Genomic DNA, 57,671 nt, shown 5'->3' on the forward strand with positions numbered 1-57,671 from the left:
GGTTGGCGGACCTTTCAGTGTGTCTTTAGACATGGGCCAGTACCCCAGCGTTTCACGCGTAGAGCAAACCACCAGTTAGACTGGTGGTTCTGATTTTCTGCAAGAGTCACAGCAAAGCAGAATCCTCATATTTTAAAAATTAGTAGGACTTAACTTAATGAAAATACTACCAAATAAAATCTTTATTAGGCCATCTATTACAAAAAAGACATCTAGACTTACGTTAGTAATAATTAATCCTATGAATGCATTGATTATTAAACTGATTGATAGAAAAAGCATTAATTTCCCATGTACCGGAGTAAAAGGTAAGAAATGGACGCCGACAGCTAAAATAATTAATAGCCAGCAAGTTCTATAATCATCGGAAAAAAATTGAAAACTGACAAAAACTAAAATGGCTAATAAAAAAATTGAAAAATTAGACCACATTTTTTGTTCCCGCGTACCAGGACCGATTGCTAATTTCTCTCGGGTTTTAGGGCTTAATTGCCAAACCATACCTAGTACATAAACGATGGTAAAGGGCCAAATATTTGGATAGCCGTTATATTTTATTAAAAGTAAGAACATTGCTATGCCAGCAATTATTAGCCAAATTCCATTAATCTTTTGTCTAGGATATTTGTAGGGTTGTGTCTCCATATTCTATTCTCCATTCTCAAACGTTAAATATGCTTCATTTTCTCAGAATCGCTATAAACTAAATTCAACTACTTTTCAGTTGTTGCCCTAATATAGTAGGACGCGAAACCCTTAGAGGTAATGCTTTCTTCTAGCTCCTTCGAATAATAGATTTTTAGAATAATATATCAAATTGAATTACATTGTTTTGTCATAATTTGTCGAAGTGAAAAATATATAGGTTCAAATGAATTTGGCACTGTTTATATAAAAGTCATACTGTTCTTCAGTTAAAAATATGGTTGCTCGAAAGATCTATCTGTAATCCAAATAAGTAGTGTTTTAAACATCACAGTCATGTTCAGGAATAGTAAAGTCATTTAAAAGTATGGTGTAAATTGGATTTATATACCGTCTTTTGATTTTTTCTTTGTATAATAAGAGTATGAATATTTTGAAATCCATATAGTATAAAAAAGGACAGGAGTTAAAATCAAAAATGGTTGAGGATGCTAAAAAAATAATTTTTGAATTTTAAAAAATGATGATTACAATTTCGCTCTTCGTTGGAGTATGGATGAAAATTTTTGTGAAGCTAATGGGTGGAGAAAAAATCAAGACAAAGAAGCAATATATAATTGGTGGAAAGATTAATTGGTAATGCAAATTTAGCAGAGATTCAAAAAGACAGAGCAGAAATAGGGATTGCTATTGGTGAAAGTCAGTTATGGGGAAAGGGTATAGGAACTACCGTAACCCAAATGTTCATTAATTATTTGTTCGAGAAATTTAGTATTACAAAATATTTATAAAATAAGGCTAAGTAATGCCGAGGCATAATTGATTAGGAGAAATGATTATGGTTGGAACAATATTTAATACAATGATGATAATAGTCGGGAGCATTGTGGGAAGCATCTTTAAAAAGGGGATAAAAGATGAGTATCATAATATTTTAATGCAGGCAATGGGGCTAGTAGCTATGGGATTAGGAATAAATGCACTAGTACAACATTTACCTTCAAGCAAATACCCAGTGCTTTTTATTGTAAGTTTAGCTATAGGGGGGTTACTAGGTCAAAAACTTCAGTTAGAAACAAGATTTAATGCTTTAGTAAATAAGTACTCTAAGGGTAATTTAGCTGAAGGATTATCGACTGCTATCTTATTATTTTGCATTGGAACTTTATCAATTTTAGGTCCTGTTGAGGCTGCGTTAAAGGGAGACTATACATATCTGCTTGCAAACGGTATGTTGGATGGAATTACTTCAATTGTTTTAGCTTCCACCTTTGGTATTGGGATAGCTGTTGCAGGAATAGTATTATTTGTATGGCAAGGTTCTATTTATTTAATTGCAATATTAATGGAGAATTCTTTAAGTAATGATCTTCTAAATGAAGTGACGATTGTAGGAGGTATATTAATATTAGCTTCAGGTTTAAGTATTTTGGGGATTAAGAAATTTAATACGTTAAATCTTCTACCATCGTTAATGATTCCTCTTATAGTATTTTTGATCATTCATTTAGCTCATTTATAATTTTTAAGAGACATTGAATATTGTACTTAAATTAAGAGAGCTTTAGTTATCTAAAGATACAATCCTGTTTATGAATAATAAAATGTGGTATTAAAAGGATTTTATTCGCTTAGGAATTGAATATGAGGAAAGATTAATTGTGTATGCAGATTTAGCGGAGATTCAAAAAGATAGCGCTGAAATAGGTATTGCTATAGGTGAAAGTGAGTTATGGGGAAAGGGTATAGGAACTACCGCAACTCAAATGTTCATTAATTATGCGTCCGTAAAATTTAATATTACCAAGATTTATGGTGCTATCGTATCCCTAAAAATATATGGAGTTGAAGTATCAATTCTTTCGAAATTAAAAGTGGAGGAACGCTTATAATTTCTTGGTCACTTATTTCAACTCGGTTAATACTATCATTTTTACACTCTATTCTTGTCCAAAGAACAATTGGAAAATTTCCAGAGAAATCTTCTATAATTAAATAGCTTTTATTAGAATCTAGAATTTCAAATACTTCCGTTTAGCCAAACACAAGAACCTTAACTCTTTTCTCTTTTTGAATTCCTTCTTAGATTATCTCTTAATAAAGTTATTCAATTTTAAAATCTTAAACAATCATAACCCCGTTCTAAATTTAGTACGGGGTTATGATTGTTTAATTATTGATATAAGATACTTCGAAAGTATAACTATAAAATCGTTTACCCGATTCTTAAATAAATAAGAGAATCTTATTTGACTCTTGCTGTTATATAAAGGCATGCAGCAGGACACCTATAAATTTTTAAATGTTCCTCATTAACCGTCGATAATCCGTGGGGCTGGATTTCATATATTTTTTAAATAATCGGCTAAAGTAATTGAAATCATGGATACCCACTCGATTAGCAATTTCATGTACGGGAAACTCAGTTTTTTCCAAATAAAATAAGGATTTATCAATTCTAAGCTTATTAAAAAAATCCATGACACTGGTTCCGACTTCTTTTTTAAAAAGATGGCTGAAATGATATCTGCTTAAGTGACAATAATGAGCGATATCGTCTAAAGAAACTTCTTTTTGATGATTCTCTTTCATATAGCTAATCGCATGTTTAATAGTGGGTGAAACATCGCCAATATATATTTTTTCTACCTGTTCGGTTAACCATTCTACAAAATGACAAACTTTCATAACAAATTTGTCATATCGGATAATATGATAGAGATCTTGAATCACATTCGCCGTATTGGTCAAAATCGAGACAGGATTTACTCCGACTTCTAACACAATTCTAGACATCATCATAAGAAGATCAATAACCTCTGATTTAAAGACATCTTCATTATAGTTATAAATCTCTGCAAAGCTATTCATGATTCCTTTCATTTGGGTTACGACCCCTTCTGTGTAACCGATTCTAACGATCGAAAATAGTTCCGACTTCTCTTTCGTTAAAGGAATCGTTAATGATTCAACCACGTTTTTTCTCATATCGGTATGAAAAATTAATTTATTCCCTTGAAAAAACCTTCCGGACATTGATTTTTTTGCTTCTTCAAAAGAACAGATGAGGGAAGCAGGATCATCGTAAAAATTACCAATACCAATCGAAACATGTATGTCATTTTGATCTGAGGTTTTTTGAATTATTTCTGCCAGTAAAAGAACTTCCCTCTTTCTATCTTGTGGATTTACCTCATGAAAATCCAATAAAAGAGCAAGAACTCCCTCTTCAATCCATGTTCTTAAAAATGGAATAGGTAAGATGCTGTCTAATTCTTCTACAAGCTTTCGTCCAATCTTCATTTTCCATTCAAGCGGTTTTCCCTCAGCTAAATCTGGATAGCGATCCATCGAAACTAAAACAACAACATTAGGCTGAATATTCATGCCGTACTTTTCTTGTAAAACTTCAAAAGAAGCCACGTGTACAAAGGTTCCTGAAAGCAATAGTTGCGAAAAAGATATTTGTGTCATTTCATCGACCATGTTTTGAGCCCCCAAATAGAATGAAAGCTATTATACTCGTTATTAAAATGAGTATAATAGCCTCCATTATTATAAACATTCCTACCAATCTAGTTTACCCATCATTAATTCTACAGCAGTTAGGATTTCTCCTTCACTAATAAGTTTGGTAATAAATTGAATATCAGGATAGAAATATCGATCTTCTTCTACGGTCAGTACTTCACTCCTAATGAGCTCGTAAACCTTTTGGCTGACGGGTGAAGGTTTTAGAGGCTGATGAAAATCCAGAGCTTGAACAGCTGCCATCAGTTCAAGTCCTAAAATATACTCCAGCTTTTTAGCTATTTGATAGGCCTTCTTTGCTGCAAAATAGGCAAAGCTGACAACATCCTCTTGATTTGCACAGGTTGGTGTATTATCAATTGTTGCGGGATGAGCAAGAACCCTTATTTCATTAATCAACCCTGCTGCAGTATACTGTGGAATCATGTAACCGCTATTTAAGCCTGGTTTTGCTACGAGAAAATTTGGAAGTTCACTTACATGAAAGTTGACAAGCCGGTCGAGCCTTCTCTCTGACATCTTTGCGAGATTAGCCATCGCGATGGCTATCGTATCCGAATAGATACCGACGAATGTTCCATCAAAATTCCCTCCCATTAGGGCATCTCCACGTTCCTCTGCGATAATCAGTGGATTGTCACTTGATGAGTTCATCTCATTATAGATTGTAATTTCTGCATCTTTTAAAACCTTTTTAACGGCACCATGGACTTGAGGAATACATCTAAGACTAAGAGCATCCTGTAATCTGTAGTTCTGATATTTTTCAGCAATCTCACTGCCTTTGAGTATATTTATAATGTTTCGTGCTGTACCAGCTTGCTCTTCATGTTTCTTAACAGAATGGATTCGTGGATCAAAGGCTTTAATGGTACCCTTTAACGCTTCTAGAGACATAGCACTCACAACATCAGCTGTTTTTGCTGACTGAATACTGCTAAAAAGAGCCAATGACGCGAAAGCAGTGACCGACGTTGTTCCGCTTGTAAGAGCTAATCCTTCCTTACAGCCCAATGAAACAGGCTGTAAACCTGCTTTTTCTAAAGCTTCTCTCCCAGAAATCAACTCACCATTGTACCATGCTTTTCCTTCCCCTATTAACACTAAGGCCATATGGGCCTCCGGCGATAAATATCCAACCGAACCTTCCCCAGGGGCAAAAGGGACAATTTGGTGATTGAGCAGCGACCTTATAAGTTCTAAAGTCGCTAATTTTACACCAGAGAAACCATTCCCTAAATTAGCTAAAATCATGAATTGGATGGCTCTTACCACTTCTTTTTCTAACGGTTCACCGACTGAAACTGCATGAGAACGAATAATATTTTTTTGAAGAATCTCCGCATCTTCTGTGGAGATCGTTTCGGTTACGTTACTGCCAAATCCCGTTGTGACTCCGTAAATAACTCGTTCTTCATCCAAAAACTTTTCAATGACTGACCGCGAAATATTTACTCGTTCACGGTAATCTTGTGAAAATAAAACCTCTGCATCATATTTAGAAACAGCAATGATTTCATTTATTGTAATATCTCCATCACCTAAAGTAACTTGTTTTATTTCCTTTGGGTGGGTGTTTGATATAGTCGTATTCATTTTCCTAGCGTACTCCCTTCAAGTTCCAACATGAACAAGAAATAAATGTTATCTACCTACTTCAACACTCTTTCCCTCTCCATTTAGGCTAATGGCAACGTCCAGATTTGGATCACTCGCTTCATTCAAGCTAAGTGATTTCGTTTCTGGTGCCCATGCAATGGAAACAACAGTTCCAATCAATAAGACAACAGTCAGGGAGATCATCGATGTTGTCATGCCAAAGGTGCTTACACTAATTGGTAAAAGGAATGTTCCAATCGCTGCACCGATACGACTTATCGCTGTGACTAACCCAACGCCTGTTCCCCGAACTTCGGTTGGGAATAATTCTGCTGGATAAACGAGTGTAAGATTGCCAGCTGCAGCCATTACAAAAGTAAAGATTGCAAACACCATTATAGCAAAGCCATTAGATCCTGCTGGAATAAGACTTAGAATAAATAAGGAAACAGTCAGGATAATAAAAGTATAAATGGTAAAACCGCGGCGTGAGAGCTTTTCTGTACACCATACACCAGCAATTACTCCAACAAGAAGAAATAGATTTAACAGCATATCAACCATAAAGGTTTCTTCAAAGCCCATTGCTTCTAAAATTGTCGGAAGAAAAGTATAAATAGCAAAATAAGGGATTACCTGACATGCATAGAATAGACCGCCAAAAGCAGTTCGCTTCCAAAGATGTTTGTTGAAAAGATCCTTTATTCCATAATTAGTGGCGGTATCTTGCGAAATATTTTCATCCATTACAGCATTAGGGCCAATATACTTTCTCACGATTTCTCTTGCCTCTTCATTTCTACCCATTTTTACAAGCCATCTTGGAGATTCAGGAGTTCCAATACGCATAACTAACACAATTACAGCAGGAATTACTGCACTAACAAGCATCCAGCGCCAAGAGTCAGGCCCCATCTTCGCAAGATAGAATCCTACAACAGTGGCAAAGACATAACCTACTGTCCATATAACATTTAAGGATGATAATAAAATACCTCTATACTTTCTTGGTGCAAATTCTGCCAGTAAAGTAGAACCTACTGCATAATCCCCTCCGAGGGCAACACCGATTAAGACCCGCAGTACGAAAAGCGTAACTGGATCATTTACAAAAAATTGCAAAGCTGATGCTACTGTGATAATGACAAAATTGGATAAATAGATTTTCTGCCTGCCAATTTTATCAGAAAGTCCGCCAAGAAAAAGGCTTCCAAAGAATAATCCGATTAAGGCTGAGCTTCCAATTAATCCATTCCAAAATGAACCAAGATGCATTTGCGGACCAAGGAGGCTAAGAGCCATCCCAATGATTCCAAGTGCATATCCATCAGAAAAATTGGAACCAAAGGTAAGTGCTGTGATTCTTATATGAAACTTATTTAGCGGAGCATCATCCATCCTATATGTTTGTCCATTCACCAGAAATTCCCCTCTCTGTTTTTTGATTTTTCAGATATTTAAACTCAAAAAATAAATTAAAAGACTCAAAAGCCTCCTTCCATAGCCATGATTAAAGCGCTTTCAATTAATTAATAATTCAGTAATTAATTAATCTAGTTTGATAAAGCGATTATATCTATTTTTAAAACATTTGACTCTAGAGAATATTTCGAAACATTAGCATAATATTGCTATTCGACATGCTTATGGTGAAAGGAAACAGTATGTTCCACTTGTATTAGAGTACATGAATTATGGAACATTTTCATGCTAATTCTAACAAACAATTATTTTTGTAAACAGCGGTACTGTGTGCAGAACACCAGGATCTACATTCGCAAAAGAAACAATTAATAGTGGCGGGGTATATTCTTTGCCTTTTGAAGTCACATATACAACTTTATTTAAGGTATTTATATAAACTGGTTGGAGTGGAGGGTGAACGCCCTGAGGAAAGCGCCCAGCCGGAGCGGAAATCAACCCAAAGTTATGAAGATAAGCTGTTAATTTATTGACAATTCAAATAAAAGCACTATAATAATTATCAAGATTTGCATAACGAAAAATTGTTGATAACAATTTGGAGTATAAGAGTAAAAGCGTTGAAGAGAACGAGTAGTTTTAACTTCAATCAACGTCTGTCCAAACATCCGCTGATTGAAGTTAAAGCTTCCGGCGGATGTCACGGAATCGGTAAGGAGTTCTTTGTGCAAGCACAAAGCCGATTCCAGACGCAATTATGCCGAGGCATAATTGATTGAATACCTTACAGAAAGTAGCCGGTTGATGAGAGGCGCAAGGAAAGTTAAAATGAATACATCTTGGAGCTGCGTACCGAACTTTAGTAGGCTACGACGGGTTTGCATCCGTAATCAATGCAAAGGTATCGCCATTTGGCCGTACCTATTGAGAAGGGTTATGTGAATAACTCTTAAATTAAGGTGGTAACACGTTCATACACGTCCTTTAGGTTGATTCCTAAAGGGCGTTTTTTATCTTCATTCAGCAGAAGAGCACCTGCTGAATGAAGATAAAGCCTCCGGCGAATGTCACAGATTTTGAATTGTGCGGGCACAATTCAAAATCCGGACGCAATTACGCCAAGGCGAAATTGATTTTTGCTCTTATAGAACTTGCGATATTAATTCAATATTTAAGGAGTTGTATTGTATGTTTTTAAAGCCAGAGGAACAATTAGAGATTATTCAAAAGGGTGTAGATAAGATTGTAAATGAAGAAGAGTTATTAGCAAAATTGGAGCATTCTTTTAAGGGAAAAAAGCCCTTAACGATTAAGCTCGGTTTAGATCCTTCCGCGCCAGACATTCATTTAGGGCATGCCGTTGTTCTACGAAAAATTAAACAAATGCAAGATTTAGGCCATCGAGTTGTCATTATTATAGGTGATTTTACAGGTCGTATAGGAGATCCAACAGGAAAAGCCAAAGGGCGCGTCGCACTAAGTGATGAAATTGTAAAGGAAAATGCTAAAACATATTGTGAGCAAATTTTTAAAATTTTAGATAAGGAAAAGACAACTATACGTTTTAATAGTGAATGGTTATCAAAGTTAACATTTGAGGAAGTTATCAAATTAGCTGCGACGACTTCTGTAGCGCGTATTTTAGAACGTGATGATTTCCAAAAACGCTATAACAGTCAAGTACCAATCGGTATTCATGAATTCTTCTATCCGTTGATGCAAGCGTATGATTCAGTCGAAATTTTTGCAGATATTGAATTAGGCGGTACCGACCAAACGTTTAATATTTTAATGGGGCGTACATTACAAAAACATTTAGGGCTTGAAAAACAAATTGCCATTTTCATGCCGTTATTAGAAGGCTTAGACGGTGTTGAAAAAATGAGTAAAAGCTTAGGGAATTATATTGGGGTGAATGAAGCACCAGAAGTCATGTTCAAAAAAGTAATGGAAGTACCTGATGCATTAATTATTAAATACTTTGAACTTGCAACAGATGAGCATCCTAAAGTAATCAAGGAAGTAGAAAAGCGATTATTAAAAGGTGAAAATCCGCGAGATATCAAACTTGAGCTAGCAGAAATTATTACTACTTTATATCATGGCGAAGAATCTATGAAGGAAGCGGAGCATTATTTTGAAACAGCATTTCAAAAGAAAAAAATCCCTGATAACATCCCGTCAATGTTAATTGAAATAGGAAAAGAATCTGTACTAGATATTATTCCGTTATTAATTGCCAATGACTATATTAAAAGTAAAAGCGAATTTATGCGATTAATCAAACAAAATGGCGTTTCTATAAATGGTGAAAAACTTACAGTAGATGATACTGATAAAATATTAATGAATGAAGAAGTTTTACAGATAGGGAAGAAACGATTTATACGATTTATAAAATAGGGAATCTAGTTGAATTATCTCGCTTTTTAAAAAAACAAACGAGATTTTAAACCCCTTAAAACCATCTATCAAACAAATTGATAAATGGTTATTGCATTTCAAGGATGTCATGCGTTGTTTCTTTGGTTTTTCGATATTTCTATGAAGCTTTGAACAGATCTGAACTTATTTTCGGAGAGTAAACAGTGTTAGTTGTTTTAAATATCCTCTCATTTACAATTTATATTAGTAGGTGGCAACCGACTTTAATTTCGTCGGTTGCTTTTTTAGTGTTATAAAATAATAAATCGATGCAACTAACTATCAATCAAAATGCTCTAACGGTATGTAAGAGAAAAAAAGAGGTGATTACATGCAATCCAAGTTTCTTGTAAAAAAAGCAAAGAAGGGCGATGGAGAAGCGTTTATACAATTAATCCGTCAATACGAAATGACGCTTTATCGGACAGCAAAACGACTTGGTTTGAAAGATGAGGATATTGCGGACCTTCTACAAGATACAATTCTGACAGCGTTTGAAAAAATAGATTCTCTAAAAGAAGCAAAATATTTTAATACATGGATTTGTCGAATTCTTTTAAATAACTGCTATCGCTTTATGAAACAGGATCAGCGTACTGTACCGCTAGATGTAACGACATTGCATGAACTGCGACACCAAGATCAAATTTCACTTGAGCTTGATGATGCATTGGAGAGTCTAGATGAGAGCTATCGCATTGCTTTAACGCTTTATTATGTGAATGGGCTCACGACAAAAGAAATTAGCGAATTTCTTCATGAATCAGAAGGGACGATAAAGTCGAGGATTTCTAGAGCGAAGCAATATCTGAAAAATAATTATTATGTTGAGGGGGCACAATTACTATGAAAAAATCATTAGACGACCGTTTACATGAGGAAATGAATAGAGAACAAGAAATACCTGATATTGTGCAAAAAGCTTTTGACCGTTCTTATACAGAGATTCGCTCTAAATCAAAGAAAAAGACAAAAAAACGTTGGTTGAAGCCTATTTCAGCTGCGGCTGCATGTGCAGTGCTCGCTTCGGGTCTGATTTTGTCTAATGATATAGCAATGGCCAAACTAAAAGCATTTCTAGGGTTTGAGGACGCTGGGATTGAACTTGCAAGCCAAAACGGAGAGGTACAATATGTAGGTGTATCGCAAAGTTCACAAGATGTTACGGTTACACTTAAAAATACATTTGCTGATGCCTATCGAGTAGGGTTGGGAATGGAAATTTTACCGAAAAATATTGATATAAAAGATATTTATGACGTATTCATCGAATATCGTATGTATGATTCTAAAGGAACAGAAATGGATTCCCTTATTTCAGATACAAAGCCTCTCGCCCCAACAGACATTTCGGCAAGCCATTACAAGAATATGATAAAAGAGAACGATCAATCCATGATATTAGAACTTTTATTAGAGTCCAACGAAATGGCATGGCCTTCCTTAGAGAACGCTCAATTTGTAATCGAAACGATCCGTTTTTCGACGGAAAAGGAAGGTGTAGTCACTGTTAATGGAAAGTGGTCGTTTACATTGACACCAACAACGATTGTAACGCAACCTTTTAAAGCAGAAAATACTGTTGAGGGCATTCAACTTCAATCAGCAACCCTTACGAATGGCTCTATGCATGTATCTTTAATGGTCGACGCAGATCTTTCCAAGGATGAAAATCAATTTTTTGAATGGGCATTAACAAATGAAAAAGGAGAGTCCTTTTATGCAAGAGGAGTTACTACAGAATTGAAAGATGGGAAAACCGTTGTTAATTTAGTATACCCTTATAGTATTTGGAATAAAGAAAAACAACTAAGCTTAAATATTAAGGGCTATGAAAAATTAAAATTAATAAGTAAAGAAAAATAGTGCATTTTTAAAGTTTCAAAGTGATGTGTTAGGCGAGTACATTAGTAGCTATATTGCTAATGTACTTTTTTATTTGTTTATCGATAACCACTTTGTATTTTTTGGATAAATGGTATGGATTTCCGATGAAAAATGCGACGAAAACCTATTTAATGAGTTTTGTCGCATTTTTGTATAGTGTTCTATTTTCCTCTATTTCCAAAAATTCCTGTTAATGTAAATTCTGATATGTGATAATTATCATAAATTAAGGTAAGGGGAGGATGGTAAAATGGAGAAAGAGGAAAAAAACGATGACAAAGAAAAAATGAAGTTAAGCTTAAGTATTAAATATAACTTAATTAGTTATTTCATTATTTTTATTGTAACCCTAATCATCAGAGATTTGACAGGTGCAGAACAGTATCAAAATATTTTATCTAAGGATATTTTGGGGATTTTAAAATTGCTTGCAAGTGCATTTGTACAGAATATAGGAATTGCTTTACCACCTGCAATTATCATTGGTTTTGTTTTTTATTTTTATATTTTCCCTAAACAATCAAGAGAGTAGATATAGATCTACTTTCTTTTTCATTTGTATTTTTTTACAAAAAAGCTTTGTAACTGATAACATTTAAAGGATGCTGGAAAAAGTAATCGGGAAATTGCTCGAATACTTCGCGGTTCTGAAGCTACTATTCGAAGACGATTGAAAGATTTAGGGGGGATTTTCCTCTTTATCCGAGTCGTTATACATATAGAAAGGAATGTGTTTATATTTCTTCAATTCAGGATTCCAATGGATTAAAAACAAACTTTTCTGTATGATATCGTAAAGAGTTTATTTTTCATAAATATGGGTTACATTACATATTTTTCAGAATGAGAGGGTGGTTTAGCTTGGAAATATCAATTAATAGCATACAAGAGCGTGACGCAGAAGAATTGTATCGGTTCGAAAAGAACAATAGACAATTCTTTGAACAAATGGTACCTAGTCGTGGAGAAGATTATTATAATTTTGAAACGTTTAAAATAAGACACAGAGAGCTTTTAGTAGAACAACAGGAAGAAAAGTCGAAATTTTACTTAATAAGAGATAACTCAGGCAATATTATTGGAAGAATTAATTTAGTAGATATAGATACAACGAATGATATAGCAGAAATTGGCTATAGAGTAGGGCAAGATTACGGCGGCAAAGGGATAGGCGCTAAAGCCTTAAAACTACTATTAGAAACAGAAATTAGTGTAAAAAAGATTAAAGCAAAAACAACAATGAATAATATCGGATCTCAAAGGGTTCTTGAAAAGAATGGTTTTAAACAAGTGTGTATAGATGATGATGAATTCGAAATGAATGGCCAAAAGCTACAGTTTGTCGATTACCTTTTGGAACTCTAAAAGCTATGGTGTCTTCTATTGGCTTTGATGGATAGTAAATATCCGAAGAGGGGTGGTTGAAAGACAGTGTTTAAACGAATCATGATGCTTTTTTTAATTATTGCAGCGATACTTTTGTTGATCGTTACGACAAGTTATAGTATTCATCAAATACAATTATCAAAGGAAGATAAATTATTTACGCCAACAGGGAAAATGGTAGAAGTGAATGGTCATCAAATGCATGTGTACATAGAAGGAAATGGGAAAGAAACGCTTGTATTTATGTCTGGTGGAGGCACAAGCTCACCTGTTTTGGATTTTAAATCATTATATTCATTGTTAAGCGATAAATATAAAATCGTTGTCGTTGAAAAGGCAGGTTATGGCTTTAGTGACATTACAGATTCTGACCGTGATATTGATACTATTTTACATGAAACAAGAGAAGCTCTATTAAAATCAGGTGTTAAAGGGCCATATATTTTATTCCCTCACTCTATGTCTGGTATTGAGGCATTGTATTGGGCTCAAGTCTACCCGAATGAAGTAAAGGCAATTATAGGATTGGATATAGCTGTTCCTGCTGCATATAAAGATTATGATATAAATATGCCTCTAGTTCATTTAAGTGCCTTTGCTGCAAATATTGGTTTTACTAGATGGATTCCGGGCCTGTCTGAAAGTGATGCCATAAAATATGGGACTTTGACAGATGAAGAAAAAGAGTTATATAAAGTGGTTTTTTATCGTAGAACGGCAACTATAAATATGGTGAATGAAGTTAAGCATATTAAGGCAAATGCTGAAATGGTAGGAGCGGCTGGAATCCCAAATGTTCCAATGCTATTGTTCACTTCAAACGGTCAAGGAACAGGTTGGAATGAGGAAGCGTGGAATGAATATCAAAAGGAGTTCTTCAGTAAGCATAAAGACGGCACATTAATAAAATTAAATTGCTCACATTATATTCATGATATTGAATTTAAGCGAATAGCGGATGAGTCAGAAAAATATATAGAGAGTTTAAATGGTTAATTGGATGGAATCTTTGAATAATAATACTTCAATTAAAAAGTTAGCGGAATCTAGTTAGGGTCATAATTGGCAGTATTATCAACTAAATAATTTAAAACAGAAAACATCAGATTGTGATTTAGCAATCTCATGTTTTCGTTTTTTTTTTTTTTGAGTTCAATAAGAATTGTACTTGCAAAATAAGGTTATTGTGTATATATTGTATATAAAGTATATATACAATATTTCGCGAAGAGGTATTTGCATGCAAATTATTATTTCAAACAGCTCAAAAGAGCCTATTTATGAGCAAATTTATGCTCAAATCAAAAAACTTATTTTATCAGGTGAATTGCAAGAAGGTCAGTCGTTGCCATCTATGCGCCAGCTTGCAAAGGATTTAGAGATTAGCGTAATTACAACAAAACGCGCATATGAAGAGCTTGAGAAAAACGGATTTATTTATTCTATTGTTGGAAAAGGCTCGTTCATTTCTGAACAAAATAAGGAAATGATGAGGGAAAGAAAAATAAAGGTAATCGAAGAAAATCTGTTGGTTGCCATTCAAAACGGGAAAGAAATGGACATTAGCTTATCAGAGCTCAAGGAAATGCTTACTTTATTGTATATGGAGGATGAATGATGGAAAATGTCATTGAATTACAGCATATTCATAAATCTTTTAACGGATTTCAGATAAAGGATTTTTCTATAAACGTTAAAAAAGGCTTCGTAACTGGATTTATTGGTGGAAATGGTGCAGGTAAATCAACAACGATCAAATTGATTATGAACTTATTACAGCAAGATAGTGGTACTGTTTCATTATTTGGTATGAATTATAAGGGACATGAGAAAGAGATAAAGGAACGTATTGGTTTTGTCTATGATGAAAATGTCTTTTATGAAAATGTAACTTTAAAGGATATGAAAAGGATTATTAAACCAGCCTATAAAAGCTGGGATGATAACGCTTTTCAGCATTATGTTGAAAAGTTTGAACTACCAATGAATAAAAATATGAAGATCTTTTCGAAGGGAATGAAGATGAAAGCCTCGTTAGCTATTGCTCTAGCTCATCATGCAGAATTAATTATTATGGATGAGCCAACTGCTGGTCTCGATCCGATATTTCGTAGAGAGTTACTAAATATTTTACATGAGTTAATGCAGGATGAGGATAAAACAATTTTCTTTTCGACGCATATTACAACAGATTTAGATCGTATTGCTGATTATATTACCTTTATTCATAATGGAGAACATATTTTCACGAAAGAATTTTATAAGATTGAAGAAGAATATGCCATTGTAAAAGGGACATTGGATTTATTGGATCGTGAAACGGAACAAGAGTTTATTGCAATCCGAAAAACGAATACAGGCTTTGAGGCATTAACAGCCGATAAAAATCGTGTGGCAAAAATATTTGGGGATTCTGTTATTGTGGAAAAACCAACTCTTGAAGATATTATGTACTACACGAAGAAAGGATGGTAACTGTATGGTTAACCTTATACTTAAGGATGTTTTAATACAAAAGAAAGTAATTTTATTTTACATTGCTACTATAATAATCTACTTGTTAGCAGATGTTTCCCCAATTCTTATTGTATTTGTATATAGTTTAACATTTATTAATATGGCTTTTTCTTACGATGATAAAGATAATGCTAATATTCTGCTTAATTCGCTACCATATACGAGAAAGGAAATTGTTACTTCAAAATATGTAGGTGCATTAATATTTACATCACTATTTATAATTATTACTTATGGAGGCAATTATCTCTTAAATGGACAAGGAACGTCGTTTTCGTGGAAAGCAATATTGCTAATTATCGGTCTTGTTATGGTCGCTATCTCATTCATGCTGCCAATCTTTTATAAATTTAAAAGGCAATATTTAGTGATTGTTGTAGGTGCTTTAATTGGTATCTATCTAGTAACTATTAAGTTTTTAGTTCCTAATTTAAATGAGATATTAAGAGAATTGACACAAAAGTTCATGACTTTACAAGAAACGCAAATGTATTTCATAGCTATCCTTTCAATCGTTATATTATATATTGGATCGTGGCTACTATCTATTCGTATATATACGAGAAAAGCTTTTTAAAATAAAACGGCTTGAGCTCAGGCTCAAGCCGTTTTCATATGCTTAAATGCAAATTTCCATAGAACGAAATTCATAATGACAAGCACGAATAAGTAAATGATTGCCCCATAAGAAATATGAGTTGTCAGGAAGTAATGCAGTCCCGCCAGAATACCTAAAGGGGGGAGCAAAATAATAGTTTTCCAACTCTGGGCATCGCCAACTTCATTATAAGGCTTTGTGAAAGGGATCTTGCTTCCGATGACGATGTAACAAATGACGGTGTACATGCAGCTTGCCACTAAAACACTCAGTAAGTCTGGGATAATTCTCGTACCAAAAATGAAGCAGAAAATAATGCTTAGAACAATATATAACGGACTATACAACTTAATCAAAAATGCTTTTAAGCTACCTTTTTTCAAGTCTGTATAATCTTTGAGTGGAAAGACTTTATAGATCCAAGCGGCTTTATATTTTCCCGAATATCCGAGCATAAGCACAGCTGACGGAATAATTAGCATGCTGAAATAAATATTTAAATAGCTCATGCTAACGGAATAATCAACATCTTCGGACCTTGAAAAAGAATACATAAAAATAAATGGGATAACAAAAGAATAGCCTAAAGACGGATATACTTTCAGTTTAAACTCGCGCTCTTGTTTCATCATAAGAGAGGCGAAGCGATAGAAAGCTCTTTCTTCATTAGTTCTACAAATGATTTTTAATAAAAACGCCTTTAGTTTATTGTTCTTTTCTTTTTTCGATTTGCTTGTGCTTAATAGTTTTTGTAGATTGCGTTCAAAGGTTGGAATCAGCTTTAGATAAAGCCATATCGAAATAATTGGCATGACGACAGCAAAGATACTACATACCACTGTAAATAAAGAGCTGTCACCATTTAGCAGCAGCTCATAAGGAGCGGCAAACCACATAGGAATTAGAAAAATGCTCCACCAATGAAACGTGACCACCATATCAAAATCGACAAGTTCAAAGGACCTAATAAGAACTTGATAGCCAATCATCAGCATTAATGATAAGCCAATTTGCACATAATTGATGATATCTTTCAGCTTTTCTCCATCAAAGAATCTTAAAATAGCAATATATAAAATAGCGGTTAAAACAACAATAAAAATATTAATTAAAACTAGTAAGAGCACCGTTAAAATAAAGAATAGAAATCCTTGGTTAAATAAGCCCACCACAAGGGAGATGGCCGTAAATGCAATCGTTAAATACGTCAAGTAGATGAAAATATGCATAAACTTGGCCGCATTGATCGTTCTTGCAGAGATTGGCTTGGTAGAGAGGATGCTTCTGTCCCGTACATCCAAAAGTACGGAAGAAAAATCAGAAATCAATGATGTCATGATGATAAAAATGATCATGGCATAAGCAATACTCATCTGGAAAAGATAGTTTTGATCGAATCCAATAAAAGGAATTAACATAAGCCCGAATAAAACATAAATCCATAAAGATTTGATGTAGCCGTATTTTTGTTCTTCCTTATTTTTCTTTGATGATTGGTTAAATAATGTCGGTATTTTACGCTCATCCATTGTTAGTTTAATATGGAGGATCTTTCTCATGATGTCGTAATCGATGCCCATCTTCACAAAAATAAATTGAATCTTATCAAGCAATTGCAGAGTTTTGAAATCTTTCATCGTTATACCTCTTGTACAATAGAAACAAATTTCTCACCAATTTCCTGATGATCATGGAAGCCTGTCAATTGGTTGAAAATCTTTTCCAGAGTCCCTTCAGTATTGTCTGCCTGAAGCTGGGTAAATGTCCCATCTGCAGCAATTTTCCCACCATTCAGCAGGATGATGCGACTACTGATTTTTTCGACAACATCCATGATATGAGAGGAATAAAATATCGTTTTTCCTTGGGCAGCCAGCTGAGTCAAAATTTCTTTAAAAATCATCACACTATTTGCATCTAATCCATTTATAGGTTCATCTAAAAATAACAAATCGGGATTATGTATAAGGCTAGCGACAATTAGTAGCTTTTGCTTCATCCCTTTTGAGTAAGAAGATATTCTTGAATGATACGCTTCTCCAACACCGAACAATTCCATTAAGGATTTTGATTTATCAGCAGCGACCTCTAATTCAAGGCCATAAAGCTGGCCGATGAAGGTTAAATACTCATAACCCGTTAAATTATCATAAACATCTGCTATTTCAGGTACATAGCCAATTCTTCGTTTATATTCAATGCTGTCTTTTCCGATATTCTCTCCGAACAGCTTAATTTCTCCAGCGTAATCGCCCTCAAGCCCTAAAATAATTTTGACAGTTGTACTTTTACCAGCACCGTTAGGACCGATATAACCAATTATTTCTCCTCTTGAGACGTGCAAGTCGATCCCTTTTAATATTTCCTTGCTACCATAATTCTTTGTCAAATTCGTAATCGTCAAGATTTCTTCCATGTTGCAACTCCTTTCTGTTGTTCCCGCTTGAACGGGCGGCAATTTATCTGTACCGAGAGTGAAGCAAAAGGTACAAGACTCCCCTTCAAAATTTACCGAATGTAAAGAAGGTATGTAAGAGATTAACTGCCCGTAAAAGCCCGATTGATAAAGAGTAATAATCGGTGGAGGATGAAGAAAACCCCCTCTGATTAAAGTTTTACTTTATCTTATGTTTAGTGTAATTGATTTAGATAAAATATCCATAAATATAATATAACATTTAAAAATGTAGAAATATCCCTCTCACGAAATGTTATCTATTTATTTCCAGTCTTCCCTAAGTTTACTTTATAATAAAGAGAAAGAATATTTTGGTTTTTTAAATAAGATAGCTGCAAACGGGAGGCGTAAAATGTTGATCAAATCAAATGAACAATTGCTAGGAGTATTAGATAATTTATTACGTGAACCACAGGGTTTTTGGGATGGATTTTATGATCAAACATTTAAAAAGGTACCTTTTTTTGTTAATAAACCTGATGAAAATCTAGTAAGCTATTTTGAAAAAAGGATGATTCATCCAAATAGAGTATTAGAGTTAGGTTGTGGCGCAGGACGAAATGCCATTTACCTAGCAAAACAAGGCTGTTCAGTTGTTGGTGTCGACTTATCGGATAATGCATTGCAATGGGCGCAAAAAAGGGTTAATGAAGCAGACGTAAATGTAGATTTCATTTGTGCTAATATTTTTGAACTGAATCTACAAGAAGAGAGCTTTGATTTTATTTATGATTCAGGTTGTTTTCATCATATAGCACCTCATCGTCGTGTGACGTATATTGAATTGATTCATAAATTATTAAAGCCTAAGGGTTACTTCGCTTTATGCTCATTCGAGGAACATGGTGCATATGGTGGTTCAGCCATCTCAGATGAAGAAGTATATATAAAACGTAGCTTAGAAGGCGGCTTAGGGTATACCAAAAATCAATTAAAAGAAATATTTCAATCATTAGAAGAAATTGAAATACGGAATATGAAAGCCATATCTGATGAAGATCAATATTTTGGTTTAGAAGGATTTTTAGTAGGTTTATTTAAAAAGAATCAATGAGGCTAGGTCCGTTCAATTATTCTCGGGAATATATACGCTTAAAAAACGGGCTGATAGAAAGGACTTCAAAATGTATTTTTATCCTCAATTATAATTAGCCTATAATAGGTGCAATTCTTCATTTTGAAGGATTGCATTTTTTGCGAGCCAGACCATACCACTAAGAAGGGAAAAACCCTATACGGTGGACCTTTTGAGTGAGATAAAGTTATGCAAAAATAAAGCAAGGGGGCCAGGAAGTGTTTAATGATTTTAAGCTTATAGGTAATCGTCCAGTTTATAGTCAATTAAAAGACTATTTAAAAGAAATGATTATGAAGGGGCACTTGCTGGAGCATCAGAAGCTTCCATCTACCCGTGAACTTAGTAAATTATTATCGATCAGTAGAAATACGGTACTGAATGCATATGCAGATTTAGAGCAAGAGGGCATTATTTATGCAGTGAAAGGAAAAGGGAATTTTGTAGGGAAAGTCGAAACGTTGAAAGCTTCATCTATCGAATTTAATTGGAAGGAGAGGCTTAATAACGTTACCTTGTTAGCTGATGAATTCGATTTAATGAAGCAAGATATCCATTGGGAAAAAGGGATGATTTCCTTCAATAGTGTTGCCCCCGAAGAAAAGCTTTTTGATGTTGAAAATTTTAAAAGAGCCTTTTTGACGCGGATGTCCCTTGAAGGAGATGTCGTGTTGAATTACGGATACGCAAAGGGCTATAAACCTTTAATCGAGTACCTTCTTCACTATATGGAAGTGAAAGGTGTAGATATATCAAATAAGGATATTTTGATTACGAATGGCTTTACCGAGGGACTGGATATTTTATTATCTTCCTTAGCAAAAAAATCTGGACGTGTTATTTGTGAAAATCCTACTCATCATGCAGCATTAAAGCTTTTTCGCCTACACGGGTTTGATATTCACGGAATTGATATGAAAGATGACGGTATCGATATTGAACAAGTTGAGAAAAGCTTATCGGAAAAGGAATTTGATTTTGCCTACTTAATCCCGTCCTATCATAATCCGACAGGTATTGTTACATCCTCTGAAAAAAGAGCTGAAATTATTAGGCTTTTTTCACAATATCAAATTCCAATTGTGGAAGATGGTTTTAATGAGGAATTACGCTATTCAGGCTCACATTTAGCACCGCTGATGACTTTTATCGGTGAGGGCAATAATGTTATCTATATTAGTAGTTTTTCCAAAATTCTTTTTCCGGGCTTACGTGTTGGATGGATATTAGCGGATAAGGAACTCATTCACTGTCTGGAAAGTATGAAAAGAGCACGGACTATTCATACATCGACACTAGATCAGGCAGTACTTTATCAATATTTACAGGATGGTTATTTTGAAAAATATTTAAAAAAGGCTAAGTCCGTATATAAGAAAAAATATGAACTAGCCCGTCAAGCCTGCAATCAATACATTCCTTATAAAAGAATGACAGGGGATGGTGGACTTCATCTCTTTATTGAGCTAGAAGAGGAAATGAATGCTCGTACACTATTGAAAAAGTGCTATCAAAAGGGAGTCGTCTTTTATCCTGGTGACGTTTTTTACAGTAATGGCCAAGGTAGTAACACATTCCGATTAGGGTTTTCTCGACTAAAAGAAGAGGATATTGTACGTGGTATTAAGATTATTGGTGAAACCTTGAAAAATGAAATGGGGAGTTGAACATATGAAAGTCGGCGTTATTATGGGGGGCGTTTCCTCTGAAAAGCAGGTTTCTATCATGACTGGGGAAGAGATGATTGCTCATTTAGATAAGAGTAAATTCGAAGCGGTTGCTATTAAACTAAATGAAAATAACACGGCAGATCTTATTGAAAAGGTAAGAAATATCGATATTGCTTTATTAGCACTACATGGCAAGTTTGGAGAGGATGGTACGATTCAAGGTGTACTAGAGACTATGGGTGTTCCATATACAGGTAGTGGTATACTTTCAAGTAGTATTTGTATGGATAAAAATATGTCGAAAAAAATTCTACGTTATGAAGGCATTGAAACACCGGATTGGCTCCATCTTTCGAATAGCGAGGAGCTTCAGTTCGATGAATTATACAAAATGGGCTATCCGTTAGTAGTAAAGCCAAATTCAGGTGGCTCCAGTGTAGGGGTAAAAATAGTATACGATAAGGATGCCTTACTAACATCGGTTGCAGAAGTATTCAAATGGGATTCTGAAATCATTATTGAGAAATATATAAAGGGCGAGGAAATAACATGTTCTATTTTGGACGGGGAACTATTACCAATTATTTCGATTCGCCATACAGCACAGTTCTTTGACTATAAGGCGAAATATGAGGATGCCGCTACGATAGAGGAGATTGTAGAACTTCCACCTGCCATACATGAACGAGTTGCAGAAGCCGCAAAAGCCTGCTATAGCGCATTAAAATGTAGTGTTTATGCCAGAATCGATATGATTATCAAGGATGGAATACCATATGTTATGGAGGTTAACACATTGCCAGGGATGACAAAAAACAGCTTACTTCCAAAAAGCGCACTCTCAGCAGGAATTACTTATACTCAGCTTTTAGATAAGATTATTGAGATTTCCTTACAGGCTGAGGAATAAAGGCTCCATCGCTGAAATTTTTAGATGCATTTGTAAAACGTATACTATATATAAGTTGAGTGAAGGCAGGGCGACTCCTTGGTGATCAGCGGTAGAGGAACAAAGGCTAAAACCATCACGTCCTGTGATAACGCCTTCGTGACCAACATCGGTGCTGCTGCCGCTACGTTAGCACTACGCTTTCGCGCAAAAAACATCTGTTGGCCCGAGACCCTGCAGCGAAGCGAAGCGGCTCATCGGACGCCCCCAGGAAGCTCTGCTCTGCGCGAAAGCGAAGCGTCAGCGGCAAATGTTTTATCTGTGCGAAAGCGAAGCGGCAGCAACAAATGTTTTCTGTAGCGAAAGCAAAGCGACAGCTACAAAGCGCCCAGTCGGAACGGAAATCAACCCTACGTTATGGTGATAATCCAAAGCGGATAAGTATGAGTAGCTAAAAATTCAATAAAAAAACACCTTTATGTTGATATGGGATTAAACCCGCTTTCAACAAAAGGTGTTTTCTCAGTTGTCTAATTAAGCCTTAGACAATTCAATAAATCCATGTCCAAAGACATCTCGTACATCATGAATAGCAATAAAAGCATCTGTGTCTATTTCTTTTACGATTTTCTTTAGCTTTACTACTTCCTGTTTACTAATGACGATATATAAAATTTCTTTTTGCTCCTTCGTATAATAGCCGTGGCCAGATAGGACCGTTACGCCTCGATTCATATAACCATTTACATGACTGGCAATCTCTTCTGGCTTTTTCGAAATAATCGTAATTGCCTTTTTCGGGTTTACACCTTCAATAACAAACTCCATCACCTTTGTTCCAACATAAAGCATAATCACAGTAAGCATTAATGCTTCTGCTCCGATAATAAAATAAGATGAAAAAGCAACAATTAAATCAAAAAACAATAAACCGTAACTAATACTCCAGCCTAAATATTTGTTCGTCATTCTAGCTAAGATTGTTGAACCTGCTGTTGTTCCACCAACTCTTATAATTAAGCCGATACCAACTCCAGCAAACACCCCGCCAAAAATAGCATTCACAATAATTTCATTTGAAGAAATCGACCACGATTCTGTTAAATGTAAAAACAGTGAATTGAGGGATACAGCAATAATCGTATAAATAGTCGTTTGCCTACTTAAAAATCTATAGCCAACTACTAATAAAACTGCATTTAGCAAGAAGCTAACAATACTTGGCGACCATCCAAACAAATAATAGGCGATGATTGTTAAACCTGTTACGCCGCCTTCACCTAAATCATTAGGTATAACAAATAAGTTGACAGCGAGTGCAAAAAGCAACGCCCCAATCGCAATCATTAAAAAATCCATAATAAACTTCTTCATATATACACCACCAAAATTTTTTCCTAAGTACATACTATATCAAGTTCTAGGCATTTTATATACTTTTTGGAATGTTCATTTATGATAAATCTATAATTGTTAGTATGTCCTTTATCAGGAAAAAGGTCGAATGAAAGAAATAGTTCATGAAGCTGCTATTAAACAGTTATGCAGAATCAACTGAAATCACCTAAAAGCTTTAAGGTGCTTGGTGATCGCTTGAGGATTACCTCATTCATACTGTTTATCTCCGAGGTGCTTTTTATACAGCCATATTTAAAATATCCATTTATAATATATACTATATCCGAACTTAAAGTTGAAGTTAGTTATTGAAAAAGTAATCTTTAAAACGGGGGTGCGTAATAAGATATCCAACAGTAATTGGGGAAGGAATGTATATAAAGAACAAATAATAAGGGGTGTTAGAAGCAGTTATGGATCAATCGTTAGCAATTCGTAATATTAAAATGAGTTTGAGAATATTAAATGTATTATTAATAACTACTATAGTAATCATATCATCATGTATCTTATTACTCTTTGGTTTATTAGTTGTAGCTTTAACAGTCTCTGGTGAGAAGTTTAGTAAACTAGTTTTAGATTCTAACATTGATATTTCTTTTAAATTTAATGGTATAACTATTTTGTTAAATAAAGATATAATAAGTAATTTTGTTTATGATAAAAGTGAAACGATCGTATTAATTTTACTCTTGATGATCTTTACTTTAATTATTATGTCAATTGTTATTTTATTATGGAAGTTTGTTAAATCCGTAATTGTTGGGGATGTATTTACTATTAGAAATAGTAAAAGAATAGAGTTAGTAGCATATAGTTTATTAATTTTAAGTTTTTTAAGTAATACGGTTCAAGCATACTTAGTTTCAACTGTATTACATATGTTTTTAAACAATAATGAATTAGGCAATATTGAATGGATTCAATCCGTTTCTTTTAGATTTTTTGATATAAATTGGAGCATACTACTTTGTAGTTTTATAGTTTGGACAATTGGTAGGATATTTAGATATGGCTCTTTTTTACAAGAAGAGTATGATGCAACAGCATAGGAAGTGAAGATATTGACGATTATAGTAAGATTGGATCGTGTATTAGCTGATAGAAAAATGCAATTAAGTGAGCTTGCAGAAGCGGTGGATATTTCGATTGTCAATTTATCTAATTTAAAAACGGGAAAGGTAAAGGCAGTACGTTTTTCCACGTTAAACGCAATTTGCAAAGTCTTGGAATGTCAACCGGGGGATATTTTAGAGTATGCTGAAGATACCTTTGAGTAAAAAATTATCTAGTTTTTTCTAAAATGTGTATAAGTACATTTCTTGAACAAGTTGCATAGGATAACCTTATAATGTGTGAGGGGATTGAGAAAATGTACTACATGCCTTATTACGGAAACATGCCTATGTATAACTATGGAGATCAGCTAGTTTATTGGCCATCTCCTTATCAGACGGGGTACGCGAACAGAGCTGAACCTTCTCATTTTTCTAATGGTGGAAGAATTGAATTAAAAGATTATGGAGACCAGCCGCTTGTCATCAATCTTGAAAATGCGACTAAGCAAAATGATACGTATCGTACTGCTCTGTGGACGGGAAAGAACTTACAAGTTACGTTAATGAGTATTAATGTCGGTGATAATATCGGTTTAGAAGTACACCCAAATGTTGATCAATTTTTATATATTGAACAGGGTGAGGGATATGCTCAAATGGGCCCAAGTAAAAACAATTTAAACTATGAAAGAAGGGTCTATGAGAATTATGCCGTAGTAGTGCCTGCTGGAACATGGCATAACGTCACGAATACAGGGAATATGCCACTAAAGCTTTATTCGATATATGGTCCTCCTAACCATCCATTTGGTACGGTACATGTTACTAAAGCAGATGCTATAGCTTCGGAAGCGGGATATGGTCAGAGCAATCAATAATAGATTTTAAAAGGTTGAAGCATTAAGCTCATTAATACAATCATAACTAAAAAAGACAACTCCTAATTAGAGAAGTTGTCTTTTTTGTCGTCGTTTAAATGAAATATATAAAGATAATAAGCCATTCAATGTTAAAAGAGTAACCATTATTATAGTCAAAAATGCAATATCGGGAGCAAAAAATCTAATAGTGTGCCAAGGTGTTCCTGTAATATAGCTTATTAATGGAATTGAAATAATTCCTAAAATTAAAAGTGTAAAACCGAATATACCCGATACACCTCTTTTTTTCAATTTTTTAGTTTTAACCTTTTTTAGAAGGTAAATAAACGTCACAAAAAGTAAACATAAAATAGTAATCATTATTATTTGGAAAGTAGGTGTATATTTCGGTGCGTTAACAGGCTCTTTTCCATTTAAAATGTCGATAATCCCTTGTTTCAAGTATAGAAGTGACTTTTCCTCTAATATATGACTTTTGTTAGTAAGAATCACACCGCCCCAATCGGTTTCTGGTATATAAAATACTTCTGAGCGTGCGTCAGGATTTGAACCAGAATGCCATATCATTTCTTCTTTAGATTCTGGATAGGAGATTCGTACACCAAGGCCATAATATCGATATTTACTAGTTTGAACAAAAGGCGATATATAAAGGTTCATCGCATTTTTACTTAAAAAAGTATTATGCTCATGTTGACTAAGAAGTTTAATGTACTGAACCATATCGGATGCACTTGCCGTTATGTATCCATATGGTGTTCCTCCGTTATCATATGTGACTGCGCTTTTTACAGGGTGACCAAGCCATGATTGATAGCCAGATAAGTATCCTTTTTCATAAGCCTTGCTACTATTAGCGGCTGCATTTTTCATCCCTAATGGAGAAAAAACTTGTTCCTCCATATATTCAGAAAATGGTTGTTTGGTAACCTCTTCGATGAGAGCTCCAAGAATAGAAAAGTTAGCATTGCTATACTGATGCTTTTCTCCAGGAGCAGCAGTCAGTTTAACATTCGATAAACTTTCTACATTTTCCTTTATAGCGTTCAAATCATTAGATTCCTTGTCCGATATAGATAGGCCAGAATAAGTGCTTATCCCACTTGTTTGCGTTAGTAAATGTTTAATCGTTATTTGGGAAGCGGCTTGTTTATCTTTCAGGGTAAACCATGGCATATACTTTTGAACTGGATCATCTAATTGAATAATGCCTGCATCAACCAATCTCATTATGGCCAAGCCTGTTAGTGATTTACTAATAGAGCCGGTTACAAATGGAGTTTCAGCAGTTACCTTTTCTTCGGATTCTCCCGTTACGCCCCAAGATTTGGAATAAAAGATAGCATTTTTATGAACAATAGCAATAGATGCCCCTGGAATTCGCTGCTCTTTCAAATAGTTTTCAACGTAATTATCTATTGTGCTCTTAATGTCTTGTCCTGCGGATGATGCGGAGATTTGTGAGACTGGTAGAAATAGATAGTATGGAATTAATAATAAACATACTAATATAGTTTTATATATGGGGGTTTTTTTCATTGTTGTTTTCACCTATTTCTTCCGAAAGTTTTTCCTTCATAATCATGACCTTTAATCCATCAAGTAAAATTAACAAAAATATACACTTCTTTATAGTATATGATATTTGTTGTGTATACTATTCGAAAGAACGTTGTCTTCAAAAGCAGCATAAGGATATTTTACATAGGATGACTTTCCTTTTTACACTACTTAACCAAACCTTTCGGGAGGATTATACGAATTGGACTATAAACTATTCGAAGATGAAATTGACGATTTAGTTGAATTATTAACTCAAAACAAATGGATTTATCATACTGACCAAAATGTAAAAGAGGACTCCGTTCTAAAAGCATATGAAGAAGGATACTATCACAGCGATTGCGAAACGCGTTGGATAATTGATAATGAAGAAAAGGTCGGGATTATTATAATTCATGACATAAGCGATACAATCCCATTATTCGATATCCGTTTAGGTACACGTTATAGAGGAAAAGGATACGGAGTAAAAACACTCCTTTGGTTACAAGATTACCTGTTTGGAGAAAAAGGTAAGATTCGTATCGAGGGTTATACGAGAGTTGATAATATTGGTATGAGAAAATGTTTTGCGAAAGCAGGTTTTGTAAAAGAGGGCCATTTAAGAAATGCTTGGGAAAACGCAGATGGTACTATAACAGATAGTATTGTTTATGGTGCAATCAAAGATGATTGGATTTTAGGTAGAACAACGCCTATTAAAATCGATGACGTACCATTTTGAAAAATAGACAAGTTAAGGGCGTTGAGGAATGTATACAGAAAATGATCTATTAAGAGCTTTAAAAAAATCCTGGTCAATTCAATCTAGCTCAAAATGGAGTATAGATACCCCTGCTAAAGGACAATGTGGAGTCACGGCATTAGTTGTAAATGATATTCTTGGAGGAAAAATTTATAAAACGTGGCTTGATGAAGGCTGGCATTTTTATAATAATCTCGATGGGGACAGGAAGGATTTTACACAAGAACAATTTCCGTACAACCTCGAATATCAAGATGTTCGTTCAAACAGGGAAGAGGCCTTTCAAGATACAAATGATATCCAATATAGCTATCTAAAATTACAAGTGTATGAGTATCTAAAAAGAAGTTAGGAAATTGAAGTCAGAATGTTGATGTTATAACATTGCTCAACTGTAGTTACTTCCTATATGGTGATTTAATCGTGAGACCCTGACATTCAGCATTTTGTGAGGAACGTCAAAACCATTTTGTTTCCCTCCGTGGTGAAGGTTGTCTTGGATGAAAAACAATCCATCATGTCCCATAATAATTCGGACTGGAAATTTTGGTATTTTAATCATAGCTATGATACTCTTTTGGTTCAGTTTATCCACCCATATTAATGATGAGGAACTGTTGATTTTTCACGGAGAGTGGCGACTCCTGCGGGATGAGCTTGCGCTGAAAGCCCCGCAGGAACGTAGTGACGAGGAGATTGAAGCCAAGCCCGCGGAAAGCGCCAGCTCGGAGTGAAAATCAACCTTTGTTTATTGATACGCGTTATTTTATATTTTTCCTTTGTTTACAAGCTGAAGCAGAGATGTTGATACCATAACATCTCTGCTTTTTTAAAATATTAAACAAACTTGTTGACGTAAATTAAACCATCGTGTTATTATTATCTCGAATTCAAGATAACTAAATTTGAGATAAACGAATTCGAACCTTTTAGTCCATGTTTTTACATCATGAGGAGGTAATCATAATGGGTTTTTTAAATAAATTTTTTAGTTCAAAAAAAGAGGAGGAAAAAACAATGGCAGAATTAAATATAGGAATTATTATCGGATCAACACGTGAAGGGCGTGTAAGTCCGCAAGTAGCACAATGGGTAAAAGAAATCGCAGATCAACGAGGCGATGCTAATTATACAATTATTGATATTGCTGATTACAAACTACCTTTACTAGGTGAACCAGGGCAAGACGCTTCAGGCGCTCAAGGTTGGTCAGAAATTATTGCAAAACAAGATGGATTTGTTTTTATCGTACAAGAGTACAATCACTCTATTACAGGTGCTCTAAAAAATGCACTAGATTATTTACGTGAAGAATGGAATAACAAAGCAGCGGGTATTGTATCTTATGGTTCTGTAGGTGGTGCACGTGCAGCTGAACACTTACGTGGGATTATGGGTGAGCTTTTAATTGCAGATGTCCGTGTACATCCAGCATTGTCACTATTCACAGACTTTGAAAATGGTACTGATTTCAAACCAAAAGAAGTGCAAACAGATTCAGTTAACCAAATGTTAGATCAATTAATTCCTTGGTCAAAAGCTTTATATACAATTCGTTAATCACCTTCAAAGATTGAGGTAGAACGGTATTGGGTAAAGTATAGAAGAGAAAATACATTTAGTCATGAAAGGGGCTTGTTTACATGAAAAAACATACTGCGGGTATTCACCATATCACGGCCATTGTAGGGCATCCACAAGAAAATATTGATTTTTATGCTGGTGTATTAGGTCTACGTTTAGTTAAACAAACGGTAAACTTCGATGACCCAGGCACATATCATCTTTACTTCGGTAACAAAGGTGGTAAACCAGGGACTATCATTACATTCTTCCCATGGGCAAATGCTTATCAAGGTCGCATTGGTGATGGTCAAGTTGGTGTAACTACTTATGTTGTACCAGAGGGAGCGCTACCATTTTGGATTAATCGTCTTACGAAATTTGCTATTCCATTCCAAAAAGCTGAACGTTTTGGTGAACAAGTAATACAATTTGATGACCCACATGGACTTCATATTGAATTAGTTGCGCGTGCAGAAGGCGAATTAAATGAATGGACATTTGGTGAAGTAACTCCTGAGGTTGCGATTAAAGGGTTTGGCGGTGCAACACTTTATTCAAGTCATCCTGAAGAAACAGCAAAAGTCTTAACTGAAGTTATGGGGCTTGAGAAAGTGGCAACGGAAGGTGAGTATACTCGTTACAAATCCAGCGCAGATATTGGCAATACAGTAGATTTAAAAGTTGTTCCTAGTATGCGTGGTCAAATGGGAGTCGGAACAGTTCATCATATTGCCTGGAGAGCCCAGGATAATGCGGATCACCTAGAATGGCAAGAGTATGTAATGAATCATGGACAACATGTAACTGAAGTGAAAGATCGTAATTATTTTGATGCGATTTATTTCCGTGAACCTGGTGAGATATTATTTGAAATTGCAACAGATCCACCTGGATTCGCTCATGATGAGTCACCTGAGACAATGGGTAGCCAATTAATGTTACCATCTCAATACGAACAGCAACGAGAACAATTGGAAAGAACATTAATTCCAATCAAAGTGCGTGCGCTTGATTAAAGGAGATGGGACGTTTGATTTCAATTGATCCTAAGAAAAATACAGAACGCGAGAATTATAAGTTATTGATTGGCAGTATTATTCCAAGACCTATTGCCTTTGTTACGACGAAGTCAGAGCAAGGGGTCATCAATGGCGCACCTTTTAGTTTCTAACTTATTTCAGCAGATGTTTAAACATCCGCTGAAATAAGTTAAAGCCTCCGGCGGATGTCACAGAATCGGGAAGGAGTGCTTTGTGCAAGCACAAAGCCGATTCTGGACGCAATTATGCCGAGGCATAATTGATTATCATTGTGTCATCAAATCCACCGATGATTTCTCTAGCGGTTCAAAGACCACAGGGGCGCTTAAAAGATACCGCTCGCCATATCCATCATCAGCAACAATTTGTTGTGCATATTGTAGATGAGGATAATGTTAAGCAGGTGAATGAAACAGCCGCTACCTTACTTGTAACTGAAAGTGAAATTGATAGAGCACAGTTTACATTAATCGATAGTCAACATATATCTGTACCAGGTATTCAAGAGGCAAAGGTTCGAATGGAATGCCGTTTAGTACAGGCAATTCCTTTAATGAATGGTGACGAACAGACAGGTGATTTGTTTATTGGTGAAGTCGTACAATATCATATAGATGAGACCATTTATAATGAAGGGCGAATTGATCCAAGAAAACTAAAAGCAGTTAGCAGACTAGCTGGCTCAAATTACGCAAAAATTGGTGATATATTTGAACTAGAACGTCCTGAATAAAAAAATGCGAAAATGTTGATATAACAGCATTTTCGCATTTTTACTTTATTTTAAAATTCTTTCTATATTCACTAAATCTTCTTTTGTTAATAGGATATCAGTTGCTTTCACATTGGTAGCCACTTGGTTTTTATGTTTCCCGCCTGGGATAACTGCATCAACGCCATCTTGAGCTAATAACCAAGCAAGCGCTAGATTCGGTAATGTCGTTTGCTTTGCCTCTGCAATTTCCTTTAATGCATCTACTTTTACTAATGTTTGTTCAAATAATTCGCCTTGGAATAAAGGATCCGATATTCGCCAGTCTCCAGTACCAAGCTTAAAGTCTTTTGTATACTTTCCACCAAGTAAGCCAAATGCAAGTGGGCCGTATGGAATAAATGAAATTTCGTTTTTTATACAGTATGGCAATAAATCCTGTTCTCCTGAACGATTTAACATATTGTATGGAGATTGTAGGACAGAAATATCATTATGCACATTTGCCTCGATAAGTTGATCTAATGTTACGTTTGAAATGCCTATTGCTCGGATCTTTCCTTCTTCCTTTAAGCGTGACAATTCACCAATCGCCTCTGCAAGAGGAGTCTCGTTATCTGGGAAGTGTAAATAGTATAGATCAACATAGTCCATCTGTAGTCGATTTAAGCTATTTTCAAGTGCACTTCGTAAGTATTGCGGATGATTATCTGTTTTTACTGAACCATCCTCAAACCAATGTCTACCTCCCTTTGTTGCTAAAACGAAATCTTCCCTTGGGTATTTTTTTAATACTTCGCCAACAAGTTCTTCTGAACGTCCTTTTCCATAAATGTCTGCTGTATCAATAAAAGTTATCCCTAAGTCAAGTGCAGCTGAGACTAGCTCCTTCCCATCTTGTTCATTTAAGTTTTCAAATAAATTATGCCCACCTACAGCATTCGTCCCAAGACCAATTTCGGAAATCTTAATATTTGTTTTTTTTAATGTATGAAATTTCATATTTCTACCTCCTCGTTTTTCTGTAATCAGAATAGAGTAAAAAAAATATTTTACCAACATACATATTTATAGTTTCATATATAGAAACAAATGCATTTTAATTGCGTAAGGAAAATTTCCTAAGATTTTAATATTATGATAAAAGATAATGAATTTCTTCCGTCAATTGCTGGCTCGCTTCTCCTAACTTTTTTGCAAATGACCGAATGGCAGTTTTTTTAATTTGATTCGTCGAACCGTGCAAAGCAATTGCACCGATGACTTCTTCATTCACATAAATCGGAACTGCAATACAACATTTACCTTCATTCGTTTCTTCATTATCTACAGCATAACCTTGTGCTTTAATGACCTGTAAATGAGGAATCAATAGACTATAATCATAGAAGGTTTTTGTTGTGAATGTATTAAGTTCAATACTATTTAATATTTCTCGTTGTTTTTTGGGTAACAGATGAGCTAATACTACTTTGCCGAGAGCGCTTGAATGCATAGGTGTTCGAGTATCGAGTGCATGAAAAGCAGGTTGCTCAAAAGGCTCCCTAATCACATTTTTTATCACCATCTCACAATCTTCCAAAATACCAATATAAGTAGTTATTTCTTCTTGGCGGGCTAATTTATAGGGCGCTACGAGAGACGCCCATTGAATATCTTTGTGCCAATATAAGTGCTCATCCCTAAAAATATGAGGATTTAATTGATAATACTTATTGTATTTGATAACATAATTCATTTTTTCTAGCGTATAAAGCATGCGAAAAACGGATGTCTTATTCATTGATAATTTTTCCATAATTTCAGTTAGTGTAAGAGAATGCTTTTGACGTAATACATCCAAAATCAAAAGGCCCTTTTTTAATGTCGATACTTCATAGGAATCCATTTTGTCCGCTCCTAACTTCTAGATTTATAGCTTGTACAATATCACCTTTAATATTGATTTACTAGGATGGATCGTTTTCATTGTAAAAAAGTATTGCAAAAGTTTTACATAAAAGAATGCATCAATTAACTCGTTTTAGTAAAAGATAAATTGTTATATTAATCTAATTGTTGACTCAATTTGAGAAAATAGATAATATACTGATTATTAATAAAGGTGTATAAAAATGAATTTTATTCTTTTATTGGAAATGGAGTGGTTATTATGGCGAATTTTTTACGAACGAAGTCAATCGAGCAGGCCAATAAAATAACTGAAGTCGAACGTTTTAAACTAAAGCGTGAACTAGGAGCGTTGCAATTATTGCTATATGTACTAGGAGCTACAATAGGAGCTGGAATTTTTGTACTGCCAGGAACTACAGCTGCTCTACATGCAGGTCCTGGTGTCGTTGTTTCTTTCTTAATCGGGGGACTTGTTACAATTGCAGTTGGACTAGCCTATGTCGAATTCGCAGCGATGGCACCCGTCGCAGGGAGTGCTTACACCTATTCTTATATTGCGTTAGGTGAAATTATTGCCTGGATAATTGGTTGGGACTTATTATTGGAATTCATCGTTATTTCTAGTACAGTTGCAGTTGGTTGGAGTGGCTACGTCGATTCATTTTTACAATCTGTCGGAATACATTTGCCAGGAGTTTTAACAAAAGATATTGCCCATGGTGGGATTGTAAATCTACCTGCTGTGGCTGGTTGGCTTATTGTAGCTTGGATTGCACTGAGCGGAATTAAAAATGTGGGTCGATCAAATATGTTATTTACAGCTGCAAAGGTTGGCGCGATTATCTTATTCCTTGCTATTGGGGCTTTTCACGTTAACCCTATAAACTGGACACCATTTACACCGTTTGGCTGGTCAGGTGTAATGGCGGGAGCGGCATTAGTGTTCTTTGCCTTTACTGGATTTGATGGTGTAACAACTGTTCTGGAAGAAGTAAAAAATCCACAAAAAACAATACCAAAAGCTTTAATTGGTGGTCTAAGTGTATTAACGCTTATTTATGCACTTGTTGCCCTAGTATTAACAGGTATTGTACCATCCCCTGAGTTGGATGTTCCAAATCCTACTGTATATGCACTACAATCTGTTGGTATTCAATGGGGAGGTGCTATCATCGCAGTATCAGTTATTTTTGGATTGCTTGCTACGATGATTGCAAATACAACAAGTGCGACACGCGTGCTGTTTGCAATGAGCCGTGATGGACTTCTACCAGAACGTATTGCACAAACTAATAAAAAAACAGGAGTACCTGTATTATCAACTTTAATCGTGGTTGGAACAGGTATTCTCTTATCAGGATTTTTATCAATCGGAGAATTAGCGGAATTTGCTAACATCGGCGGTTTAACTGCTTTTGCTTTAACAACAGTTAGTGTTGTTGTTCTTCGCTATACACGACCAGATCAACCACGTGTATTCAAAGTACCTGCGTTATGGCTTGTAGCAACTGTAGGTATTGGAGGATGTATTGTATTAATTTTTAGTCTGCCGCTATTTACTATAGTGCGCTTTTTGATTTGGTTGGCGATAGGCTTAGTTATTTATATAGGCTATGGATATAAACATGCTAAAATAAGCTCTAAAGATGAAAATCTATAAATGAGATAAACACCTCTTTAGCTCTAATGAGCTGCCCCGTAAAGGTTAGTCACAAAATCTAACTTTTGCGGGGTGTTTTTATGAGTAAATTTTATACAGATCTGGACGCACATTCTTGTAAATCTCAACATATTATAAGATTAAATTACCTTACATGCTCAGGAATAAATCTCACACATGGAAGGTGATCGCCAAAAAAGGCGTTTATTATTTGCTTTCTTTGTGCAGTATTTATTTCCTCAACCCAAAAAAGACTATCTTCGTTAAATCTTGAAGTTCCAAATACACTTTCTAGATTCTTCAGGATGTTTTTTAATGCTAACCTCATTTGAGCTAATGGCTCTCCATGTATATTCCCGTCTTTCTCCATTCCTATTTGTCCAGATAATGTTAACCATCTCTATAGTCCTATTACTTTCATTTGATGCACATATAGAGCAACTGGTTTTGAATGTCCTTAAGGATTCTTGGAACTTTGAGATATTCCGTCTTTTCTATTATTTTTAGTTTAAAATTTTAATAAGAAAATCATACTAAAATTAAGGTTCACTACTAAAATTTGTAATTGATAAAAAAGTATTGTTTGAATAAAAGCATATGGAACGGATGGAGGCTGGATCTCTTGGAAAGCGTCTCCAGGAATGGAATGTGATGTTTTAGTGAAGATTTAATTATTATGCCATTATAAAAGAACTTACATTGGATATGATGGTGTTCAAAAGGTTATAATAGAATAATAGGATTAAGGCTTATAACGCTGATACGGCTTTCACTAAAGTACAAAAGTATTGTCATTAATTTCTAAATTTGATAAGGCATACAATTCTTTTCACTCCTTGGATTCATTAATTTCTTATGGGACTTATAAAGCAACATGCATTTAAGTCTTTTTCTAAGTGATTATGGAAATAATAATCCAATAAAGGGGTGGATTTACATAAGAATGATACGTAATGTTTTACATCAATTTATTAATTGCTTATGTTCATTTGATAGCGAAACCCAGGCAGTAAAGGCAGCGAAGCCGTTTTGTAGAAGGAGTGAATACATGAGTAATTTCTTTCGTAGTAATGGATTTAAACGTTTTATAATTCTAGTCGGGATCGCTATTGCAATATATTTGATGCGAAGTATGATCAATCTTATTCTTCTCACGTTTATTATTACTTACTTGATGAATCAGCTTACCACGAAGGCAACAAAAGAGGTTAGAAAGTACGTACGGGTAAATGAGAAAGCTGTGACAGTTACCCTCTATCTTTTACTTCTTGCAGGTATTGTTGCTGTTATCTACAAGTATTTGCCTGTGGTGACCCAACAAGTTACACAGCTCTTTGATCTTATTGCAAGCTTTAGTCTCAATCCAAATGATAACGAGATTACAAGGTATTTAGCTCCGACCTTTGAGAAGATTGAACTGGGCAAATATTTAGAGCAGGGTGTAGACCTCACGCTAAAGAATCTTACGAATATTGGTAAAATCATTTTACATGTATTCATCTCACTAATTTTGAGTTTGTTTATTTTACTTGAGAAGAAACGTATTACTGAATTTACAGCAAAATTTAAAGATAGCAAAATGAGCCATCTCTACGATGAACTACATTATTTCTCAAAGATATTCATTCGTTCTTTCGGTAAAGTTATTGAAGCGCAGTTCATTATTGCCACTGTCAACTGTGTTTTATCTGTTATTGCTTTATACATTATGGGCTTCCCACATTTAATTGCACTAGGGATTATGCTCTTTATACTAGGATTAGTGCCAGTTGCAGGAGTCATCATGTCCTTGATTCCTCTAAGTATAATTGCATATAGCATAGGCGGTTTAATGTACATTGTCTATATCTTGGTTATTGTTATGGTACTACATGCTATGGAGGCATACTTCTTAAATCCAAAGCTAATGTCTGCCAAGACGAATCTTCCAATTTTCTATACATTCATCGTCATTCTCTTCTCAGAGCATTTCTTTGGTGTATGGGGATTAATTATTGGTATTCCATTATTCATGTTCCTTCTCGATATTTTGGGAGTTACATCCTCAGAGGATGTACAGCAACAGGCAATGGAAATACAAGAGGACAAATAATTTGAATAAAGTTTTCGTTCGAAAAGGAATCAAGTGTGTTTGGTTCCTTTTTGTTTTTTCCTTAGGCGGTTTGGGACTTTTCTAGGCCCATGGTTTGGATGTATCTTGGGGAACGACTATGTTTTTTTATGGGTAAATTAGAGGGAATTTAATAATAAATGGAAAATTGTGATATGATATAAAAATAAATCTTTGTTAAAGGGGGCGGTCATTATGACAAATAAATCTGTTTTTATCATTAAAAACTGGGGGATAACGCCTAATTAACAAAGATGTAAAGCGTTTCTCCTAAATTCGGAAGGGGAAAAACGGTATGAGTATAGGTTCTGTGAAGATTGTAGAAGTGAATGCAGAGAATTGGTATGAGTGTTGTCAATTAAAAATTTCAAATGAACAAAGAAATTATATTGAACCAAACGCTATTTCAATAGCACAATCAAAGTTTGAGCCAACATTAAAACCATACGCTATTTATTTTGAAGAAAAAGTAGTAGGTTTTTTAATGTTTAATTCTGTAAAAGAAGAGCTTGATGGCTATTGGATTTATCGAATTATGATAGATAAGCATTTTCAAGATAAAGGTATAGGGAAAGCAGCTACTAAGTTAATGATTTCAGAAATAGCTAAATTGCCATACGCGCAAAAAATTATAGTAGGTTACCACCCAGAAAATAAAGGCGCACATAATTTATACTCAAGTTTAGGATTTAAAGATTATGGAGATCGCTTTGGTAAAGAGATGGCTGTCATCAAATATTTAACTTCTTTCAGCGGGTGTCCAAACACCCGCTGAAAGAAGTTAATGCTCCGGCGGATGTCACGGAATCGGTAAGGAGTTCACATAGGATGTTAGTCTAAAATCATCGCATCCATGCGATAACGGCTAAATGACCTGCATCGGTAAAAGCGCCACGTCCTGTGGCATTACCGAAATGACCGACATCGTGTCGGCCCTCACGCAGGCCTAAGCACAAAGCCGATTCCGGACGCAATTATGCCGAGGCATAATTGATATGAATAATATTAAAGGGAAAAGGGGCCAATTCAAGGCCCCTTTTGAATATGTCTTCATTTTATTTTAGTATTGTTTCGTAATCCTAAATTATGTAATATTACCCATAAGGAGGTGTTATAGTGAAAAAGCTACTTTTAACTTTATTAACAGCAACATTAGTATTTGGGTTCACACCATTCAATGCGGATGTACAAGCGAAAGAGGTATTTAAAAACTGTAAAGAATTAAATAAAAAATACCCTAAAGGTGTAAAAAAAGGTCATCCTGCCTATCAAGATAAGCTTGACAGAGATAAAGATGGTTGGGCTTGTGAAAAATAGAAATTAAACAGCCAAACCCCTTTCGATTATTGTATCGAAGGGGGTTTAACTTATTTATATGTGCTTTATTTTAAGGAATTTGCTTCTGAGAAAATTGCATGTGGTTTGTTCTTCATAAATATAAAAATTAGCAATGCGGTAATGCCTTCTGCGACAGGGAATGTCCACCAAATAGCTTGTGAGCCAAGTAATTTAGGCAATAATATTAGAGCAGGGATAAATAGTATAATGCTCCGTAATAACATAATGGTAGTTGCAAGTCGGATTTTTTCAATCGATTGGAAGAATTCTGCAAACACCATATTCATACCAAGGAATACATAGCCAATTGCAAAGTGTGCAAAGCCCTGTGCCGCCATGTTGCGAATTTCAAGCGTGCTATCACCAAATAGTGCTATTAGCTGTGATGGGAATAACATAGCGATGATGGCAGTAGTTAAACCTAAAATAAGGGCAGTGGCAATACCGATTTTCAACAGCGCTGTTAATCTCTCTGTTAATCTGGCGCCGTGGTGATAACTAACTAGAGGCTGTAGAGCCATACCAATACCAAGGAATACCATTAACAGTACCGTATGAATATAGTTAATCATGGCGTATGCAGTAACTCCATTTGATCCTAAATAATGTAAAAATGTCACGTTATATAAAATGACCATTACGGCGACAGAGGCTTCAACGATAAAGCTTGGTAGCCCAATAGCAAATATTTTCTTTAAATCAGATAGGCTGAAAAAATTACGTACAAATTTTAATTCGGATTGCTTTCTGAAGAAATGAAGGCAGAGCACGGACATACCGATAATTGTGGAAAGAGATGTAGCTAAGGCACAGCCTGTTACGCCATAATCGAGCACGAAAATAAAGATATAGTTTAATATAATGTTTAAAACAGATGTAGTAATTAAGCCCATCATGGCGAGTTTTGGATTACCATCATTGCGAATAAAAATGCTTAATAGGTTTTCAATCGTATAAAAAACACCGAATACTAAAATAACATGTAGGTACTCTTGGACATAAGGATAGGTAGCATCACTTGCCCCGAATATATAGGAAACTTCCTTTAAATTTAATAAAAGTAATAGGACGATTGCCATAACCACAACGACCATGGTTGTAAATGCTAATGTAAAGAGCTGGTGTGCTTGTTTCTTATTGCCTTCACCGAGTGAGATTGAAAATAGCGTAGCTCCACCCATACCAATCCAAAGGGAAATGGATAGTAATATAGAGAAAATTGGTACGGCGATATTTACTCCTGCTAGAGCGGTTGGTCCAACTCCGTGACTAACGAAAATACCATCCACTAAAATATTTACTGACATCAACAACATGCCAATCATCGCTGGGAATAAGTATGATAAAAATAATGGCTTTAGTGGCCTGGTCTCAATAGGATTAATGGTTGTCATGAGCATGTACCTCCAATAGCATTACCTTTTCACCGTTTTCATCGAGTTCACCATTAAAAACGAACCCAAATTTTTCATATAGCTGAATGGCTACTATATTGTTGTCATAAACGCTTAAATATATTTTTTGGCAGCTGAAATTAGCTACTAAATATTTAATAAGTTGTTGTAAAAAGTATTTTCCCAATCCTTGATGCTGATAGCGTTCATCAATGAAGTAGCGATCTAACCAAATACGCTGCGTATTGTTCTTATATGGGAACGCACCATACATAGCGAAGCCAACTGCAACGTCCTCTCTATACAATCCGACTGGAATAAAACGTGTATCAGTTTCTGCCTCTGCCAAACATTGCACGGTACTCTCAATAAAATCCTGCTGATTATCTGCAATGCGTAATGATAAAATTTCCTTTTTGTTTAAAGCTGTAATGTCACGAATTTCCGTGAACATAATGTCAAAACCTTTCTGTTTTTAATTTCTTTCAGTAGATGTCCAGAAATCCGCTGAAATAGACGATTCTGGACGCAATTTTGCCGTGGCATAATTGGTTGTGAATAGCTACAATTTAATGTATATAGTAACTATATAGTCAAGGAGGGAAACTTAAAAATGTTTAATAAAAATGTAAAATATTTTACAACTGGTGAATTCGCGAAAATTTGTAAAGTTAATAAACAAACACTAATTTACTACGATCAAATCGGTTTATTATCACCGATTATGAAGGATAGTAAAGATTATCGTTATTATTCCATTGCGCAATATGAATTTTTCAGTGTGATAGAGCTATTAAAGGCGGTTGGCATGTCTTTAAAGGATATTCAAAAATACATGGCAGAAAAATCACCTGAAAATTTCTTAGAATTAATGCATCAGCAAAAGGAAATTGTAGCGAAAAAACGTCGGGAACTAGAGATGATTGAAAGTATTATTGATGTGAAAATCGATTTAACAGAGGAAGCCTTACACCTTGATTTTGATAGTATTACGATAGAGCAACTGCCAGAGGCAACATTGTATTTAAGTAAAAATATCGAGGATTCGACGGAAGAACAGTTTACGAAGGCTGTATCAGACTTTATAGATGAATTAGATCGCTCTCAGTTAGACACAGGTTATCCTATTGGAGGGATTACAAGAAGAGAGCAAGTATTAGCCGGAAACTATGATAATTATAGTTACTTGTATATAGAGCAACCTCATCCACGAGAAGGCCATCCTTATTTCGAGGCGATTGAAGGAGAGTTTATTGTTGGATACCATGTAGGAACGTCTACTACACTTGGTGAAACTTACGAGCGATTATTTAAGGTTATGCGAGAAAAAGGTTTTGAACTAGGGAAGTACGTATATGATGAATATATTTATGATGCCGTTATTAAAAATCGTGAGGAGGAATATGTAACGAAAATTATGGTGGAAATTAAAAAAGGTTGTTGATAAGGTTTTTGCTTATCAACAACTTACTATTAGAAAGAGTCACTCTAAACAATTAGAAAAGAACTAGTAAAGGTAAGCAATTTAGCATATGTATGGAGCTTTAATGGAAGTGAAATCCTAGTGTTTTAAAGCAAATTGAAGTCTAATCCTAATAAGTGAATGATTTCCTGACGATATAGTAGGGAGTCTATAAATATTAGTAATACTTGGTGCAAACTTAAATAAAAGTATCTTTCTTAACGTGGGGGAGGAATAAGATGTGGATTGAACGTTGGCATCATTTATTAAAACAGCTAGAACAGCAAGGGGCCTGGGTACATCCGCTTGAGATAAAGCCTGTAGCTACAGAGCAAGAGCTAATAATAGTAGAAGAGCGGCTTGGCGTTCGAATTCCTTCTAAGTTACGTGATTTATTACGACATTGCTCTCAACAAGTGGGGGTGTATTGGTCATTGCCAGACGAGGCTTTGCTTCCTATTGAACTGAATGATATACCTTCTGGTGACTTTGGTTGGAGCATGGAAGGACTAGATTTCCCTTATTTTGGCGGTGATGATGAAGATTCAGATGAACAACTTTACTTACAGTTTCATACGGCAGGCAATGGCGATGCACTCCTTATTAGGATTGATGATGGCTCTGTTTGGTATTGGAGTCATGAGGAGGATGAATTTGATCAGCTCGCAGGGAGTTTTCATGATTATGTAGAGCGAGTTACGGCATTAGGTTGTATAGGTGCAGATTGCGGACAGCATCGACAGTTTTGTAGTGAGGACGGGTTGGATTTGAGCTTAACTAGCTCTCAAATATGGCTGAAGTGGCTTGAACAATATTTAACATTAACTCTGAAGCAAGCAATGTCTAACTTGGAATCCTTATTAATGTATGTATCGATGCATGGGGTGAAAGATCCTAAAGCTCAAGATGCATTTGCACAGTTTGATTCTACTAAGGTATATCATGCACTTCGAAATAAAATTGAACAATCGATGTCAGCAGCAGACAAAAAGGCATGGTGTGAAGTGTTAGTGCAGGTGTGTGCAATTGAGGCAAGAGAATGGGTTAGAACGTTGTGGAATGAAGAAGATGAAATACCTAATTCGCTTCGTGATTATTTAACCGCATATTGTCTACCAGCGGAAGAAGGTTTATCTCTTGTTCTTCAAGATATCGAGAAACAGACAATTGATTCCTATACAGCTTTACATCGACTACGCCATTTCCATAATCCTAAAATTATAACGTGGATGAAGCATTATGTTGCATTTCCTATAGATGGATGGGACACACTTTTATCGGAATTACAGCCAAGTGCAGAGTTGCTATTTGAATGGCTGAACGGCAGTGAAGTAGAGCGACTTACAGCTATTCGCGCAGTATGTCAAATGATGCAGCATGGAATGAAGCCAACGACTCTTATAGATAAGGAGAAATGGCGACAATTACTTACCTTTTGGAAAGAAAATGAAATACTAAGAAAAAATAAACAGCTATTTAGCCAAGCTCTCGAAGGTTTGGATAATTCATTGTAAAGGAGAGAGAGAATTGAACCATTTCACAATATTTGCTTCTAAAAATGACATTGATGATATCGAGTTAAAAATTTCAGATGCTTTTGCAAAGGGCTTTGCTATTGTTAAAAGTGAAAATGAGTATTCGATAAAATCCAAAGCATTGTTTAAAAAACATAAATTTATAATTAGGGTTATGTCTGAAGATACGAATCCAGATTACTTCACTAAAAACATTCCTGGGATGATGGGGTATTACGATAACATTCCTTTTGAAGATGATCATTTAAAAGAATTAGTGTTGACTCAAATATCCGTTTTAAATATAGTGATTGCTATTGAATCAGAAAAAGAGATAAATGAAGAACAGCTGCAGTTATTTTCGAGGTTGTTATCGAGTATAGGTGGCATAGGCTTTTTACCGAATGGCACTTTATTAGACGAGGAAGGGGCAGTTATTGTTTATCCTGACGGGCAATCAGAACCATCTGACTTTAGACCCCACGCTTGTACACGAAAAGTAGGGGGACAAGAGGTGTCATCAGAAGAAGGCGAACAAAGAAAAAATAAAACGATAGCATATTTAAAAGAAAAAGCTATTCCATATACAGCTTCCCTTCCTCAACTCCCAACAATAGAGGCCTGTCAGTTTAAAAGCCAGGAAGACATTGCTAGAAGAGCTGTAGCCCTGTTAATTGTCATTCAATTTGCCTGTGATGTGGCGCAAGGTGGAAATGTGGAAGAATCGCGAGACTTTTTCATCAATATGTTACGTACATATAAAGTGGAAGACGATCTAACTAGCAATGAAAGAGACTTTTTACAAGCTTCACAACCAGATGCGCAAGAAGCCATTAATATTTCATGGCAATATGAGGCTTATTGGACGCTTATTTGGGCTCTTGGCTTAGTTGAAGAGCTTGATGTTCCTGATGAAGTATGTGATTGCGAGCATGCCATTAAAGTTGTTTCTAACTGTGAAACGTTTGAACAGTTTTATCTACAAACTGTTATGCGAAATCAGGAAGAGATTTTGGATGAGGCCGACAAAATTTACAGATACCATTGGGCTTGTGTAGATAGTCGGATAAAAGAACAAACAGCTCCTGCGAATATGAATGAAAGTATCGTCATGGAAAGACGTAGAGGGTTGTTTTGGATGATAGGGCATCGAAATGAAGCTTGGGATACAATTTCGATGGATACTTAAATATAAAAGAAAAATAGCAAACTAGAAGAATGAGCTAGTTTGCTATTTTTATATTCTTATTTTATCCCGCATTAACGGGCAGTAATTTATCTGTACCAGAAAGCGAAGGTGAAATGAACTCCACTGATTAAAGTTTTATTTTATATAATTCGGCTTACTTACTTTATCAATCAGAAGAAGGCCATCATATTGATCTCGTGGAACAAGGCTTTCCTGAATCATTCCCCAGCTATACGATAAGCGTGGCTCAAACATCCATGAGTTTCCTCGCTCATTTTGACGGTTTCGTAAGTCGATAAATGTATATGGTTTATTTGACGATGAAACAATATCCTCGATTGATCCTTTTATTTGTGGTGAAACGGTCATAGATTCACCCATATTGTTTGCTGTTTCCCCACCTGCCATATAAAGACCAAGCACATAGCTATATTTCTTATAAATATCTGGTAGGCGCTCGCCCATTAATTTTACCGGATATGGAGAACCCATTACTTCGGATTGTGCTTTACGAATATGGTCATTATGCGCCCATACGATGAATTTTTCAGTTGGATAAATCTCCTCTGCTAACCAAAGTAAGTTTTCCATCATCGATTGGTCACGCCATTCCATTGCCTTAAAATAAGAATCGTATTTATTTTGTTCAACTTCAATGTTTGCTTGAATTGATAGTTCTACATATTCTTCTGCAAAACGGATACGATCAGCTAAAGTACGTTCCATAAGCTTTACAATATGAGGCTCGCTCGGATAAGCCACTTTTAACTCTTTTTCTTTTAGTTGTACTTGTGATTTTACTTGTTTATACACTTCGATAATGCTTGGTTTCGCTTTTTGGTAGCCTTTTAAATCCGTACCAAAGCTCCAGTCAGCAAGTTGCTCCTCTACTTCACTGAACCGTTTTGCCAGTTGACTATTTTGTAGCCAGTCACCGTTCGTAAATGCATTTTGCTGTAGAATATCAAAGCCTGCTAATTTTAATGGTTTATCGGTATTCTGTGTTTTTTTAGCATATTCAAATAACGGCAGTGTTTCTTTTGACCACCATACAGGATAAATAGCATTCTTCATCGTTTGTTGCGCTGTTTGCTTATCAATTTGTCCTTGAGCATTCATGGCATTTCCCATACCGCTTTCGAAAGCCAGGACATTGTAGCCCATTTCTTGGTGTAAAAATTGAATTAAACGTGTTTTCGCTAGGCTAAATTCTGCCGTGCCGTGTGAACTTTCCCCTAAAAAAACGATGCGCTTATCATGCAATAAAGGCTTTAGCATCTCTAAATCTTCAAATTTAGTAGATGGAATGTTTTGTTGACCAACTGCTTCAGGTTGAATGGAAGTTAAACTGTAAGCATGGTCGTTTGTCCACTTTTTCCAATCTTGTAGTGTTTCATTGGATGTGCGAGCTGGTTTGACTTCTAATTTGTTATCTAAAGCTACACGTTCTTCTACTGTCGGAACTGCTGCGGATGCATTTGAAACTCCGTTGAACGCTACAAAGCTTGTTAACGCTATACTCAATGATAATAAAACCTTACGTTTCTTACCTTTTATCACTTTCTATCAGTCCTTCGCTATATGTTAAGACCAATTATAAACAGCTAAGTTTAAAGTAAAGGGGGGCTTTGTTTAAATTTTGTTTAAATTTGGTTCATCGGCATTATTTTGGTTTATTTGAGCGGAGGCAGTAAAAAACATCTCCAAAGCGTAACTCAAATTAAGTCCGCCATGGAGATGCTTTCAATTTTATTTATAGTGATACGTGCTAGTTCTTGCAGTATTCCGTTGTATTTGATTGAACCAGGAACGATCCTTTTCTTCTTGCTTTAATGTATTAACGATGGTTGATGAGCAGCTAACACAGATTTTTGCTTGAGTAATGTGTCCGCAGCGTTCACAAGGTGCGCCTAAATTAGGGAAAATCGATTTTTTTAACTTTCCTGCTTTTACCCATTTATATAGTAAGTCTGATGAAACTCCAGTTAATGCAACTACCTCATCATTCGTTAAATAGCGATTATTTTTTCTCAATAAAAAATGATGTAGTTCTGAAAAAATATCTTCTTCTCTCACATCAATCCTTTTTGTAAATAGCTGCATATTTATTACGCTCCTCGTTTATTTCAATTGATGACTTCTCCTATATTTTCATGTGCGTTGTTAGGCTGCTCGTCATATTTATAGTTTTCCCAGCGATTTCGTGCTAGTTTTCGATATTTATTGGAAACATTTCGGTCTGCTATTAGTCGAGAAAATCCTTTTTTCGCCTCAGTAATATCTCCAAGTCGTAGGCTTAATTCTGCATGTAAAAATTGAATTCGTTCTCCGCCCTCTTGATTGGAAGCAAAAGATTTACTGTAAAAGTCCCTAGCAGCAAAAAGGTAGCGCATTTCCGATTCACTATCATTTTTTAAACGATATAGCCAGGCTATTTTTAATGCGAAATTGGCCATAAGAAGCGATTCTTCCATGGATGCTCTTGATACAAGATAAGCTAATTTAAAGCTTATAATAGCATCATCGATAGTACGTTCCTTACATATATCCATAGGTTTTTGAAGTTCTTTAATGTACAGCTCATCAATAAGAAGCATAAAAGGTCCATAAGTTCTTGTCATAGATTTGTGGTAGGCATAGCCACAATGCGGACAAACAGCAACTTCATATATCAATGGATTTAAACCTTCATAGACTGGCATGAAGTCTGTTTGCTCTTCGACTACTTTATAACGATTAGGACGTACTTTATATGTGGTAAATTGCTTTTTACAAAACTTGCAATCCACACTACTTTCATAGTAGTAAATGTTAAATGCCATAAGAATCAACTCCTTTACACACAATTTGTTATTATTGCTTTTGTTCTATGTACACGATGGATAGTATCGTTCAATATGTTTAATCAACCAACTTCTATTTTAACAATTCTGTGTTCTTTGGTATACTCCTTTGGAATTATAAAAAATAAAAATGATTAATACTTTTTTAGTCATTTGAAATTTCGAACTGTATCCGCAATAGTATTTATCGGTGTAGTTGAAATAAGTTACATATTTAATTTAGTTTGTCAAATTACGTACAAATGTTTAACTAAATTGTTGCTAATTTTTATGTTTTACAATTGTTTGTATAGGTTAAATTAACTATCTGTAATGTAAGAAGAAAAATGCCATCATTTCAATTATTCATGTAAAATTAAAGGTATGCTGATTAGGGAAATATAGGGATATTTTTGGTTGAAAAAGGATTCTTAAGTGAAGAGACAGTGACAATGAAGCAGCTCGAACTTGTCTTCCGTTTCTCTAATTAGAATCATCAACAAAAGTAGGGAAGCGTATGCCATGTATATAAGTCGGAAAGGAAATCAACCACACGATATGTTGATGAGCCTCTAATTAATGGAAATGGATAATAAATTTACACACCCGGTTAAAAATAATATAAAACGATAAGGAGCGAAAGATGGATTATAAAATTGTATTCTTTGACGTAGATGGAACGCTTGTTAATTATGAAGATGGCTGTATTGAAGAAAGTACAAGGAAAGCTATACAACAATTAATAAACAAAGGAATTCGTATTGTTGCTGCTACAGGAAGACCTTTATCGATGTGCCAACAGTTAAGAAACATAGGAATAGAGACGTTTATTACGGCTAATGGCGCGTATGTTAAGCATCAAGATCAAGTAATACATAAAATACCTATTGCAAAAGAAATTGTCCAAGTAGTTAAGGCTTTTGCTGAAGAAAATAAACAAAGTCTCTCGTTTTTTACAGAACAATTATCGATGAATAACGTCCAAGAAAAAGAGACATTAAAAGTTATGCAAGAGACATTATCTTTGCTGGAGTATCCTGTTATTAATGAGGATATTTTAACGCAAGAGGTTTACTTAATGTGTTTGTATGGTAATGAGGATATAGAGAATAGATATACCTCACAATTTCCTCATTTATTGTTTAAAAGATGGCATCCGTACATTACAAATGTTTTGCAGCATGATGTTTCCAAATCGATTGCTGTTCAAGCTGTACTAGATTATTTCAACTTAAGTCCTAAGGAAGCACTTGCTTTTGGGGATGGAGATAATGATATCGACATGCTGGAACAGGTTGGCCTTGGTATTGCAATGGGCAATGGTAGTGAAGCCTTAAAAAATGTCGCTGATTTTATAACGAAGAAATCAACTGATGATGGTATTGAGTTTGCTCTACGTGAGCTACAAATAATAGTTTAAGAAAACTATATTTATAGCATGGACTAGCCACTATACGTTGGGGAAAACTTTATGAACGTTATAATACTCATAATGTTGCCTACTTTGAGTTATTATAAAGTTAACATTGAAAAGAAATCATTATGCTTTAGGTGGGATGGAATTATGGCGCATCACGTGCAATCTCTTATTGAACATTACGGATATTTTGGCATCATTCTTATCCTAGTTGGAGGGATTGTTGGGCTGCCACTTCCAGATGAGATATTTTTAACATATGTAGGGTATAGCGTTTATCGCGAAACTCTCGCACATATCCCAGCTTTAATCAGCGCTATCGTAGGTGCGGCAGGGGGGATTACCCTGAGCTACTATATAGGTTATAAATTCGGGCTACCTTTATTGCAAAAATACGGTTCGAAAATCCATATTACTGAACAGAAAATTGATTTTACTAAAAAGTTATTTGCGAAAATAGGTCCTGGATTATTATTAATAGGATATTTTATTCCTGGTGTGCGGCATCTAACAGCATATATTGCGGCTATTAATAATTATCCTTATAAAAAATTTGCTTTCTTTGCATATACGGGAGCAACTATATGGACATTTACTTTTATTACTTTAGGAAAAGTACTTGGAGAGAAATGGCATTATGTTGCGTTCTATTTATCCCACTACAGTATTTATCTCATAGTATTGTTCTTAATAATAATGTTGATCGTTTATTTTGTTTTCAAAAGAAAGAATACATCGAAATAAATTATTTTCATGAAGAAAGGTCTGATTCTATATTTACTGAATCAGACCTTTGCTATATTAAGGTAATATTGCGAATGAACGGACAGGGAATCCAGACGCTTTTTCAGGCTTTGGCACAATATTGAATATAGCGGCCCCTTTTGGAGGTAGTTTATCCAAATTTGTCATAAGCTCAATTTGGTAAGTATCCTGATCTAGCACAAAATATTCACCGTCTAACTTACCGTTTTTACGAAAATCTGCTGCTGAATCCGTGTCAAAAGTTTCGTGGCCAATAGCACTTACTTTTCGTTCGTTGAATAAAAATTGTAACGCTTCTAATCCCCAGCCAGGAATATGATTATTACCATCAGCGTCCTTATTGCTGAAAGACTCTTTATCTGGCCAACGTTTACTCCAATCGGTACGCAGCGCAACAAAGGTACCTGCTTCAATTTCTCCATATTCAGCTTCAAAGTCAAGAATATCTTGAATACTTAACGTGTAGTCGTTATTAATTTCGGCTGCCTTCGATTTATCAATAACGATTAGTGGTAGCACTAGTTCTTTTAGCTCCAATTCTTCTAAATAACGTGTATCTCGCACAAAATGAATAGGTGGGTCGATATGTGTTCCGTATTGCCCAGGGAAGGTGAATTGTTGTGCAAAGAAGCCATCCTCATGGGAAAATAATGTTTCAAATTTTGCATCATCAAACATAAAGAAATGAGGAGAATTCGGACCAAATGTATGTGTTAAATCTACCCATTCTTTCGATTTCAATAGTTGAATTGCTTGTAAAAGTTCGTTTGTCATAATAGTTCCCTGCTTTCTTTTAATTAGAATGTAAAAATAAAAAAGAGTCCTCCTTGAAGAAGAGGACTCTTTTGCAATGCAACATAAGTAAGTCGTCTTCTCATCTTCAAGGCTGAATTTTGCCAATTGGAATTAGCACCATACCTATAGGCTGGTTGCTGAGACTTCATAGGGCCAATCCCTCCGTCTCTCTTGATAAGAAAAAAACAATATAAGAATTTTCAGAAATAACAATCACAAATACTTTAGCATATTTATTTATAGTTTACAAGTTCAATAGGGATACAAGGTTAGAATGCATAAAGATGCTAAAGGCAAAAAAAGAGGCCCTCTTCAAAGGACCAACTCTTCACCAACCCAAAATTAGTGTCAGCTTACAACAGCTACTTTCAGTAAATGTTATACGAAATCCATCTGGTGTATAGGTAGTTTCGTATTTTATAGTAATGCCTGTTGACGCAATTAACTTTTCAACTTCTGTTTTCTTTGATTGTTGTGCCGCGTCCATAAGATCATGTGCAAATTGCTCTGATTCATCAATTTTATCCGTAAGTAATTGTGCTTGCTGCATAATATCCTTGATCCGTTTCGCGGAAGTCTTCAATTTCTTTGTATTGACGATTGGAAATGGACTTCTATTCGTTGGGTTTGTCGGCATTGCTAGATGGCTAGAAGGGTGTTGAATTGTTGGCTGATTTGCCATTACCCATGCCGGATAATAATTTGGATAGACAAAATACGGATAAGGATTGTAATACAACTAAATTCCTCCTATCCTATGCTGATACCTTATATTATGTACAACAAAGCCATTTGTTGCTGCCGCTTCGTTCCAGGGTCTCAACTGTGACTAGTCCCCGAGGAGGCACCCGTTGATAAAAATTGAAATTGTTCCGATAAAACGAGAAAAGATTCCGATAAAAGCTAAAATTGTTCCGATAAAATGAGATTTTGTTCCGATAAATCTTCAAAGTTTATTTCTATCAAAGAGTAACCATAGAAATGTAGTAGCTGCAGCAATCATCACCATGCTGAATCCGTAAATAGGAGTATGAGCTAAAGATTGGTGGCGAATGATGAATCCTCCAATGTATGACCCTAGAAAAATGCCAATGTTAAAAGCTGAAATGTTTAATGCTGAAGCCATTGAAATAGCTGATGGTATATACTTTTCTGAAAGCTGAACGGCATAAAGCTGTAATCCTGGCACATTCATAAACATAAATAGCCCCATCATAAAGACCATCAATAATCCAATGATTGATGATTCCAAAAAGAAGCCGATGCCGAGTACGGCCAATGCTAAGCCTATAAAGATAATAAAGATAGAGCGTAAAGGGTTATTATTCGCAAAACAACCACCTAATGTATTACCGATGGCAACACAAATACCGTATACAACTAAGATCACGACTATTGTTTTAGGTGAGTAGCCCATATACTGTTCTAAAATTGGAGAAACATAGGTGTATACAACGAATGCGCCACCATACCCAATTGCAGTAATAAAGAGGATTAATAACATTCGAATATTCCCTAATACTTTACCAATATCTCGAATGGATATGGAATTACCTTTCGATAACTGACTTGGCACAAGCAGGGCATTACTAATTAATCCAATAATGCCTATGAGAACAATGAAAATGAACGACATTCGCCAATCAGTTACTTGTCCAATAAAAGTTCCTAGCGGGACACCAGTGACAGTTGCTAATGTTAGCCCTGTAAACATAAAAGCTATTGCACTTGCTCGTTTATTAGGTGCCACAACATCTGCAGCAATAACAGAGGCAATAGACATAAACACACCATGTGCCAATGCTGAAATAACACGCCCAGATAGTAGTAATGAAAATGAGGGTGCTAAAGCTGCAAGTAAATTACCGATAAGAAACAGCACCATAACGAGCAGTAACACATTTTTGCGGCTAAGGCGCGATGTTAATGCTGTTAAAAGTGGTGCACCAATAGTTACACCTAGTGCATATATGGATACGGTTAAGCCCGCAGTACTTAATGTTATATCAAAATCTTTTGTAATTAATGGAAGTAATCCGACGCTTATAAATTCTGTAGAGCCGATACCAAATGCACTGATGGCAAGTGCGAGTAATGTTAGTTTGGCATTCGGCACTTTTGTATCTTTCATTCTAATAATATCTCCTTTGATTTTTTATATAGTGTATAGTAATATTCATACATACCAAAAAGTTCGTAGGGTACTTTTAGTTACTTTTGAATATTACAGGGGGTTTACAATGAAAAAAGTTTATAATATTGGTGTCGAAGCCACTCTTGAAGTAATTGGGAGTAAATGGAAACCTATTATTCTTTGTCATCTGAACCACCATGGTCAGATTCGTACGAATGAATTTCGCCGATTGATTCCAGGCATTTCGCAAAAAATGCTAACAAGCCAATTGCGTGAATTAGAGCAGTCTGGATTAATTAATCGCAAGGTGTTCAATCAAGTACCGCCGAAAGTTGAATATTCGCTAACACCTTATGGTCAAGAAATGGACCCTGTGCTGAACATGCTTTGCACTTGGGGTGAAAAACATATCGAAAAGCTACAAGATAAAGGTGAAGATGTACTGTTAATGCAACGTGATGAAGATATCGCGATGATGCATACATCTTAAATAGATTGGTAAGAGACTGTCTACGAGAAGAAAATAAGACAGTCTCTTTCACGTTTACATAACTATCGCTTACATGACAAAATCAAACTCATCTGGGTTTGGTCCAACACGTTGTTCTAGATTCATGGCGTTAATGATTGCCATCTCTTCATCAGTTAGTGTGAAATCAAAAATATCAGCGTTTTGAATCATACGTTCTTTGCGCACAGATTTTGGAATTGTGGCGATACCATTTTGAATATCCCAGCGCAAGATAACTTGAGCATTTGATTTCCCGTATTTTTCAGCTATTTTTGAAATAGTTTCATTATCAAGAAGTCCACCTTGCATTAATGGTGCCCAAGCTTCCACTTGGATATTGTGCTCTTCGCAGAATGAACGTACCTCAGTTTGTTGCAATCGTGGATGTAGTTCCACTTGGTTAATAACTGGTGTGATACGAGCTATTTTAAGAAGATCCTGTAAGTGCGAAACTTGGAAGTTACATACCCCAATAGCTTTAATTTTCACTTGCTCGTATAAATCTTCGAGTGCTCTCCAAGCTTCTGCAAATTTATTTTTACCTGGCCAATGAATGAGATATAGGTCTAAATAATCTAGCCCTAATTTTTCTAAGCTGTCCTCGTATGCTGCAATTGTCTCTTCATAGCTCAAGCCATCGTTCCATACTTTTGATGTAATAAATAAATCCTCACGTTTTAAACCAGTAGTTGCTAGTGCCTGACTAATACCTTCACCAACCCCTGCTTCATTACCATAAATAGCAGCAGTATCGATACTACGGTAACCAACCTCAATCGCCTTTTTTACCATTTCTGCTGTAACATCATTCGGTACTTGAAATACGCCTAGACCCATACCAGGCATTTGTAAGCCGTTATTTAATGTAATTTTATCTTGTAAATGATTAATCATTTTTCTGTCCTCCAATTTTCATTTGTGCTTTGTTGCTTTTTTATTATGCTTCCGTGCTATTGCAAAAAAAAGTACGCACTTTTTGGTTTCATAGAAACGTGGAGGTTACTTTTGTGAGAAATCAATGGTTCACTGTAAGAAATTTTTATTAATTTACGTGGTTCGGTCCTCTGAGTACGTTACAATTAGTGGTAGAAAATTGAATCTTCGAAAAGGGTTGGTGAACGTATGGTAATAACAAAAAACTTGGCAAATCACTTAGAAGAGACCGAAATAAAGATGTTCGAATCAAGGCTTAATGCAATTAAGGAAATTCAGAACAATGCAATGGGAGTGGAGGTTGGTCAATTTGATGGCGCCTATGCTTTCGCAATTAAGAACATTCCAGGCCCTTCTTACAATGTGGTAAAGGGCGATTGTTTTAGTTCGGAGAATACCATAGAAAAAATCCTTAGCTTTTATAGAGCAAGAGAAATACCAGCTCGTTTTGATTTAGCTCCACAATACGCAAATGCTACTTCACTACAAAAATTACATAACGCCGGCCTTTATCAGAGTGATTTTCATGCAACATTATATTGTGAGCTAAATGAAGAGATGGTAGGGAAAACAAAGAATTCGCTCATTAAGATAAGACAAATGAATGAAGCCGAATTTGATCGTTACGGAAATATCTACGTTGAGGGTTTTGATATGCCAGCATTTTTAGCAGAAAGTGTCGCAGCAAATAATAAAGTTTTGTATGACAAGCCAGGTTGGTCGTTTTATATCGCTTCTCTTCAAGGTGAGGACGTTGGTATCGGCTCTTTGTTTATAGATGATGGAACAGCCATTTTGGCCGCATCCGCTGTAAAGCCAATAGCCCGTAATCAAGGGATTCACCAAGCCTTAATACAGTTTCGTATCAACGAAGCTCTTCAACAAAATTGTAGTTTAATAATAGGTCACGCAAAATTTGCATCCATAAGCCAAAATAATATGGAGCGCTGTGGATTAAGAATGGCTTATACAAAAAGTATATGGACAGAAGTAAAATAAAACGTTTACCAGAAGGTAGAAGGGTATTCGCTGCTTGAAATAGAATAAGTAATTGATGCTTTTATCTTCATTCAGCAAAAATGTTTTCTGTAACTTCATCTACAGAAGCTAAGGATTCTATTCAAACACATACTGAAATAGAGGAACTCAGTCTAAGAAAGCCACGTCCTGTGGCAACGACTGAGTGACCAACATCATGCTGCTGACGCTGCGTTAGTACTACGCTTTCGCGCAAAAAACATTTGTTGACCTAAAGCCTCCGGCGGATGTCACGGATTTTGAAAGGAATGAATAAAGGATGTTAGCCTAAAACCTTCGCATCCTGCGAAAACGGCTAACTGACCTGCATCGGTAAAAACGCCACGTCCTGTGGCATTACCGAAATGACCGACATCGTGTCGACCCTCGTACAGGCCTGAGCACAATTCAAAATCCGGACGCATTGTTTATCTGCGCGAAAGCGAAGCGTCAGCGGCAATTACGCCAAGGCGAAATTGATATAAAGGAGAGAGTGGGATGAATCGTTTAAATTTAATCACATTGGGTGTAAAAGATATGGTCGAGTCTCTTAGTTTTTATCGAGAGGGTCTGGGATTTGAAGTGATTGTTTATGGTGAGGAAACAAACCCGGATGTTATTTTCTTTAATAATGGAGGTACAAAAATCTCACTGTTTCCGATCCATCGTTTAGTAAAAGATATTAACGAAGCAAATCCACCTGCGATAGGAGATGGCTTTAACGGGATTACACTCGCTTATAATGGAAAATCTAAAGAAGAGGTAGATCAAGTATTTGATTTAGCTAAAAAGGCAGGAGCAAAAATCGTCAAGGAGCCAGAAACTGTATTCTGGGGTGGCTATAGTGGCTATTTCCAAGATCCAAACGGCTACTATTGGGAAGTTGCTTATGGAGACATGTGGCAGTTCGATGATAATGATATGTTGATTATTAAATAGATAAAATTTAAAGGAAGTTGTCTTATATAAATAATCAGATGAAATTTTATATTCAGAGCGTGACTTTATCAATGTTAATGGCACGCTCTGCTTTTAAAGTTGTTAATAATTAGGCTGAATATAGCCTAATTTTATTCCTTTCGTTACAGCTTCTAACGAGGAAGATACATCTAACTTATTAAATATATGCTGAATATGATTTGAAATCGTACGTTCACTTGCATATAACATAGTTGCAATCTCTTTACGTTTATATCCATCACATAGCAATTGTAATATTTGCTTTTCACTGTCAGTTAATTCCTCGATATAGTCCGTTGATAACGGATAATAGTAACTACCCTCGTTAATTTCCACTAAAGTTTGCAATAATTTATCAGGCATAATATTTTTATTAATAAACCCGCTGACGCCGATTTTTTGAGCTTCATACCGATAAACAGGTAAATCATGACCTGTTAAAATTACTATTTTTGTATAACATTCACTATTTATAATGCTCTTTGCTAATCCTAGACCATCCTCACTACTGATGTTACTTAAATTTATATCTATTAACGTAATATCCGGCTTAAACTCATTAATAATAGAAATAACATTTTCAACATTTTGTAATGAATAAAATTGTTCTATTTCAGGGGAATCTGCTAAGACTATCTCAAGGCTTTTTGCAAACAGAGCATGGTCATCTATTAATAAAATATTGATAGGATTCATCCCCTTTCATAGGAATAAGAATAGTAATACATAAGCCAGAAGGAGTGCATTTTGAAATTAACATTTTTCCATTTAATAAAAATAACTGCTCTTTTATTGAAGCCCAACCTCTATGATTATTAGTGTCAGTATTGTCCTTTAGCAAACCGACCCCATTATCCTTTACTATAAGCTGTATTTCGTCATTTTCTAGTGCCAGTTTTACAAATAGATTAGTACATTTAGAATGTTTGAATGCATTGGTTACTAGCTCTTTTAAAATTCGATAGATAGTTAAATGATAAGGTTCAACTAAAAAGAAATGATCATTGCAGCTAAATTTCATTTTTATATGTTTGTTTCCATATTTCTGTTGAATCATATCAATCAAATTACTATAGTTTTCTTTTAATGTAAGTGTTTTTAATATAGTCGGGTGGTATTCTTGCATCTGTTCGCGTATAGACAAGTTTAGGTTATCTAATGTATTTACGATTATTTCGCGAACCTCTTGTTTAGTAGATTTATTCATCATATTTTTAACGGCTAATATATCCTGTAATATTTCATCATGTAAATAATTTGAAAAAGAATTTTTCAATTTTTCTTCTTTCGCAATCTGTACAAGATGCTGTACGTAAGAACCTTCAGGCAACGTTGTAGGTTGTACTGAACCAAAATGTAGCATTGTTGTTTTGGTGTCATGAAATAACAAGATAAAATAAAGCAACACAAACCAAAAAATCGTATGTAAAATAATAAAATATGTAATCATATTGAACTTAAACAATACGCCAAGTAAACTCATAAAAACAAGACAACATAACAACAATAGTCCCATTTTATATTCTTTTAAAAGAAAATATTTTCTCAAAAATTTATGGTTTTTAAAAGCAATTGCGTGAATACTAAATAAAGGTAAAAAAATCGCTGTATACCATCCTAGATTACTTAAATGTTCAGGACTTTTTGCAAACAACACAGCGTATCCCATAAAGGGAACAATAAGGATAGTAGCAGATTGAAGTAGATGTTTTTTTTCATTTTTTAAAACAAATGAAATTCGTTTTCGATTCTTCAAAAATATAAAGATAATGCAACTAAAACTTGCAATTAATTGAAATGAAAATAGAAAGGCAAAAAGTGTATCATTTATCAATTTCGAAACGAGTGTGAATAGACATATAATTTTTAAAATGGAATCCGTTTCTTTTTTATAAATATAGATGGAATCTTGGAAAAAGAACAAGAGCAAAAATTGTACGGTCAAATATAGTATTACTATACCAAGCACTATGCTTAATGTATAAAACAATGGGTTTCCATTAAGTGTAAGCAAAAATTGCCAAGCTGTAAGGAATAGCAAATTAGAAAATTGTGATAGCGTTTTATTGTCTTTAAAGTTGATAAAACTGATATATGCCCCGTAGATAACCATAATCGTTATAAGTACTAATGGTAGAAACTTTGTAGTTCCTACAATATTTTTCTGCAAAAACTCATAACATAAAAAAGTAATGATAAAAAGTTGATGTATTAAAATAAAAAGTTGTTTATATTCATAGTACTTTTTCATCCGTTCACATACCTTTACTAGATTACATACAGATAAGCTGATGCATACATATATACACCAGCTATACTTGTAATTTTTTACTACTTATTATTGAAAATAATTTTATTACATGCTCGTTTCGTTAACAAATAATAAATGATATATACTAGAGTGAAAACTATGACCGCGAATAAAATAGGTAATAAAAAGGCGCTGCTTTTTCCTAATAAGTCATCCATTAAGGCGGATTTGTATGTGATCATTGCGAAAATACTGTGTGTTAACCCTAATACATAGGGAATGCTGAATAGCGCAAAAACTTCTTTACTAATGATTTTTTTTACTTTTTTCTTGTTATAGCCCATTCTTTGTAGAATAGCAAACTCATCTTTTTTTGACATAGCATTTGAAAGATTTTGGAAGTATAAAATACTGCCTGTTGCTATAAAAAAGATAATCGTAA

58 protein-coding genes, 2 pseudogenes and 1 riboswitch (1 of these 61 running past the window's edge) are annotated in these 57,671 nt (G+C 35.1%); of the genes and pseudogenes, 37 read left to right on the forward strand and 23 right to left on the reverse strand.

The features are described from left to right. Window positions 1–132: 132 nt before the first annotated feature. Window positions 133–645, reverse strand: a complete 513-nt coding sequence (locus ACQKMV_RS19355) for a DUF6609 family protein (protein WP_427505890.1) — start codon at window positions 643–645, stop codon at window positions 133–135. A 620-nt stretch (window positions 646–1,265) separates the two neighbouring features. Between ACQKMV_RS19355 and ACQKMV_RS19360 the strand changes: the two genes are divergently transcribed. The 3 genes from ACQKMV_RS19360 to ACQKMV_RS19370 all read left to right on the forward strand — a co-directional run bounded on the left by ACQKMV_RS19360 (window position 1,266) and on the right by ACQKMV_RS19370 (window position 2,537). Next, window positions 1,266–1,436 carry a GNAT family N-acetyltransferase gene (locus ACQKMV_RS19360; RefSeq protein ID WP_427505991.1) on the forward strand — a complete coding sequence of 57 codons (171 nt, stop codon included), beginning with the start codon at window positions 1,266–1,268 and terminating at the stop codon, window positions 1,434–1,436. Window positions 1,437–1,483: 47 nt separating this feature from the next. After that, window positions 1,484–2,167 carry a DUF554 domain-containing protein gene (locus ACQKMV_RS19365; RefSeq protein WP_427505891.1) on the forward strand — a complete coding sequence of 228 codons (684 nt, stop codon included), beginning with the start codon at window positions 1,484–1,486 and terminating at the stop codon, window positions 2,165–2,167. Between the two features lie 139 nt (window positions 2,168–2,306). After that, window positions 2,307–2,537: a GNAT family N-acetyltransferase gene (locus ACQKMV_RS19370; RefSeq protein ID WP_427505892.1), complete on the forward strand. Its 231-nt coding sequence runs from the start codon at window positions 2,307–2,309 to the stop codon at window positions 2,535–2,537. 406 nt (window positions 2,538–2,943) lie between these two features. Here the strand turns inward: ACQKMV_RS19370 and ACQKMV_RS19375 are convergent, their stop codons facing one another. The 3 genes from ACQKMV_RS19375 to ACQKMV_RS19385 form a co-directional block, all read right to left on the reverse strand. Continuing rightward, window positions 2,944–4,131 (reverse strand): AraC family transcriptional regulator, encoded by a 1,188-nt coding sequence (locus tag ACQKMV_RS19375; RefSeq protein ID WP_427505893.1) that lies wholly within the window; start codon window positions 4,129–4,131, stop codon window positions 2,944–2,946. A gap of 81 nt (window positions 4,132–4,212) precedes the next feature. Next, window positions 4,213–5,772: a histidine ammonia-lyase gene (gene hutH / locus ACQKMV_RS19380; RefSeq protein ID WP_427505894.1), complete on the reverse strand. Its 1,560-nt coding sequence runs from the start codon at window positions 5,770–5,772 to the stop codon at window positions 4,213–4,215. 48 nt (window positions 5,773–5,820) lie between these two features. Then, a complete protein-coding gene (locus ACQKMV_RS19385; RefSeq protein WP_427505895.1) occupies window positions 5,821–7,194 on the reverse strand; it encodes an MFS transporter in 1,374 nt (457 codons plus the stop codon). 1,191 nt (window positions 7,195–8,385) lie between these two features. Between ACQKMV_RS19385 and tyrS the strand changes: the two genes are divergently transcribed. The 9 genes from tyrS (at window position 8,386) to ACQKMV_RS19430 (ending at window position 15,988) form a co-directional block, all read left to right on the forward strand. Further along, window positions 8,386–9,600 (forward strand): tyrosine--tRNA ligase, encoded by a 1,215-nt coding sequence (gene tyrS, locus ACQKMV_RS19390; RefSeq protein ID WP_427505896.1) that lies wholly within the window; start codon window positions 8,386–8,388, stop codon window positions 9,598–9,600. Window positions 9,601–9,952: 352 nt separating this feature from the next. Further along, window positions 9,953–10,471 carry an RNA polymerase sigma factor gene (locus ACQKMV_RS19395; protein ID WP_427505897.1) on the forward strand — a complete coding sequence of 173 codons (519 nt, stop codon included), beginning with the start codon at window positions 9,953–9,955 and terminating at the stop codon, window positions 10,469–10,471. After that, the gene (locus tag ACQKMV_RS19400; RefSeq protein ID WP_427505898.1) at window positions 10,468–11,487 is read left to right on the forward strand and encodes a DUF4179 domain-containing protein; all 1,020 of its coding nucleotides are present in this window, start codon (window positions 10,468–10,470) and stop codon (window positions 11,485–11,487) included. Before ACQKMV_RS19395 ends, ACQKMV_RS19400 begins: the two co-directional genes overlap by 4 nt. Before the next feature lie 271 nt (window positions 11,488–11,758). Then, window positions 11,759–12,040, forward strand: coding sequence for a hypothetical protein (locus tag ACQKMV_RS19405; RefSeq protein ID WP_427505899.1), 282 nt, complete (start codon window positions 11,759–11,761; stop codon window positions 12,038–12,040). A gap of 329 nt (window positions 12,041–12,369) precedes the next feature. Further along, a complete protein-coding gene (locus tag ACQKMV_RS19410) occupies window positions 12,370–12,873 on the forward strand; it encodes a GNAT family N-acetyltransferase (protein ID WP_427505900.1) in 504 nt (167 codons plus the stop codon). 66 nt (window positions 12,874–12,939) lie between these two features. Beyond that, on the forward strand, window positions 12,940–13,890 hold the full coding sequence (locus ACQKMV_RS19415) for an alpha/beta fold hydrolase (protein WP_427505901.1): 951 nt from the start codon (window positions 12,940–12,942) through the stop codon (window positions 13,888–13,890). A gap of 244 nt (window positions 13,891–14,134) precedes the next feature. Then, window positions 14,135–14,512, forward strand: a complete 378-nt coding sequence (locus ACQKMV_RS19420; RefSeq protein WP_427505902.1) for a GntR family transcriptional regulator — start codon at window positions 14,135–14,137, stop codon at window positions 14,510–14,512. Further along, complete coding sequence (locus ACQKMV_RS19425; protein WP_427505903.1) at window positions 14,512–15,369, forward strand: ABC transporter ATP-binding protein; 858 nt, start codon at window positions 14,512–14,514, stop codon at window positions 15,367–15,369. The genes ACQKMV_RS19420 and ACQKMV_RS19425 overlap by 1 nt, the downstream gene beginning before the upstream one ends. A 4-nt stretch (window positions 15,370–15,373) precedes the next feature. Then, window positions 15,374–15,988, forward strand: a complete 615-nt coding sequence (locus ACQKMV_RS19430; RefSeq protein WP_427505904.1) for an ABC-2 transporter permease — start codon at window positions 15,374–15,376, stop codon at window positions 15,986–15,988. A gap of 23 nt (window positions 15,989–16,011) precedes the next feature. Here ACQKMV_RS19430 and ACQKMV_RS19435 read toward each other — a convergent pair whose 3' ends face one another. After that, window positions 16,012–17,646 (reverse strand): hypothetical protein, encoded by a 1,635-nt coding sequence (locus ACQKMV_RS19435; RefSeq protein ID WP_427505905.1) that lies wholly within the window; start codon window positions 17,644–17,646, stop codon window positions 16,012–16,014. A 2-nt stretch (window positions 17,647–17,648) separates the two neighbouring features. Then, the gene (locus ACQKMV_RS19440) at window positions 17,649–18,425 is read right to left on the reverse strand and encodes an ABC transporter ATP-binding protein (protein WP_427505906.1); all 777 of its coding nucleotides are present in this window, start codon (window positions 18,423–18,425) and stop codon (window positions 17,649–17,651) included. 394 nt (window positions 18,426–18,819) lie between these two features. On the opposite strand from ACQKMV_RS19440, the gene ACQKMV_RS19445 reads away from it, so the two are divergent. From ACQKMV_RS19445 to ACQKMV_RS19455, 3 genes are all read left to right on the forward strand, one after another. Beyond that, complete coding sequence (locus tag ACQKMV_RS19445) at window positions 18,820–19,521, forward strand: class I SAM-dependent methyltransferase (protein ID WP_427505907.1); 702 nt, start codon at window positions 18,820–18,822, stop codon at window positions 19,519–19,521. Window positions 19,522–19,760: 239 nt separating this feature from the next. Further along, complete coding sequence (locus ACQKMV_RS19450) at window positions 19,761–21,209, forward strand: PLP-dependent aminotransferase family protein (protein WP_427505908.1); 1,449 nt, start codon at window positions 19,761–19,763, stop codon at window positions 21,207–21,209. Between the two features lie 4 nt (window positions 21,210–21,213). After that, window positions 21,214–22,122: a D-alanine--D-alanine ligase gene (locus tag ACQKMV_RS19455; RefSeq protein WP_427505909.1), complete on the forward strand. Its 909-nt coding sequence runs from the start codon at window positions 21,214–21,216 to the stop codon at window positions 22,120–22,122. Window positions 22,123–22,635: 513 nt separating this feature from the next. On the opposite strand, the gene ACQKMV_RS19460 is transcribed toward ACQKMV_RS19455, so the two are convergent. Next, window positions 22,636–23,475 carry a YitT family protein gene (locus tag ACQKMV_RS19460; RefSeq protein ID WP_427505910.1) on the reverse strand — a complete coding sequence of 280 codons (840 nt, stop codon included), beginning with the start codon at window positions 23,473–23,475 and terminating at the stop codon, window positions 22,636–22,638. Between the two features lie 437 nt (window positions 23,476–23,912). Between ACQKMV_RS19460 and ACQKMV_RS19465 the strand changes: the two genes are divergently transcribed. The 3 genes from ACQKMV_RS19465 (at window position 23,913) to ACQKMV_RS19475 (ending at window position 25,435) form a co-directional block, all read left to right on the forward strand. Beyond that, complete coding sequence (locus ACQKMV_RS19465; protein WP_427505911.1) at window positions 23,913–24,551, forward strand: DUF2975 domain-containing protein; 639 nt, start codon at window positions 23,913–23,915, stop codon at window positions 24,549–24,551. A gap of 12 nt (window positions 24,552–24,563) precedes the next feature. Next, window positions 24,564–24,779 carry a helix-turn-helix domain-containing protein gene (locus tag ACQKMV_RS19470; RefSeq protein ID WP_427505912.1) on the forward strand — a complete coding sequence of 72 codons (216 nt, stop codon included), beginning with the start codon at window positions 24,564–24,566 and terminating at the stop codon, window positions 24,777–24,779. 92 nt (window positions 24,780–24,871) lie between these two features. Then, entirely contained in the window at window positions 24,872–25,435 is a 564-nt protein-coding gene (locus ACQKMV_RS19475; protein WP_427505913.1) for a cupin domain-containing protein, read from the forward strand. A gap of 66 nt (window positions 25,436–25,501) precedes the next feature. Here the strand turns inward: ACQKMV_RS19475 and ACQKMV_RS19480 are convergent, their stop codons facing one another. Next, window positions 25,502–26,977: a serine hydrolase gene (locus tag ACQKMV_RS19480; protein WP_427505992.1), complete on the reverse strand. Its 1,476-nt coding sequence runs from the start codon at window positions 26,975–26,977 to the stop codon at window positions 25,502–25,504. Window positions 26,978–27,200: 223 nt separating this feature from the next. Here ACQKMV_RS19480 and ACQKMV_RS19485 point away from each other — a divergent pair, with 223 nt between their 5' ends. The 7 genes and pseudogenes from ACQKMV_RS19485 to ACQKMV_RS19515 all read left to right on the forward strand — a co-directional run bounded on the left by ACQKMV_RS19485 (window position 27,201) and on the right by ACQKMV_RS19515 (window position 31,085). Then, the gene (locus ACQKMV_RS19485; RefSeq protein ID WP_427505914.1) at window positions 27,201–27,725 is read left to right on the forward strand and encodes a GNAT family N-acetyltransferase; all 525 of its coding nucleotides are present in this window, start codon (window positions 27,201–27,203) and stop codon (window positions 27,723–27,725) included. A gap of 28 nt (window positions 27,726–27,753) precedes the next feature. Beyond that, on the forward strand, window positions 27,754–28,098 hold the full coding sequence (locus tag ACQKMV_RS19490) for a YunG family protein (protein ID WP_427505915.1): 345 nt from the start codon (window positions 27,754–27,756) through the stop codon (window positions 28,096–28,098). 148 nt (window positions 28,099–28,246) lie between these two features. After that, entirely contained in the window at window positions 28,247–28,480 is a 234-nt protein-coding gene (locus ACQKMV_RS19495; protein WP_427505916.1) for a hypothetical protein, read from the forward strand. Between the two features lie 232 nt (window positions 28,481–28,712). Then, on the forward strand, window positions 28,713–29,306 hold the full coding sequence (locus ACQKMV_RS19500; protein ID WP_427505917.1) for an NADPH-dependent FMN reductase: 594 nt from the start codon (window positions 28,713–28,715) through the stop codon (window positions 29,304–29,306). 83 nt (window positions 29,307–29,389) lie between these two features. Continuing rightward, window positions 29,390–30,328 (forward strand): ring-cleaving dioxygenase, encoded by a 939-nt coding sequence (locus ACQKMV_RS19505; RefSeq protein ID WP_427505919.1) that lies wholly within the window; start codon window positions 29,390–29,392, stop codon window positions 30,326–30,328. A gap of 14 nt (window positions 30,329–30,342) precedes the next feature. After that, window positions 30,343–30,484 (forward strand): annotated as a pseudogene (locus ACQKMV_RS19510) (flavin reductase family protein); the annotation flags it as partial. A 127-nt stretch (window positions 30,485–30,611) separates the two neighbouring features. After that, the gene (locus ACQKMV_RS19515) at window positions 30,612–31,085 is read left to right on the forward strand and encodes a flavin reductase family protein (RefSeq protein WP_427505920.1); all 474 of its coding nucleotides are present in this window, start codon (window positions 30,612–30,614) and stop codon (window positions 31,083–31,085) included. Between the two features lie 45 nt (window positions 31,086–31,130). Here ACQKMV_RS19515 and ACQKMV_RS19520 read toward each other — a convergent pair whose 3' ends face one another. Further along, the gene (locus tag ACQKMV_RS19520; RefSeq protein WP_427505921.1) at window positions 31,131–32,066 is read right to left on the reverse strand and encodes an aldo/keto reductase; all 936 of its coding nucleotides are present in this window, start codon (window positions 32,064–32,066) and stop codon (window positions 31,131–31,133) included. Between the two features lie 133 nt (window positions 32,067–32,199). Continuing rightward, window positions 32,200–32,952: an IclR family transcriptional regulator gene (locus ACQKMV_RS19525; protein WP_427505922.1), complete on the reverse strand. Its 753-nt coding sequence runs from the start codon at window positions 32,950–32,952 to the stop codon at window positions 32,200–32,202. Window positions 32,953–33,216: 264 nt separating this feature from the next. On the opposite strand from ACQKMV_RS19525, the gene ACQKMV_RS19530 reads away from it, so the two are divergent. Beyond that, complete coding sequence (locus ACQKMV_RS19530) at window positions 33,217–34,617, forward strand: amino acid permease (protein ID WP_427425173.1); 1,401 nt, start codon at window positions 33,217–33,219, stop codon at window positions 34,615–34,617. Between the two features lie 145 nt (window positions 34,618–34,762). On the opposite strand, the gene ACQKMV_RS19535 is transcribed toward ACQKMV_RS19530, so the two are convergent. Next, window positions 34,763–34,987 carry a hypothetical protein gene (locus ACQKMV_RS19535; protein ID WP_427505924.1) on the reverse strand — a complete coding sequence of 75 codons (225 nt, stop codon included), beginning with the start codon at window positions 34,985–34,987 and terminating at the stop codon, window positions 34,763–34,765. Window positions 34,988–35,665: 678 nt separating this feature from the next. Between ACQKMV_RS19535 and ACQKMV_RS19540 the strand changes: the two genes are divergently transcribed. From ACQKMV_RS19540 to ACQKMV_RS19550, 3 genes and pseudogenes are all read left to right on the forward strand, one after another. Beyond that, on the forward strand, window positions 35,666–36,709 hold the full coding sequence (locus ACQKMV_RS19540; RefSeq protein ID WP_427505925.1) for an AI-2E family transporter: 1,044 nt from the start codon (window positions 35,666–35,668) through the stop codon (window positions 36,707–36,709). A 313-nt stretch (window positions 36,710–37,022) separates the two neighbouring features. Further along, window positions 37,023–37,502 carry a GNAT family N-acetyltransferase gene (locus ACQKMV_RS19545; protein WP_427505927.1) on the forward strand — a complete coding sequence of 160 codons (480 nt, stop codon included), beginning with the start codon at window positions 37,023–37,025 and terminating at the stop codon, window positions 37,500–37,502. A 419-nt stretch (window positions 37,503–37,921) separates the two neighbouring features. After that, window positions 37,922–38,044 (forward strand): annotated as a pseudogene (locus ACQKMV_RS19550) (excalibur calcium-binding domain-containing protein); the annotation flags it as partial. A 65-nt stretch (window positions 38,045–38,109) separates the two neighbouring features. Here the strand turns inward: ACQKMV_RS19550 and ACQKMV_RS19555 are convergent. Both ACQKMV_RS19555 and ACQKMV_RS19560 read right to left on the reverse strand, forming a co-directional pair. Next, window positions 38,110–39,459 (reverse strand): MATE family efflux transporter, encoded by a 1,350-nt coding sequence (locus ACQKMV_RS19555; RefSeq protein ID WP_427505929.1) that lies wholly within the window; start codon window positions 39,457–39,459, stop codon window positions 38,110–38,112. Then, window positions 39,446–39,913: an N-acetyltransferase family protein gene (locus ACQKMV_RS19560; protein ID WP_427505930.1), complete on the reverse strand. Its 468-nt coding sequence runs from the start codon at window positions 39,911–39,913 to the stop codon at window positions 39,446–39,448. Before ACQKMV_RS19560 ends, ACQKMV_RS19555 begins: the two co-directional genes overlap by 14 nt. Window positions 39,914–40,072: 159 nt before the next feature. On the opposite strand from ACQKMV_RS19560, the gene ACQKMV_RS19565 reads away from it, so the two are divergent. The 3 genes from ACQKMV_RS19565 (at window position 40,073) to ACQKMV_RS19575 (ending at window position 43,624) form a co-directional block, all read left to right on the forward strand. Continuing rightward, a complete protein-coding gene (locus ACQKMV_RS19565; RefSeq protein WP_427505931.1) occupies window positions 40,073–40,903 on the forward strand; it encodes a MerR family transcriptional regulator in 831 nt (276 codons plus the stop codon). A 257-nt stretch (window positions 40,904–41,160) separates the two neighbouring features. Then, window positions 41,161–42,435, forward strand: a complete 1,275-nt coding sequence (locus tag ACQKMV_RS19570; protein WP_427505933.1) for an SMI1/KNR4 family protein — start codon at window positions 41,161–41,163, stop codon at window positions 42,433–42,435. A 13-nt stretch (window positions 42,436–42,448) separates the two neighbouring features. Beyond that, window positions 42,449–43,624: a DUF4272 domain-containing protein gene (locus tag ACQKMV_RS19575; RefSeq protein ID WP_427505935.1), complete on the forward strand. Its 1,176-nt coding sequence runs from the start codon at window positions 42,449–42,451 to the stop codon at window positions 43,622–43,624. Between the two features lie 135 nt (window positions 43,625–43,759). On the opposite strand, the gene ACQKMV_RS19580 is transcribed toward ACQKMV_RS19575, so the two are convergent. The 3 genes from ACQKMV_RS19580 to ACQKMV_RS19590 form a co-directional block, all read right to left on the reverse strand. Further along, complete coding sequence (locus ACQKMV_RS19580; RefSeq protein ID WP_427505936.1) at window positions 43,760–45,184, reverse strand: erythromycin esterase family protein; 1,425 nt, start codon at window positions 45,182–45,184, stop codon at window positions 43,760–43,762. Window positions 45,185–45,373: 189 nt separating this feature from the next. Beyond that, on the reverse strand, window positions 45,374–45,727 hold the full coding sequence (locus ACQKMV_RS19585; RefSeq protein ID WP_427505938.1) for a hypothetical protein: 354 nt from the start codon (window positions 45,725–45,727) through the stop codon (window positions 45,374–45,376). Between the two features lie 23 nt (window positions 45,728–45,750). Further along, window positions 45,751–46,446: a DUF2225 domain-containing protein gene (locus ACQKMV_RS19590; RefSeq protein ID WP_427505939.1), complete on the reverse strand. Its 696-nt coding sequence runs from the start codon at window positions 46,444–46,446 to the stop codon at window positions 45,751–45,753. A 643-nt stretch (window positions 46,447–47,089) separates the two neighbouring features. Between ACQKMV_RS19590 and ACQKMV_RS19595 the strand changes: the two genes are divergently transcribed. Together ACQKMV_RS19595 and ACQKMV_RS19600 are read left to right on the forward strand one after the other, a co-directional pair. Further along, a complete protein-coding gene (locus ACQKMV_RS19595; protein WP_427505941.1) occupies window positions 47,090–47,866 on the forward strand; it encodes a Cof-type HAD-IIB family hydrolase in 777 nt (258 codons plus the stop codon). Window positions 47,867–48,010: 144 nt separating this feature from the next. Further along, window positions 48,011–48,607 (forward strand): DedA family protein, encoded by a 597-nt coding sequence (locus ACQKMV_RS19600; protein ID WP_427505942.1) that lies wholly within the window; start codon window positions 48,011–48,013, stop codon window positions 48,605–48,607. A 57-nt stretch (window positions 48,608–48,664) separates the two neighbouring features. Here ACQKMV_RS19600 and ACQKMV_RS19605 read toward each other — a convergent pair whose 3' ends face one another. From ACQKMV_RS19605 to ACQKMV_RS19615, 3 genes are all read right to left on the reverse strand, one after another. Further along, entirely contained in the window at window positions 48,665–49,402 is a 738-nt protein-coding gene (locus ACQKMV_RS19605) for a cyclase family protein (RefSeq protein WP_427505943.1), read from the reverse strand. Between the two features lie 97 nt (window positions 49,403–49,499). After that, window positions 49,500–49,604, reverse strand: a riboswitch (SAM riboswitch). A 147-nt stretch (window positions 49,605–49,751) separates the two neighbouring features. Next, window positions 49,752–50,162: a hypothetical protein gene (locus ACQKMV_RS19610; RefSeq protein WP_427425160.1), complete on the reverse strand. Its 411-nt coding sequence runs from the start codon at window positions 50,160–50,162 to the stop codon at window positions 49,752–49,754. A 207-nt stretch (window positions 50,163–50,369) separates the two neighbouring features. Further along, window positions 50,370–51,554 carry an MFS transporter gene (locus ACQKMV_RS19615; RefSeq protein WP_427505945.1) on the reverse strand — a complete coding sequence of 395 codons (1,185 nt, stop codon included), beginning with the start codon at window positions 51,552–51,554 and terminating at the stop codon, window positions 50,370–50,372. Between the two features lie 109 nt (window positions 51,555–51,663). On the opposite strand from ACQKMV_RS19615, the gene ACQKMV_RS19620 reads away from it, so the two are divergent. Continuing rightward, window positions 51,664–52,047: a winged helix-turn-helix transcriptional regulator gene (locus tag ACQKMV_RS19620; RefSeq protein ID WP_427505946.1), complete on the forward strand. Its 384-nt coding sequence runs from the start codon at window positions 51,664–51,666 to the stop codon at window positions 52,045–52,047. A 69-nt stretch (window positions 52,048–52,116) separates the two neighbouring features. On the opposite strand, the gene ACQKMV_RS19625 is transcribed toward ACQKMV_RS19620, so the two are convergent. Next, on the reverse strand, window positions 52,117–52,962 hold the full coding sequence (locus ACQKMV_RS19625) for an aldo/keto reductase (protein WP_427505947.1): 846 nt from the start codon (window positions 52,960–52,962) through the stop codon (window positions 52,117–52,119). A gap of 228 nt (window positions 52,963–53,190) precedes the next feature. Here ACQKMV_RS19625 and ACQKMV_RS19630 point away from each other — a divergent pair, with 228 nt between their 5' ends. Together ACQKMV_RS19630 and ACQKMV_RS19635 are read left to right on the forward strand one after the other, a co-directional pair. Further along, the gene (locus tag ACQKMV_RS19630) at window positions 53,191–54,000 is read left to right on the forward strand and encodes a GNAT family N-acetyltransferase (RefSeq protein WP_427505949.1); all 810 of its coding nucleotides are present in this window, start codon (window positions 53,191–53,193) and stop codon (window positions 53,998–54,000) included. A gap of 516 nt (window positions 54,001–54,516) precedes the next feature. Then, window positions 54,517–54,957 carry a VOC family protein gene (locus ACQKMV_RS19635; RefSeq protein ID WP_427505950.1) on the forward strand — a complete coding sequence of 147 codons (441 nt, stop codon included), beginning with the start codon at window positions 54,517–54,519 and terminating at the stop codon, window positions 54,955–54,957. A 102-nt stretch (window positions 54,958–55,059) separates the two neighbouring features. Here ACQKMV_RS19635 and ACQKMV_RS19640 read toward each other — a convergent pair whose 3' ends face one another. The 3 genes from ACQKMV_RS19640 to ACQKMV_RS19650 all read right to left on the reverse strand — a co-directional run. Then, a complete protein-coding gene (locus tag ACQKMV_RS19640; protein ID WP_427505951.1) occupies window positions 55,060–55,674 on the reverse strand; it encodes a response regulator in 615 nt (204 codons plus the stop codon). Beyond that, window positions 55,643–57,229, reverse strand: a complete 1,587-nt coding sequence (locus tag ACQKMV_RS19645; protein WP_427505953.1) for a sensor histidine kinase — start codon at window positions 57,227–57,229, stop codon at window positions 55,643–55,645. The genes ACQKMV_RS19640 and ACQKMV_RS19645 overlap by 32 nt, the downstream gene beginning before the upstream one ends. Before the next feature lie 80 nt (window positions 57,230–57,309). Further along, window positions 57,310–57,671, reverse strand: partial view of an FtsX-like permease family protein gene (locus tag ACQKMV_RS19650; protein ID WP_427505993.1) — the final stretch only. The gene runs 1,606 nt beyond the window's last position; 362 of the gene's 1,968 nt are visible here — the last part of the coding sequence; its start codon lies beyond the right edge, outside the window; its stop codon occupies window positions 57,310–57,312.

The organism is Lysinibacillus sp. NPDC094403, from assembly GCF_050278745.1.
Classification (GTDB): Bacteria; Bacillota; Bacilli; order Bacillales_A; family Planococcaceae; genus Lysinibacillus.

What these genes read in the sequence shown, in the direction of transcription:
- ACQKMV_RS19400 (WP_427505898.1), top strand. Translation starts at nt 10,468, where the DNA reads ATGAAAAAATCATTAGACGACCGTTTACATGAGGAAATGAATAGAGAA.
- ACQKMV_RS19535 (WP_427505924.1), bottom strand. Translation starts at nt 34,987, where the DNA reads ATGGAGAAAGACGGGAATATACATGGAGAGCCATTAGCTCAAATGAGG.
- ACQKMV_RS19495 (WP_427505916.1), top strand. Translation starts at nt 28,247, where the DNA reads ATGAAAAACAATCCATCATGTCCCATAATAATTCGGACTGGAAATTTT.
- hutH (WP_427505894.1), bottom strand. Translation starts at nt 5,772, where the DNA reads ATGAATACGACTATATCAAACACCCACCCAAAGGAAATAAAACAAGTT.
- tyrS (WP_427505896.1), top strand. Translation starts at nt 8,386, where the DNA reads ATGTTTTTAAAGCCAGAGGAACAATTAGAGATTATTCAAAAGGGTGTA.
- ACQKMV_RS19365 (WP_427505891.1), top strand. Translation starts at nt 1,484, where the DNA reads ATGGTTGGAACAATATTTAATACAATGATGATAATAGTCGGGAGCATT.
- ACQKMV_RS19425 (WP_427505903.1), top strand. Translation starts at nt 14,512, where the DNA reads ATGGAAAATGTCATTGAATTACAGCATATTCATAAATCTTTTAACGGA.
- ACQKMV_RS19375 (WP_427505893.1), bottom strand. Translation starts at nt 4,131, where the DNA reads ATGGTCGATGAAATGACACAAATATCTTTTTCGCAACTATTGCTTTCA.
- ACQKMV_RS19430 (WP_427505904.1), top strand. Translation starts at nt 15,374, where the DNA reads ATGGTTAACCTTATACTTAAGGATGTTTTAATACAAAAGAAAGTAATT.
- ACQKMV_RS19645 (WP_427505953.1), bottom strand. Translation starts at nt 57,229, where the DNA reads ATGAAAAAGTACTATGAATATAAACAACTTTTTATTTTAATACATCAA.
- ACQKMV_RS19570 (WP_427505933.1), top strand. Translation starts at nt 41,161, where the DNA reads ATGTGGATTGAACGTTGGCATCATTTATTAAAACAGCTAGAACAGCAA.
- ACQKMV_RS19615 (WP_427505945.1), bottom strand. Translation starts at nt 51,554, where the DNA reads ATGAAAGATACAAAAGTGCCGAATGCCAAACTAACATTACTCGCACTT.
- ACQKMV_RS19600 (WP_427505942.1), top strand. Translation starts at nt 48,011, where the DNA reads ATGGCGCATCACGTGCAATCTCTTATTGAACATTACGGATATTTTGGC.
- ACQKMV_RS19640 (WP_427505951.1), bottom strand. Translation starts at nt 55,674, where the DNA reads ATGAATCCTATCAATATTTTATTAATAGATGACCATGCTCTGTTTGCA.
- ACQKMV_RS19480 (WP_427505992.1), bottom strand. Translation starts at nt 26,977, where the DNA reads ATGAAAAAAACCCCCATATATAAAACTATATTAGTATGTTTATTATTA.
- ACQKMV_RS19555 (WP_427505929.1), bottom strand. Translation starts at nt 39,459, where the DNA reads ATGACAACCATTAATCCTATTGAGACCAGGCCACTAAAGCCATTATTT.
- ACQKMV_RS19355 (WP_427505890.1), bottom strand. Translation starts at nt 645, where the DNA reads ATGGAGACACAACCCTACAAATATCCTAGACAAAAGATTAATGGAATT.
- ACQKMV_RS19545 (WP_427505927.1), top strand. Translation starts at nt 37,023, where the DNA reads ATGAGTATAGGTTCTGTGAAGATTGTAGAAGTGAATGCAGAGAATTGG.
- ACQKMV_RS19565 (WP_427505931.1), top strand. Translation starts at nt 40,073, where the DNA reads ATGTTTAATAAAAATGTAAAATATTTTACAACTGGTGAATTCGCGAAA.
- ACQKMV_RS19590 (WP_427505939.1), bottom strand. Translation starts at nt 46,446, where the DNA reads ATGGCATTTAACATTTACTACTATGAAAGTAGTGTGGATTGCAAGTTT.
- ACQKMV_RS19595 (WP_427505941.1), top strand. Translation starts at nt 47,090, where the DNA reads ATGGATTATAAAATTGTATTCTTTGACGTAGATGGAACGCTTGTTAAT.
- ACQKMV_RS19540 (WP_427505925.1), top strand. Translation starts at nt 35,666, where the DNA reads ATGAGTAATTTCTTTCGTAGTAATGGATTTAAACGTTTTATAATTCTA.
- ACQKMV_RS19490 (WP_427505915.1), top strand. Translation starts at nt 27,754, where the DNA reads ATGTATACAGAAAATGATCTATTAAGAGCTTTAAAAAAATCCTGGTCA.
- ACQKMV_RS19605 (WP_427505943.1), bottom strand. Translation starts at nt 49,402, where the DNA reads ATGACAAACGAACTTTTACAAGCAATTCAACTATTGAAATCGAAAGAA.
- ACQKMV_RS19585 (WP_427505938.1), bottom strand. Translation starts at nt 45,727, where the DNA reads ATGCAGCTATTTACAAAAAGGATTGATGTGAGAGAAGAAGATATTTTT.
- ACQKMV_RS19475 (WP_427505913.1), top strand. Translation starts at nt 24,872, where the DNA reads ATGTACTACATGCCTTATTACGGAAACATGCCTATGTATAACTATGGA.
- ACQKMV_RS19465 (WP_427505911.1), top strand. Translation starts at nt 23,913, where the DNA reads ATGGATCAATCGTTAGCAATTCGTAATATTAAAATGAGTTTGAGAATA.
- ACQKMV_RS19505 (WP_427505919.1), top strand. Translation starts at nt 29,390, where the DNA reads ATGAAAAAACATACTGCGGGTATTCACCATATCACGGCCATTGTAGGG.
- ACQKMV_RS19395 (WP_427505897.1), top strand. Translation starts at nt 9,953, where the DNA reads ATGCAATCCAAGTTTCTTGTAAAAAAAGCAAAGAAGGGCGATGGAGAA.
- ACQKMV_RS19625 (WP_427505947.1), bottom strand. Translation starts at nt 52,962, where the DNA reads ATGATTAATCATTTACAAGATAAAATTACATTAAATAACGGCTTACAA.
- ACQKMV_RS19560 (WP_427505930.1), bottom strand. Translation starts at nt 39,913, where the DNA reads ATGTTCACGGAAATTCGTGACATTACAGCTTTAAACAAAAAGGAAATT.
- ACQKMV_RS19520 (WP_427505921.1), bottom strand. Translation starts at nt 32,066, where the DNA reads ATGAAATTTCATACATTAAAAAAAACAAATATTAAGATTTCCGAAATT.
- ACQKMV_RS19630 (WP_427505949.1), top strand. Translation starts at nt 53,191, where the DNA reads ATGGTAATAACAAAAAACTTGGCAAATCACTTAGAAGAGACCGAAATA.
- ACQKMV_RS19460 (WP_427505910.1), bottom strand. Translation starts at nt 23,475, where the DNA reads ATGAAGAAGTTTATTATGGATTTTTTAATGATTGCGATTGGGGCGTTG.
- ACQKMV_RS19620 (WP_427505946.1), top strand. Translation starts at nt 51,664, where the DNA reads ATGAAAAAAGTTTATAATATTGGTGTCGAAGCCACTCTTGAAGTAATT.
- ACQKMV_RS19440 (WP_427505906.1), bottom strand. Translation starts at nt 18,425, where the DNA reads ATGGAAGAAATCTTGACGATTACGAATTTGACAAAGAATTATGGTAGC.
- ACQKMV_RS19435 (WP_427505905.1), bottom strand. Translation starts at nt 17,646, where the DNA reads ATGAAAGATTTCAAAACTCTGCAATTGCTTGATAAGATTCAATTTATT.
- ACQKMV_RS19420 (WP_427505902.1), top strand. Translation starts at nt 14,135, where the DNA reads ATGCAAATTATTATTTCAAACAGCTCAAAAGAGCCTATTTATGAGCAA.
- ACQKMV_RS19500 (WP_427505917.1), top strand. Translation starts at nt 28,713, where the DNA reads ATGGGTTTTTTAAATAAATTTTTTAGTTCAAAAAAAGAGGAGGAAAAA.
- ACQKMV_RS19530 (WP_427425173.1), top strand. Translation starts at nt 33,217, where the DNA reads ATGGCGAATTTTTTACGAACGAAGTCAATCGAGCAGGCCAATAAAATA.
- ACQKMV_RS19525 (WP_427505922.1), bottom strand. Translation starts at nt 32,952, where the DNA reads ATGGATTCCTATGAAGTATCGACATTAAAAAAGGGCCTTTTGATTTTG.
- ACQKMV_RS19455 (WP_427505909.1), top strand. Translation starts at nt 21,214, where the DNA reads ATGAAAGTCGGCGTTATTATGGGGGGCGTTTCCTCTGAAAAGCAGGTT.
- ACQKMV_RS19635 (WP_427505950.1), top strand. Translation starts at nt 54,517, where the DNA reads ATGAATCGTTTAAATTTAATCACATTGGGTGTAAAAGATATGGTCGAG.
- ACQKMV_RS19405 (WP_427505899.1), top strand. Translation starts at nt 11,759, where the DNA reads ATGGAGAAAGAGGAAAAAAACGATGACAAAGAAAAAATGAAGTTAAGC.
- ACQKMV_RS19445 (WP_427505907.1), top strand. Translation starts at nt 18,820, where the DNA reads ATGTTGATCAAATCAAATGAACAATTGCTAGGAGTATTAGATAATTTA.